At 64.6% G+C, this 57,513-nt stretch carries 55 protein-coding genes (1 of these 55 only partly in view); 35 read left to right on the top strand and 20 right to left on the bottom strand.

Annotation, left to right across the window (positions count from 1 at the left end):
* The 7 genes from ACXJKC_RS19940 to ACXJKC_RS19970 all read left to right on the top strand — a co-directional run.
* Nucleotides 1-1,404, top strand: partial view of an amidohydrolase family protein gene (locus ACXJKC_RS19940; RefSeq protein ID WP_456698498.1) — the 3' portion only. It extends 78 nt beyond the left edge of the window; 1,404 of the gene's 1,482 nt are visible here — the last part of the coding sequence; its start codon lies off the left edge, out of view; the stop codon is at nucleotides 1,402-1,404.
* Between the two features lie 15 nt (nucleotides 1,405-1,419).
* Nucleotides 1,420-2,703, top strand: coding sequence for a hypothetical protein (locus tag ACXJKC_RS19945; protein WP_456698499.1), 1,284 nt, complete (start codon nucleotides 1,420-1,422; stop codon nucleotides 2,701-2,703).
* Nucleotides 2,704-2,837: 134 nt separating this feature from the next.
* Nucleotides 2,838-4,193, top strand: coding sequence for an aromatic ring-hydroxylating oxygenase subunit alpha (locus ACXJKC_RS19950; protein WP_456698500.1), 1,356 nt, complete (start codon nucleotides 2,838-2,840; stop codon nucleotides 4,191-4,193).
* The gene (locus ACXJKC_RS19955; RefSeq protein ID WP_456698501.1) at nucleotides 4,186-4,674 is read left to right on the top strand and encodes an aromatic-ring-hydroxylating dioxygenase subunit beta; all 489 of its coding nucleotides are present in this window, start codon (nucleotides 4,186-4,188) and stop codon (nucleotides 4,672-4,674) included. The genes ACXJKC_RS19950 and ACXJKC_RS19955 overlap by 8 nt, the downstream gene beginning before the upstream one ends.
* A 6-nt stretch (nucleotides 4,675-4,680) precedes the next feature.
* Nucleotides 4,681-4,983, top strand: coding sequence for a Dabb family protein (locus ACXJKC_RS19960; RefSeq protein ID WP_456698502.1), 303 nt, complete (start codon nucleotides 4,681-4,683; stop codon nucleotides 4,981-4,983).
* 59 nt (nucleotides 4,984-5,042) lie between these two features.
* A complete protein-coding gene (locus tag ACXJKC_RS19965; RefSeq protein WP_456698503.1) occupies nucleotides 5,043-5,936 on the top strand; it encodes a VOC family protein in 894 nt (297 codons plus the stop codon).
* A gap of 117 nt (nucleotides 5,937-6,053) precedes the next feature.
* Nucleotides 6,054-6,857 (top strand): IclR family transcriptional regulator, encoded by an 804-nt coding sequence (locus ACXJKC_RS19970; RefSeq protein WP_456698504.1) that lies wholly within the window; start codon nucleotides 6,054-6,056, stop codon nucleotides 6,855-6,857.
* A 41-nt stretch (nucleotides 6,858-6,898) separates the two neighbouring features.
* Here ACXJKC_RS19970 and ACXJKC_RS19975 read toward each other — a convergent pair whose 3' ends face one another.
* Nucleotides 6,899-8,338, bottom strand: coding sequence for an aldehyde dehydrogenase family protein (locus ACXJKC_RS19975; RefSeq protein WP_456698505.1), 1,440 nt, complete (start codon nucleotides 8,336-8,338; stop codon nucleotides 6,899-6,901).
* A gap of 369 nt (nucleotides 8,339-8,707) precedes the next feature.
* On the opposite strand from ACXJKC_RS19975, the gene ACXJKC_RS19980 reads away from it, so the two are divergent.
* The 5 genes from ACXJKC_RS19980 (at nucleotide 8,708) to ACXJKC_RS20000 (ending at nucleotide 13,789) form a co-directional block, all read left to right on the top strand.
* The gene (locus ACXJKC_RS19980) at nucleotides 8,708-9,748 is read left to right on the top strand and encodes a BMP family lipoprotein (RefSeq protein ID WP_456698506.1); all 1,041 of its coding nucleotides are present in this window, start codon (nucleotides 8,708-8,710) and stop codon (nucleotides 9,746-9,748) included.
* Nucleotides 9,720-11,330: an ABC transporter ATP-binding protein gene (locus ACXJKC_RS19985; RefSeq protein WP_456698507.1), complete on the top strand. Its 1,611-nt coding sequence runs from the start codon at nucleotides 9,720-9,722 to the stop codon at nucleotides 11,328-11,330. The genes ACXJKC_RS19980 and ACXJKC_RS19985 overlap by 29 nt, the downstream gene beginning before the upstream one ends.
* A complete protein-coding gene (locus ACXJKC_RS19990) occupies nucleotides 11,330-12,448 on the top strand; it encodes an ABC transporter permease (RefSeq protein ID WP_456698508.1) in 1,119 nt (372 codons plus the stop codon). The genes ACXJKC_RS19985 and ACXJKC_RS19990 overlap by 1 nt, the downstream gene beginning before the upstream one ends.
* Complete coding sequence (locus ACXJKC_RS19995) at nucleotides 12,445-13,356, top strand: ABC transporter permease (RefSeq protein ID WP_456698509.1); 912 nt, start codon at nucleotides 12,445-12,447, stop codon at nucleotides 13,354-13,356. The genes ACXJKC_RS19990 and ACXJKC_RS19995 overlap by 4 nt, the downstream gene beginning before the upstream one ends.
* 88 nt (nucleotides 13,357-13,444) lie before the next feature.
* Nucleotides 13,445-13,789, top strand: a complete 345-nt coding sequence (locus tag ACXJKC_RS20000) for a hypothetical protein (protein WP_456698510.1) — start codon at nucleotides 13,445-13,447, stop codon at nucleotides 13,787-13,789.
* Nucleotides 13,790-14,168: 379 nt separating this feature from the next.
* Here the strand turns inward: ACXJKC_RS20000 and ACXJKC_RS20005 are convergent, their stop codons facing one another.
* Entirely contained in the window at nucleotides 14,169-15,275 is a 1,107-nt protein-coding gene (locus ACXJKC_RS20005; protein WP_456698511.1) for an NDMA-dependent alcohol dehydrogenase, read from the bottom strand.
* A 52-nt stretch (nucleotides 15,276-15,327) separates the two neighbouring features.
* Complete coding sequence (locus tag ACXJKC_RS20010; protein WP_456698512.1) at nucleotides 15,328-17,547, bottom strand: cytochrome P450/oxidoreductase; 2,220 nt, start codon at nucleotides 17,545-17,547, stop codon at nucleotides 15,328-15,330.
* Nucleotides 17,548-17,848: 301 nt separating this feature from the next.
* On the opposite strand from ACXJKC_RS20010, the gene ACXJKC_RS20015 reads away from it, so the two are divergent.
* The gene (locus tag ACXJKC_RS20015) at nucleotides 17,849-18,616 is read left to right on the top strand and encodes an IclR family transcriptional regulator (RefSeq protein WP_456698513.1); all 768 of its coding nucleotides are present in this window, start codon (nucleotides 17,849-17,851) and stop codon (nucleotides 18,614-18,616) included.
* Here ACXJKC_RS20015 and ACXJKC_RS20020 read toward each other — a convergent pair.
* Genes ACXJKC_RS20020 through ACXJKC_RS20035 form a run of 4 tightly spaced genes read right to left on the bottom strand, consistent with a single transcriptional unit; the run spans nucleotide 18,609 to nucleotide 21,902 of the window.
* Nucleotides 18,609-19,475: an ABC transporter substrate-binding protein gene (locus ACXJKC_RS20020; protein ID WP_456698514.1), complete on the bottom strand. Its 867-nt coding sequence runs from the start codon at nucleotides 19,473-19,475 to the stop codon at nucleotides 18,609-18,611. The genes ACXJKC_RS20015 and ACXJKC_RS20020 overlap by 8 nt on opposite strands.
* Nucleotides 19,476-19,505: 30 nt before the next feature.
* Nucleotides 19,506-20,282, bottom strand: a complete 777-nt coding sequence (locus tag ACXJKC_RS20025; RefSeq protein ID WP_456698515.1) for an ABC transporter ATP-binding protein — start codon at nucleotides 20,280-20,282, stop codon at nucleotides 19,506-19,508.
* Between the two features lie 22 nt (nucleotides 20,283-20,304).
* Complete coding sequence (locus tag ACXJKC_RS20030; protein WP_456698516.1) at nucleotides 20,305-21,138, bottom strand: ABC transporter permease; 834 nt, start codon at nucleotides 21,136-21,138, stop codon at nucleotides 20,305-20,307.
* Nucleotides 21,135-21,902: an ABC transporter permease gene (locus ACXJKC_RS20035; protein WP_456698517.1), complete on the bottom strand. Its 768-nt coding sequence runs from the start codon at nucleotides 21,900-21,902 to the stop codon at nucleotides 21,135-21,137. Before ACXJKC_RS20035 ends, ACXJKC_RS20030 begins: the two co-directional genes overlap by 4 nt.
* A gap of 292 nt (nucleotides 21,903-22,194) precedes the next feature.
* On the opposite strand from ACXJKC_RS20035, the gene ACXJKC_RS20040 reads away from it, so the two are divergent.
* From ACXJKC_RS20040 to ACXJKC_RS20055, 4 genes are read left to right on the top strand one after another with little or no spacing between them, the layout of a single operon-like run.
* Nucleotides 22,195-23,067: a fumarylacetoacetate hydrolase family protein gene (locus tag ACXJKC_RS20040; RefSeq protein WP_456698518.1), complete on the top strand. Its 873-nt coding sequence runs from the start codon at nucleotides 22,195-22,197 to the stop codon at nucleotides 23,065-23,067.
* Between the two features lie 55 nt (nucleotides 23,068-23,122).
* Nucleotides 23,123-24,307 (top strand): amidohydrolase family protein, encoded by a 1,185-nt coding sequence (locus ACXJKC_RS20045; protein ID WP_456698519.1) that lies wholly within the window; start codon nucleotides 23,123-23,125, stop codon nucleotides 24,305-24,307.
* A complete protein-coding gene (locus ACXJKC_RS20050; protein WP_456698520.1) occupies nucleotides 24,304-25,068 on the top strand; it encodes an HpcH/HpaI aldolase family protein in 765 nt (254 codons plus the stop codon). The genes ACXJKC_RS20045 and ACXJKC_RS20050 overlap by 4 nt, the downstream gene beginning before the upstream one ends.
* A gap of 40 nt (nucleotides 25,069-25,108) precedes the next feature.
* The gene (locus tag ACXJKC_RS20055) at nucleotides 25,109-25,450 is read left to right on the top strand and encodes a cupin domain-containing protein (RefSeq protein WP_456698521.1); all 342 of its coding nucleotides are present in this window, start codon (nucleotides 25,109-25,111) and stop codon (nucleotides 25,448-25,450) included.
* A 37-nt stretch (nucleotides 25,451-25,487) separates the two neighbouring features.
* Here ACXJKC_RS20055 and ACXJKC_RS20060 read toward each other — a convergent pair whose 3' ends face one another.
* From ACXJKC_RS20060 to galK, 7 genes are all read right to left on the bottom strand, one after another.
* A complete protein-coding gene (locus tag ACXJKC_RS20060) occupies nucleotides 25,488-26,459 on the bottom strand; it encodes an NAD(P)/FAD-dependent oxidoreductase (RefSeq protein WP_456698522.1) in 972 nt (323 codons plus the stop codon).
* The gene (fdxA, locus tag ACXJKC_RS20065; protein ID WP_456698523.1) at nucleotides 26,456-26,773 is read right to left on the bottom strand and encodes a ferredoxin; all 318 of its coding nucleotides are present in this window, start codon (nucleotides 26,771-26,773) and stop codon (nucleotides 26,456-26,458) included. Before fdxA ends, ACXJKC_RS20060 begins: the two co-directional genes overlap by 4 nt.
* 121 nt (nucleotides 26,774-26,894) lie before the next feature.
* Nucleotides 26,895-28,397 (bottom strand): DHA2 family efflux MFS transporter permease subunit, encoded by a 1,503-nt coding sequence (locus ACXJKC_RS20070; protein ID WP_456698524.1) that lies wholly within the window; start codon nucleotides 28,395-28,397, stop codon nucleotides 26,895-26,897.
* 56 nt (nucleotides 28,398-28,453) lie between these two features.
* A complete protein-coding gene (locus ACXJKC_RS20075) occupies nucleotides 28,454-29,563 on the bottom strand; it encodes a GNAT family N-acetyltransferase (RefSeq protein ID WP_456698525.1) in 1,110 nt (369 codons plus the stop codon).
* Nucleotides 29,564-29,583: 20 nt separating this feature from the next.
* Nucleotides 29,584-29,976 carry a hypothetical protein gene (locus tag ACXJKC_RS20080; RefSeq protein WP_456698526.1) on the bottom strand — a complete coding sequence of 131 codons (393 nt, stop codon included), beginning with the start codon at nucleotides 29,974-29,976 and terminating at the stop codon, nucleotides 29,584-29,586.
* 69 nt (nucleotides 29,977-30,045) lie between these two features.
* On the bottom strand, nucleotides 30,046-30,912 hold the full coding sequence (locus ACXJKC_RS20085; protein ID WP_456698527.1) for a prephenate dehydratase: 867 nt from the start codon (nucleotides 30,910-30,912) through the stop codon (nucleotides 30,046-30,048).
* 4 nt (nucleotides 30,913-30,916) lie between these two features.
* Nucleotides 30,917-32,017, bottom strand: coding sequence for a galactokinase (galK, locus tag ACXJKC_RS20090; RefSeq protein WP_456698528.1), 1,101 nt, complete (start codon nucleotides 32,015-32,017; stop codon nucleotides 30,917-30,919).
* Nucleotides 32,018-32,069: 52 nt separating this feature from the next.
* Between galK and trpS the strand changes: the two genes are divergently transcribed.
* Both trpS and ACXJKC_RS20100 read left to right on the top strand, forming a co-directional pair.
* Nucleotides 32,070-33,083 carry a tryptophan--tRNA ligase gene (gene trpS / locus ACXJKC_RS20095; RefSeq protein ID WP_456698529.1) on the top strand — a complete coding sequence of 338 codons (1,014 nt, stop codon included), beginning with the start codon at nucleotides 32,070-32,072 and terminating at the stop codon, nucleotides 33,081-33,083.
* Between the two features lie 2 nt (nucleotides 33,084-33,085).
* Nucleotides 33,086-33,598: a 2'-5' RNA ligase family protein gene (locus ACXJKC_RS20100; protein ID WP_456698530.1), complete on the top strand. Its 513-nt coding sequence runs from the start codon at nucleotides 33,086-33,088 to the stop codon at nucleotides 33,596-33,598.
* Here the strand turns inward: ACXJKC_RS20100 and ACXJKC_RS20105 are convergent.
* On the bottom strand, nucleotides 33,595-34,482 hold the full coding sequence (locus ACXJKC_RS20105; RefSeq protein ID WP_456698531.1) for a LysR family transcriptional regulator: 888 nt from the start codon (nucleotides 34,480-34,482) through the stop codon (nucleotides 33,595-33,597). The two genes, ACXJKC_RS20100 and ACXJKC_RS20105, sit on opposite strands and share 4 nt — an antisense overlap.
* An 86-nt stretch (nucleotides 34,483-34,568) precedes the next feature.
* Between ACXJKC_RS20105 and ACXJKC_RS20110 the strand changes: the two genes are divergently transcribed.
* From ACXJKC_RS20110 to ACXJKC_RS20185, 16 genes are all read left to right on the top strand, one after another.
* Complete coding sequence (locus tag ACXJKC_RS20110; protein WP_456698532.1) at nucleotides 34,569-35,294, top strand: succinate dehydrogenase cytochrome b subunit; 726 nt, start codon at nucleotides 34,569-34,571, stop codon at nucleotides 35,292-35,294.
* Nucleotides 35,294-37,252 (top strand): fumarate reductase/succinate dehydrogenase flavoprotein subunit, encoded by a 1,959-nt coding sequence (locus ACXJKC_RS20115; protein WP_456698533.1) that lies wholly within the window; start codon nucleotides 35,294-35,296, stop codon nucleotides 37,250-37,252. Before ACXJKC_RS20110 ends, ACXJKC_RS20115 begins: the two co-directional genes overlap by 1 nt.
* On the top strand, nucleotides 37,249-37,995 hold the full coding sequence (locus tag ACXJKC_RS20120) for a succinate dehydrogenase/fumarate reductase iron-sulfur subunit (RefSeq protein WP_456698534.1): 747 nt from the start codon (nucleotides 37,249-37,251) through the stop codon (nucleotides 37,993-37,995). Before ACXJKC_RS20115 ends, ACXJKC_RS20120 begins: the two co-directional genes overlap by 4 nt.
* A 175-nt stretch (nucleotides 37,996-38,170) precedes the next feature.
* Nucleotides 38,171-38,581 carry a MarR family winged helix-turn-helix transcriptional regulator gene (locus ACXJKC_RS20125; RefSeq protein WP_456698535.1) on the top strand — a complete coding sequence of 137 codons (411 nt, stop codon included), beginning with the start codon at nucleotides 38,171-38,173 and terminating at the stop codon, nucleotides 38,579-38,581.
* Complete coding sequence (locus ACXJKC_RS20130) at nucleotides 38,578-39,876, top strand: MFS transporter (protein WP_456698536.1); 1,299 nt, start codon at nucleotides 38,578-38,580, stop codon at nucleotides 39,874-39,876. The genes ACXJKC_RS20125 and ACXJKC_RS20130 overlap by 4 nt, the downstream gene beginning before the upstream one ends.
* On the top strand, nucleotides 39,836-40,264 hold the full coding sequence (locus ACXJKC_RS20135; protein WP_456698537.1) for an SRPBCC family protein: 429 nt from the start codon (nucleotides 39,836-39,838) through the stop codon (nucleotides 40,262-40,264). The genes ACXJKC_RS20130 and ACXJKC_RS20135 overlap by 41 nt, the downstream gene beginning before the upstream one ends.
* Before the next feature lie 102 nt (nucleotides 40,265-40,366).
* Nucleotides 40,367-41,533, top strand: coding sequence for an amidohydrolase (locus ACXJKC_RS20140; protein WP_456698538.1), 1,167 nt, complete (start codon nucleotides 40,367-40,369; stop codon nucleotides 41,531-41,533).
* A 141-nt stretch (nucleotides 41,534-41,674) separates the two neighbouring features.
* Complete coding sequence (locus ACXJKC_RS20145; protein WP_456698539.1) at nucleotides 41,675-42,760, top strand: BMP family lipoprotein; 1,086 nt, start codon at nucleotides 41,675-41,677, stop codon at nucleotides 42,758-42,760.
* 111 nt (nucleotides 42,761-42,871) lie between these two features.
* Complete coding sequence (locus ACXJKC_RS20150) at nucleotides 42,872-44,383, top strand: ABC transporter ATP-binding protein (RefSeq protein ID WP_456698540.1); 1,512 nt, start codon at nucleotides 42,872-42,874, stop codon at nucleotides 44,381-44,383.
* Complete coding sequence (locus ACXJKC_RS20155) at nucleotides 44,380-45,471, top strand: ABC transporter permease (protein ID WP_456698541.1); 1,092 nt, start codon at nucleotides 44,380-44,382, stop codon at nucleotides 45,469-45,471. Before ACXJKC_RS20150 ends, ACXJKC_RS20155 begins: the two co-directional genes overlap by 4 nt.
* Nucleotides 45,468-46,712, top strand: coding sequence for an ABC transporter permease (locus tag ACXJKC_RS20160; protein ID WP_456698542.1), 1,245 nt, complete (start codon nucleotides 45,468-45,470; stop codon nucleotides 46,710-46,712). Before ACXJKC_RS20155 ends, ACXJKC_RS20160 begins: the two co-directional genes overlap by 4 nt.
* A gap of 11 nt (nucleotides 46,713-46,723) precedes the next feature.
* On the top strand, nucleotides 46,724-47,131 hold the full coding sequence (locus ACXJKC_RS20165) for a cytidine deaminase (protein ID WP_456698559.1): 408 nt from the start codon (nucleotides 46,724-46,726) through the stop codon (nucleotides 47,129-47,131).
* 8 nt (nucleotides 47,132-47,139) lie between these two features.
* Nucleotides 47,140-48,327, top strand: a complete 1,188-nt coding sequence (locus tag ACXJKC_RS20170) for a cytochrome P450 (RefSeq protein WP_456698543.1) — start codon at nucleotides 47,140-47,142, stop codon at nucleotides 48,325-48,327.
* Entirely contained in the window at nucleotides 48,320-49,603 is a 1,284-nt protein-coding gene (locus ACXJKC_RS20175; protein WP_456698544.1) for a thymidine phosphorylase, read from the top strand. Before ACXJKC_RS20170 ends, ACXJKC_RS20175 begins: the two co-directional genes overlap by 8 nt.
* 9 nt (nucleotides 49,604-49,612) lie before the next feature.
* Nucleotides 49,613-50,068, top strand: coding sequence for a MaoC family dehydratase (locus ACXJKC_RS20180; protein WP_456698545.1), 456 nt, complete (start codon nucleotides 49,613-49,615; stop codon nucleotides 50,066-50,068).
* A 12-nt stretch (nucleotides 50,069-50,080) separates the two neighbouring features.
* Nucleotides 50,081-51,163, top strand: a complete 1,083-nt coding sequence (locus ACXJKC_RS20185) for an adenosine deaminase (protein ID WP_456698546.1) — start codon at nucleotides 50,081-50,083, stop codon at nucleotides 51,161-51,163.
* Here the strand turns inward: ACXJKC_RS20185 and lon are convergent.
* The 5 genes from lon to deoC all read right to left on the bottom strand — a co-directional run bounded on the left by lon (nucleotide 51,148) and on the right by deoC (nucleotide 57,379).
* Nucleotides 51,148-53,469, bottom strand: a complete 2,322-nt coding sequence (lon, locus tag ACXJKC_RS20190) for an endopeptidase La (protein WP_456698547.1) — start codon at nucleotides 53,467-53,469, stop codon at nucleotides 51,148-51,150. The two genes, ACXJKC_RS20185 and lon, sit on opposite strands and share 16 nt — an antisense overlap.
* Before the next feature lie 106 nt (nucleotides 53,470-53,575).
* Entirely contained in the window at nucleotides 53,576-54,133 is a 558-nt protein-coding gene (locus ACXJKC_RS20195; protein ID WP_456698548.1) for an ATP-binding protein, read from the bottom strand.
* 8 nt (nucleotides 54,134-54,141) lie between these two features.
* Nucleotides 54,142-55,005 carry an aldehyde dehydrogenase family protein gene (locus ACXJKC_RS20200; RefSeq protein ID WP_456698549.1) on the bottom strand — a complete coding sequence of 288 codons (864 nt, stop codon included), beginning with the start codon at nucleotides 55,003-55,005 and terminating at the stop codon, nucleotides 54,142-54,144.
* Nucleotides 55,002-56,441, bottom strand: coding sequence for an aldehyde dehydrogenase family protein (locus ACXJKC_RS20205; RefSeq protein WP_456698550.1), 1,440 nt, complete (start codon nucleotides 56,439-56,441; stop codon nucleotides 55,002-55,004). Before ACXJKC_RS20205 ends, ACXJKC_RS20200 begins: the two co-directional genes overlap by 4 nt.
* A 5-nt stretch (nucleotides 56,442-56,446) precedes the next feature.
* Nucleotides 56,447-57,379 carry a deoxyribose-phosphate aldolase gene (gene deoC, locus ACXJKC_RS20210; RefSeq protein ID WP_456698551.1) on the bottom strand — a complete coding sequence of 311 codons (933 nt, stop codon included), beginning with the start codon at nucleotides 57,377-57,379 and terminating at the stop codon, nucleotides 56,447-56,449.
* Nucleotides 57,380-57,513 lie beyond the last annotated feature (134 nt).

Below are 57,513 nucleotides of genomic sequence, written 5' to 3' on the forward strand. Positions count from 1 at the left end.
GACGGACGAATCGTGGCGATCGGCAGCGGGGTTGCAGCCCAGCACGAGGTCGCGGCTGGTCAAGAAGTCGTCGACGTCGATGTGGCCGGTGACGTCGTGATGCCCGGCATGATCAACGCCCACACGCACTCCAACCAGAGCATCGAGAAGGGGCTGTGCGACGCACTGCCGCTCGATGCGTGGATGGTGCTGGCGAGTTACGGCGGCGCGGGAGCCCGCCTGTCGCCGCGTGATCTCTATGTCTCGGCGATGGCCGGCGGCATCGAGATGATCCGCAGCGGATCGTCGGCGGTCCTGGACTGTGCACGTGCCGACATCGAGTGGGTCGATGACGGTATGGACGCCATCATGCAGGCGTATGTCGACCTGGGCATGCGTGCATCCGTGGCGATCCAGTTCTCCGACCTCGACTTCTTCTCCTCGATCCCGATCGATCTGATCCCTGATGGCAAGTCATTGCGCAAGCCGCCGATGGCTCCGCCGGATGTCGTGCTGGCCGGTGCCGGACGCTTCCTCGAGCGCTGGGACACGACGTCGTCGCGGGTGCGTCCGATCCTGGGCCCGTCGTCGCTGCCGCGGTGCTCGACCGATCTGTTCGCGGCAAGCGTCGATCTGGCCAAGGGCCGCGGAGCCCGCATGCAGACGCATCTGCTGTCGGCCAAGTCGCAGGTGGACATCGCTGCGGAACGCTTCGGCGGTTCGACCGTCGAGTTCCTCGGCAAGATGGGTGCGCTGGAGGACTGGGCGTCTTACGCTCACTCGATCTGGCTCAACCAGCGCGAGATCGAGATGTTCGCCGAGACCGACGCCGTCGCTATCCACAATCCGGCGAGCAATCTCAAGCTCGGTGCGGGCGTCGCGCCGATCCCGGCGATGCTGCGCGCAGGCGCCAACGTCGCACTCGGTTCTGACGGCGCGAGCAGCAGCGACACCCAGAACATGTTCGAGACCCTCAAGCTGTCGACGACGCTGCACCGAGTTCAGGGTCCGCCGGCGACCTGGCCGACGGCCATGGATGGTCTCGGGATGCTCTGGACCGGGGGTGCAGCCGCGGTGGGTGCCGACATCGGACGCCTCGAAGTCGGCGCTCTCGCCGACCTGACATTGCTCGACATCGATCGGCTGTGGCCGGCGCCGGCCGAGCAGATGCGCTATCAGCTCGCGTACTCCGAGCTCGGCGCGGCGGTCAAGAGCGTCTACGTCGACGGTGCACCGGTCATGGTCGACCGGGCGATCACGACGATCGATGAGAGCGCGATCCTCGCGGAGGCTCGCGAGATCGCCGAGCGGGTATGGACGACGCTGCCGGCCCGCCTCGCCAAATTCGAGGAGCTGCGCCCGATGCTGGAACAGATCGAGGCGGCATCCGGCCAGGGCTTCGGCGCCGGTTGCCAGTGCGGCTGATGGGGGTCGCGATCCGTGGCTGAGACCTGGGAGGATTCGGCCGCCGCCCTGGTGCGCGCCGATGACATCCGCTCCGCTCTGGAAGTCTTGACGGCCTTCCCGAGCCCCCGTGGCGGCGAGCATTCGCTTGCCATGGGGCTGGCCGAATGGGCCCGTGTCAGGTGGCCAGAACTCGACTGGCAGGTCGAGAATGTGGGCAGCCACGGCGCAAGCCTCGTTTCTCGGGCATCTCGCGATGCAGAGGACGCGACGCTGATCTACTCCCACCTCGACACCTCGTTGACCGGCGACGTGGAATGGGACCAGGCCTTGACCGGACGGGCCGACCACCCGGTCGGGCTGAAGTGGGACGAACCGGGCGATATGGCTCGCGGGTTCGGGCTCGGCGTGGCCAAAGGCCCGGCCGCCGCCGCCCTGGTGGGCTATGCGGCGGCCGCGGTCCGCGATGCCGGACGTTCACGCGCTTCAGGGTTGACCCTGCTGTTGGCGGGCTCGGGCACACACCGTTCGCCGTTCGAGGATTCGCCGACAGGATTGCAGCTCTATCTCACGGGGGTGCAACGCTATCTCGGCGCCGGACATCGGCCGCGCAACGTCGTGGTGGCCAAATGCGGTCCGCCGGGGCTGTTGCATCATGAACCGGGAGCACTGTTCGTCAGGATTACGATCCGCGCCGACATGCTGCCTGCGATGGGTGCTTCGACGGCGGTGCCGGTCGGGGGACTCCCGCTGAATCTGGGACCCTTGCTGGCGGGGCTGGGCGCCTGGCGTGATGCGCATCTTTCGAGTCGCCGCCCGCACGGCCAAATTGCCCCGGAAGTCGGCGTCGGCTCCATCGTGGCCGGAAGGCCGGGCAAGCCGGATCTGTTGCCGGCCGCTGTCGAGGTCCACGCCTATGTCGTGATGATCGACGGCGATGTGCCCGAACGCATCGGCGCGGACCTGCGTGAGCAGCTGACGGCGTCCCTGAACGGCACGAATCTCGAGGACTGCCCTTTGGAGGTCGCAGTCGTCCAAGAGCATCCGGCCGCCGCGACGCCCGAGTCGGCCCCGATCGTGCAGCGCGCGAGAGCTGCCTGGCTGACTGAGCGGGGTGCGGCACCGATGCCGATATCGGGCTGGAAGGGATCGACCGACGGCGTGGTCTTCCGTTCAGCGGGCTGCAGCACGGTGCGCCTGGGGCCGAGTCCGACGTCGGCGATTGAGGATCGACGCCTGGATCAGATACCGATCTCAGATTTGCTCGATTTTGCTCGCATTTACGCACGTCTCGGCGCAAGCGTCAGTCAATCGAGCTGATTTTGCATCTCTATTTGAGATGCCATCTCATAATGATTGACAGCGTCTTGCTCTCACCATATCGTTGAAACACGCGAACCGGGTGGATTCCGGGCCGCTAGACCACCGGAGTATTTGAGTTCCAAGGAAGTGCCATGACCCAAAATGCTTACCAGTCACATACCGTGGCCGGCGAGGCAAGATCGACCTTCTTGCTTGACGATCCCAGCTCCCTGAGCTTCAAGGTCAACCGTGAGGCCTACCGGTCGAATGCGGTGTTCAACAGCGAGCGCAACGAGATCTGGAACTCCACCTGGCTGTACCTCGGTCACGAGACCGAGCTTCCCAAGCCGGGCGACTTCAAGATCCGCACACTGGGTGGACGTCCGCTGATCTTCGTCCGCGACTCCGATGGTGTGATCCGCGCGTTCTACAACGCATGCCCGCACCGCGGCACGATCCTGTGCCGCGAGGCCGAGGGTAATAAGAAGCACTTCCAGTGCTTCTACCACGCCTGGGCCTTCTCCAACTCCGGCGATCTTGCCGCGCTGCCCGGTCCCGAGGCGTATGCCGCCGACGAGCAGTTCAAGGCAGACCATGGACTGCGCGCCGTCCAGCGCCTCGACATCCACGAAGGCTTCGTATTCGTCGCGTTCACGACCGAGGTGCCGCCGCTCCTGGAACACCTCGGCGAGGCTGCGAACTACATCAGCATGACGGCGCAGATCGGCGCCGACGGCATGGAAGCTTTGCCTGGCGTCCAGCTCTACAGCGTCAAGGGCAATTGGAAGCTCACGGTCGAGAACGCGATGGACGGCTATCACTTCGCTCCGACGCACAACACCTTCGTGGGCTATCTGCGTGAGACCGGATTCCAGGTCAACGACGACGATCAGTACGCGTACACGCTCGACAACGGCCACGCATTGGCGGTGCTGACCGGACACAACGGCCGTATCGGCATGATCTGGGAGCCCCGTTTCGGCGAGGAGGAGAAGACCCGCACCGAGGCCAAGCGGGTCGAGATGGCCGAACGTCTGGGCCAGGAGCGCGCCGACGAAGTCGCCGACGCGAGCCGCATCCTGTTCGTCTACCCCAACCTGTTGCTGTTCGATCTCGAAGCTCTCACGATCCGTCAGATCGAGCCGGTCGCACCTGGGCAGACCGACGTACGTGCGTGGCAGCTGGTCGAGACCGGCGAGCCGGCCAACGTCCGCGAGCTGCGGCTGCGCACCATGGCGAGCTTTGTCGGACCCGGTGGCTTGGCCACCCCCGACGACATCGAGGCCTACGAAGCCGTGCAGCGCGGTATCGAAGCCACGGCGGGCTTCACCGAGACGCTGAACGACTGGAGCGATATGTCGCGCGGTATGGCCAATGAGGTCGCCGGGCGCAAGGGGCGCTCGATCGACGAGGGCGCGATGCGCGGATTCTGGCGCTACTGGGCGGACAGTCTGGACGGTCAGACCGAGATTGCGCAGGCCAAGAAGGAAGGGGCCTACCGTGGCTAGCTCGATCGTGACCCGTTCCGAGGTCGAAGACTTCATGTACCGCGATGCGCAGCTGCTCGACGAGTGGAAGCTCGACGACTGGCTCGCCACATTCCAAGAAGGCGCCAAGTTCGAGGTGCCGACGACCGACTGGCAGGGCTGGGACACCGGCTCGGCCGGCTACTTCGTCGCCGATGACTGGGACCTGATCAAGGCCCGTGTGCAGCGGCTCAAGAGCCGCAAGGCGCACGCGGAGAACCCGCACTCGCGCACCAATCGGGTCGTGGCCAATGTCCAGGTCTTCGACCGCGAAGACGGCACACTGCAGGTCAAAGCGAACTTCCACATCTCGCGATACCGCGATGGCGGATCGTTCACCTATGTCGGTCGCTATGACCATGTGCTCGCGATCGAAGGCGGGGAGATGAAGTTCCAGCTCCGCCGCTCGATCCTGACCAATGAGTCGATGCCGGCCGGCGCCCGACTCAGCTTCATCCTGTAGACGCCGATGATCAAACACATGGTGCTGTTCGCCTTCAACGAAGACGTCGACGGCGAGCAGCAGCAGGCCATCCTCGACGAGCTCAATGAGCTGCCCAGTCGCTATCCGGCGATGCAGAACTGGAGCTGCGGGCAGAACATCAGCAATCGCAACACGACGCTGAAGATGACGCACGCCTTCGTTGTGGAGTTCGCACAGGAACAAGATCTGCTCGACTACCTACACAGCGACGGTCACGAGGAGTTCGTGACCAACCGTTGGCGCCAGGTCATCTTGCACCAGGTCATCGTCAGCTACGAGTACGCCTAGTCCACCACACAGCCCAATCCACATGCTCCAGCGTGAAGACGCGGTGAAAGGAAAATGCCATGACAGACGAGCAGGCTGCACGTCCCAGGGGTCCCTACAGCATGCAGTACGCGCGGATCGCCGTGCCGGACATGCAGGACACAATCGAGTTCTTGACCTATCACGTGGGTCTGCAGCTCGAACAGCACGATGAGTCGCATGCGTACCTGCGTGCCGACATCGGGCACCACAACATCGAGCTGCTGCATGAGCCGCACCGGACCGAGTCCGAGACCGTCGCAGTCGGCTACACGGTCGAGTCGTCGGCGACGCTGGCCGACCTGCGCCGCCGGGCCACCGAAGCCGGGTACCCGGTCGCAGAACTCGACGAGAAGATGCAGAAGCTGTGCGCCGAAGGCTTTGCCGTCACGGACCCGAACGGTCTGATCGTCGAACTGTTCACCGAGTTCACCGAGTACGCCGAGCCGCCGCTGCTCGAGTACCGTCCGATCGAGCTCGTGCACCCGTTCCTCGCCACGCCGAAGTATGACGAGACGCTTGCGTTCTACCGCGATGTGCTCGGCTTCATGGCCTCTGACTACATCGAGGACATCACGGCGTTCCTGCGTTGCGAGAACCGTTACCACCACACGGTCGCGATCCAGAAGAACAAGGAGTACTACGTCGCGCATCTGTGCTTCATGATGAAGAGCTTCGACCACGTCATGCGCGGCCGGGCCAAGGCGCAGTACAAGAATGTGCCGATCGCCTCGGACCTGGTCAACCACTCGGCGTCGACCTCGATCGCGTTCTACATGCACGATGTGCGTCACGGTCCTCGCTATGAGCTGTGCGATCTGCACCGGGTGTTCACGCCTGAGGAGCACGAGACCCACCGGGCTCGTCGTATGAGTGCCGATCCGCGAAATATCGATGTCTGGCGCCCCGCAGCAGACGACTGGGGACGATTCTGAGAGACACCATGTGACTGCCGGGCGCTGTTTCAGCGCCCGGCAGTTCGCACATGTGACGAGATCTATCCGGTGGGAGCAGGCAGAACTGTCAAAGTTCGTGTACAAAGGGGTGTCGCCGTGGAAGGCGTTGTCGAACAGGATGCCGAAGGTCAGGAGGTCTCGCCCATGCCCGTCGAGGTGCAACCGACGATCAAATCAGTGCAGCGGGCCGCCCGGATCCTCTCGGCGTTCACGGTCAGCAATCCGCAGCTGACGCTCAATCAGTTGACCGAGAGCCTGGGTAGCACCAAGGCGACCGCGCACCGTTACACGATGGCCCTGCGCGAGGCCAAACTCGTGCGCTACTCCGAGAGGGACACACTCTTCTCGCTGGGACCGCAGGTTTTGACGCTGTCCGCCGCGGCACGTGCCGGCATGCCGATCATCGCGATGGCCACGCCCCTGATCCACGAGCTCGTGCAGGAACTCAATCAGACCGTCGTGCTGAGTATCTGGGACGGCGGAACGGCCGTGGTCGTGCACGTCGACGACAGTGCCGACAGCGTCATCCAGGTCAGCGTGCGTACGGGAGCTCGGCTGGAGCTCGAGCACTCCGCCCAGGGCAGGCTGTTCTGCGCCTATCTCGACCCTGAGGTCGAGCCGTTCGTCAAGGCGGCGCTCGAGGACAATCCCGGTCTGAGCGATGAGATGGCCGTGATCCGCGCCGAAGGCGTCTCGGTCAATCTGATCGCGGTCAGCGGTGTCCGAGCGGTCGCGGTCCCGGTCTTGAGCGATGGCAAGATCGTCGCCTCACTGGCCGTCATCGGCACGTCGTACTCGGTGCCCGAGGAGGCCAAGGCAGCTTTGGCGGCGCGCCTCAAGGAAGTCGCCGATCTGCTGGCGGCCGATCTCGCCAAAGCCAAGGGTGCGTCCCGACGCTGATGGTGTGCGGGGGCGGCCGGCGCACCTGGCCGCCCCCGACGTCAGCGGTTCAGCAGCTTGATGCCGACTGCCTTCTCCTGCGTGTACTCCAGCATCGAGTCGTAGCCACCGGTGCCGAAGCCGCTGTCCTTTTGCATGTTGAACGGGAAGCCGATCACGCCGGCATCGCCGAACTGGTTGACCGTGACCTGGCCCGCGCGAACATCCTGGGCCAGCCGTAGGGCCACCGAGACGTCATTGGTCCACACCGACGCCATGAGGCCGAATTCGGTGTCGTTGATCATCTCGGTCGCCTGCTGCAGTCCGTTGAAGGTCTGGACCGTCAGGACGGGTCCGAAGACCTCTTCGCGCACGATGTTCATCGAGGAGTCGACCTGGTCGAAGACGGTCGGTTGGACGAACCAACCCTCGCCCGCCTGGCCGCCGACGACGGCACGGGCGCCTTCTCCCTTGGCGGAGTCGAGGTGCCCGACGACCTTGTCGAACTGTGCCTGGCTGACCAGAGGGCCCATGTCGAGATCCTCGTGCCATGCGCCGACCCGGATCTGCTGCATCGCGGCGACGATGCGGTCGAGCGCCTCGTCCTTGATGCTGTCCTCGAGCAGCAGACGGGATCCGGCATTGCAGTTCTGGCCTGCGTTCTCGGTGATGCCACGCACGATGCCGGGAATCGCGTTGTCCAAGTCGGCGTCGGCGAACACAACATTGGGGGACTTGCCGCCGAGTTCGAGCTTGACCGGGACCAGATTGTCGGCCGCGGCCCGCATGACCGCCTTGCCGGTCATGGTCGAGCCCACGAAGCTGATGTGTTTGATGCCGGGGTTCGAGGTCAGTGCCGCACCGGCATCGGCAGCGCCGACGACGGCGTTGAGGACGCCGGGCGGGAAACCGGCCTGGCGAGCCAGCTCGATGAGAGCCAGCGGTGACATGGGTGCGATCTCCGAGGGCTTCAAGACGACCGTGTTGCCTGCGGCCAGGGCGGGGGCGACATTGGCCATCGCCAGCAGAGCCGGGACGTTCCACGGGGTGATGACGCCGCACACGCCATAGGGCTCGCGGACCGTGTAGCCCAGGTAGTCCTGGCTCCGCGTCGGGAGTGTCACGCCGGTCATCTTGTCCGCGGCGCCGGCGAAGTATTCGACGATGCTGTGGGTGATGTACATGTTCATCCGGCCGCCGGAGAGCGGTTTGCCGACGTCCTTGGCTTCCCAGGCGGCGAGGTTCTCGACATTGGCCATGATCAGGTCGGCCCAGCGGCGCAGCAGCTGGCCGCGGGCAGTGGCCGACGTTGCGGCCCATCCCGGCGCGGCACGACGTGCGGCGCCGACCGCGTCGGCGACGTCTTCGGGTTCGGCGAGTGCGACAGTGTGCAGGACCTCGTGCGTGGCGGGATCGAGCACGGACAACTCGCCCTTGTTTCGCGCGCTGATCCACTCGCCGTCAATGAAATGCTGTGAACGGGGAACTTCGAGGTCGGTCATGGTTCCATTCTTGGGCCGCTCGTCACGCATGTCAATATAGAATCTCGCAAAGCAATACATGCGTAAGTCTGAGAACGGTCTGTTGGTGGTTGCGCTCGAATCTTCCAGAGCCCCGCCCGGGATTCAATGGCTCGACAGGACCAGTCGAGCCTCGGTCGGCCCTGGCGCGGACTTCAGGATCGCCGCCTGGCGGATGAGGCCTGGCTCACATCAGTGTTGCGAAAACGCTTGACAATCGCGCCAGAAGCCAACAGCATATCTCGTACTACGAGTTACCGATTCGCAATGCAAGATCGCTTGTGACTCCACCAGCCCGAAAGGACACATCCAGTGAGACCCTTCCAGCGAGGTAGTGCCGCAAAGGTGGCAATGGCTGCCGTTGTCGTACTCTCGCTCGCAGCTTGTGCGAGCAACGAAGCATCTGACGGCGATCCGGGAAGCAAGGAAACGTCTTCGGCCCCGGCGGGACAGCCCGACGTCAATGGAGACGGCAAGGTCGCGATCGGGATCCTGAGCCCGGGCGACATCAACGACGGAGGCTACTTCCAGAGCTTCGTCGACGGTGCGGAACGGTTCGGCAAACCGAAGGGCTGGAAGGTCATCGCCCGTGGCAACGTCAGCACGGCGGACGCCCTGAGCGCCGCGCGCGCATTGTGTGCCCAGAAGGTCGACATGGTCGCCCTCGGTGCGGGCTCGCTGGCAGACGCCATCCCGGCGTCGGAGGAGCCGGCGTGCAAGGACACTGTCTGGTACGTCCCCGCGCAGGGCAATATCGCGCAGACGCCGCGCATCCTGCTCTCGGAGGACAGCGTCAACCAGAACCTGCTGGTCGCCGGCTATGCCGCAGGACTCAAGATGCAGGAGAAGGGGCTCAACAAGGCCGGCTTCGTCGGTGGGCTCGACGTCGAGTTCGAGCAGCGCGCGTCCGTCGCGTTCAAGGCCGGTGTCCGTTCGGTGCTGCCGGACGCTGACGTCCTGATCTCGTTCGCGGGTGACCAGAACGACTCGGCCAAGGCCAAGGAAGCCACTCAGGCACAGCTTGCCCAGGGTGCCAAGGTCATCTACCCGTACCTGGGTGGATCGACCGACGCCGCAGCACGCCTCGCCAACGAGAAGGGTGCGCTCACACTGACGCCCGGCACCGACCGGTGCGCATCGACCGATCCGAAGTTCGACATTTCGGTCATCTTCGATCCGGGCAGCTACCTCACCGCGGCCCTTCAGCAGTTCGCCGACGGCAAGCTGGAGATCGGCACCAAGAAGACCTGGAAGATGGGTGTCGACGCGGTTCCGACCGTCAAGTTCTGCGCCGGTTCCGACGAGCAGAACACCAAGCTCGACCAGTTCATGAAGGACATTGGTTCGGGCAAGATCAGCGCCGATGATGAAGTCAAGCGCCTTGGTTCCTGAGGTCGCGCAGCAGGTCGCCGGGATCGCTCAAGCGGTCCCGGCACCGGCCTTGGAGCTGCGCGGGATCAGCAAGGCATACGGCAAAGTCGTAGCTAGCGAGAACGTTGATCTGTCGATCAACCCCGGCGAGATCCACGGCCTCCTGGGTGAGAACGGCGCAGGCAAATCCACGCTCATGAAGATCCTCCTGGGTCTGGAGAAGCCCGACTCGGGCATCATCCGTAGACAGGGTGCCGAGATCCGCATCGCCAATCCGCAGGATGCGCGCAAGCACGGGATCGACATGGTCCACCAGCACTTCAGTCTGATCGGGCCGATGGCGGTGTGGGAGAACGTCATCCTCGGCGACACCGGCACGGTCAACCGCTCGTCGGCCTGCGAGCAGGTCGAACAGGTCGCGCAACGCTATGGACTGCCGATCGATCCGCTCGCGCGAGTCGATGCGCTGTCGGCCGGTGAGCGTCAACGGGTCGAGTTGATCAAGTGCCTTCGGCGTGAGCCCGAGTTCCTGGTTCTGGACGAGCCGACTTCGGTGCTGACGCACGAGGAGTCCGAGGAACTGTTCGACGTCCTGCGTCGCATGGTGCAGTCGGAGAACCGCGCAGTGATCCTGATCAGCCACAAGCTGGCTGAGATCACCGCCGCGACCGATGCGATCACGGTGCTGCGCAAGGGCCGGGTCGTGTTCCACCAGGTGACCTCGCAGACGACGCACCAAGAGCTTGCCCGCCAGATGGTGGGCCGCGACGTCTCGCTGCTCGCCGACGCGGCCGCGGTCGGGGTGATCCCCGACCATGGTGCTGAGGTCGCGGCGACTGAGCCCGCGGCTGACTTCTCGGGTCTGCCGCCTGCCTTGAGCCTGCAGGAGCTGACGGTCGTCACGGACGGCGCGGTGATGCTCGACAAGTTCAGTCTCGACGTGGCCCCGGGGGAGATCGTCGGTTTGTACGGCGTCGAAGGCAATGGCCAGTCGGTACTGGGGGATGTCCTCTCCGGTCTGGTGATGCCGAGTTCCGGATCGGTTGCCGTCGGCGGAGAGATCGTCGACCTGGATCGGGCCGATGCGCTGACCCGCGCCGGAATAGGCATCGTGCCTGAGGACCGGCACCGTTCGGGCGTTATTTTGGCGTTGAGCGTCGCAGAGAACCTGGCCATGAAGTCGCTGGGTTCGGTCAGCGGACGTTTTCTGCTGAGCCATCGCGCGATGCGGGAGAATGCGCAGCGACTCATGACCGAGTACAGCATCACCGCACCGTCCGTGGATGCGCCGGTCGGTCGGCTGTCCGGCGGTAACCAACAGCGCCTTGTGCTGGCTCGTGAGCTGTCCAATGAGCCGCGGGTCATGGTCGTCGCCCAGCCGACACAGGGCCTGGACATCGGCGCGATCGAAGACATGTACGGCCGTATCCGCACGATCGCCTCACAGGGAATCGGTGTCCTGCTGATCTCGACTGAGCTGGAAGAGATCATGACGCTCGCTTCGCGCGTCGCCGTCATCTCCTCGGGCATCCTCAGCGGGATCCTGGCCGCTGAGGACGTGACGGCCGAGCGTCTCGGCATGATGGTGGGAGGAGCGTCCTGATGAGCAAGGCACAGATCCGTGTGGTTCTCGCGACGGTGGTCTCGGTGGTCATTGCCTTGACCTCGTCGCTGGCTCTGATCTCGTGGACCGGAGGCTCGGCAGGGGACTCGGTCGACGCTCTCTACACGGGCAGTATGGGTTCGAAGGCGGCCTGGTCGACGACTCTGTTGTACGTCGCGCCGCTGCTGCTGGTCGCCATCGGCTCGTGCGTCTCGATGCGGGGCGGTGTGTTCAATATCGGCCAGGAAGGCCAGGTGCTGATCGGTGCCCTGGCCGGAAGCTGGGTCGCGCTGCGACTCGCGCTGCCTGGAATGTCGCTCATGATCGCGACGCTGCTCGCCGCGGCGGTTGCCGGCGCCCTGTGGGCGGGGCTCAGCTCGTTGATGTACCGGCTCCGCGGCGTCAACATCGTTGTCAGCACCTTGTTGATGACGTTCGTCGCGATCCAGGTCGTCGGCTTTGCCGTCAGCAAGGACTGGTGGCTGCAGGCTTCGCGTGTCGGGGACTCGGTCGTGGAGAGCCAGTCGAACCAGTTGCCCGCTGATGCCCGAGTGGGATCCCTCGGTGAGTATCCGGGGCTTCAGATCAATGGTGGTCTGATCGTCGCGGTGCTGCTCGCGATCGGCATCGCGATCCTGGTGTCGCGTTCGCGCTGGGGCCTCCAGCTCAAGATGATGGGGCTCAGTCCCATCGCAGCCAAGCACGCGGGCGTCAAGACGGGACGGCTGTCCGCCTTCGCGTTGGCTATCTCGGGGGCGACCGCAGGTCTGGCCGGAGCGATCCTGGTCACGAGCCCGGTCAGCACCAACCGTCTCCAGCCGGGAGTCTCGAACGGGATCGGCTGGGACGGCCTGTTGATCGTCCTGGTGGCCCGTTCCAATCCTCTGGTCGCCATCCCGGTGGCGCTGCTGTTCGGCGTCCTGCGGGCGGGCGGTGGATTCCTGGCTTCGACGGGAGTGCCGTCGTCCCTGGTCGACGTCATGAAGGCGCTGCTCGTACTGGCCTTCGTCGTGCCGCCGGCTGTCGTCCAGTTGGTGCAAAAGCGGCGCAAGCGGGTCCCAACACCCCGCATCGAGAATCCGGCCGCCAAGCCGGCACCTGAGGGAGCTGTGGCGTGAACTTTTCAGATGATCTGTCCACGATCTTGTCGAGCGGAATGCGGTTGACGGCGCCATTGGCGCTGGCCGCGTGCGGTGAGTATTTGGCCCATCGTGCGGGTGCCATCAACATCTCGGTCGAGGGCATGATGCTCGGTGCGGCATTCGGCTCGGTGGCCGCTGCAAGTGCTACTGGCAGCGCCTCGACGGGTCTCGTGGCCGGTGCCCTGGTGGGTCTCGTGATCGCGATCATCCACGGCAATCTGGTGCACCGGGCGCATATCAACACGTTCGTGGTGGGGCTGGTGCTCAATGCCTTGGTCCTGGGTCTGACGACCTTCCTGATCGCGATCAACACGTTCGCGAGCCACCAGGTCTCCAAGATCGACATACCGTTGTTGTCCGACATCCCCATCATCGGCGAGGCCTTGTTCACGGGGCGCTGGCCGATGTATCTGCTGCTGCTGATCATCCCGCTGACCTGGTGGCTGGTCGAACGCAGCAGATGGGGCCTGGAGCTTCGCGCCGTGGGGGAGGACCCCATCGCGGCCGACCTGACCGGTATTGAGGTCAACAAACGTCGGCGCCAGGCTCTGATGTGGTGTGGTCTGTTGGCCGGTCTCGGCGGTGCTTATCTCGCTGTCGGCGAGGTCGGTTCGTTCAACCAGAACATGACCGACGGTCGCGGATACATCGTGATCGCCGCGGTGATCTTCGGCGGCTGGCGTCTGGGCCGCACGATCCTCGGTTGCATCCTGTTCGGCTTGGCCGATGCGTTGCGCTTGGCGCTGCCGTCGATGGGGCTGACGTTGGACAGCAACCTGCTGATCGCGACGCCGTACGTCCTGGCGATCGTCGTGATGCTGATGTTCGCAAGCTCCAAGCGGGAACCTCGAGCGTTGGGGCAACCCTTCCAACGAACTATCTAGGTCGTACCTCAACCATCAGCGCCCTCGGAGCACCTCCGGGGGCGCTGTTGTGCGTGGCTGTGGATAACCCGAGGTGCTCGGAAAGTGAGTGTCTGACCCTCTCGGCAGAGAAGAAGCCTTGGCGGATGGCCAGATTGGTGAGAAGCAGGCCGGGATCATCGCCGGTGCGATCAGCCTCAAATCGCGTTCCAAGCGGATCACTGACCAGTTCAAACCAGAGCCTGAGGTCGATAAGGACGAGAACGAGAACTTGGAGGCGAAGGAGAAGCGGGCCTGGAAAGCCTCCGAATTCTGGATGCGAACCAACGGTGACGCACCCCCAGCGGTGGGTTCAAACTCCCTGACGCGCAGGCCGAATCAGGTTGATCTGGCTGCTGGTTTCGAGATGCTGCTCGTACCCCAGCAGCTCCTCAACCACCGGCCAGGGACATGAACGGGTCCCTGAGGAGCGAGCGTCTCGAAGGGCCGGACTCGCATGGGTGTCGGATTCGCTGAGCTGTGCTTCCACCTCCCCGGACAACTACTGCCAGGCCGTTCCGGGTTAGGTGCGACGGCGAACAACGCCTGTTCACCAAGGCTCAGAAACAAGCGCTAGCCGCTCGTGATCACGGGTGCACATTCCCGGGTTGCGACCGGCCACCGGAACAGTCCGAAGGGCACCACTGGCGGATGGACTGGGCCAAAGGCGCCACCACCACCCTCGACGACGGGTTGTTGATCTGCCCACACCACCACCGCTGGCGACCCTGAAAACCCAACGCGCCCCCGGTCCGAAGACCGAAGGCACGTTGGAAGGGAGCAGGGTCAATGCATCAGTCGAACAGCACGACTCCGCGCACGTTGATGCCCGCGTGCATGTCCTTGTAGCCCTGGCCGATCTCGTCGAGGGTGTAGGTGCGAGTGATCATCTCGTCGAGACGCAAGGCTCCGGCACGGTACATGTCGAGCAGCAGCAGAATGTCCGACGTCGGATTGCACTGGCCGAAGAGCGAGCCCTGGATCCGCTTCTGGTACAGCGTGAGCTCGGTCAGGTCGATCGGCACGTCGTCCCCGCCGCCACCGAGACCCGTCACGACCGCCGTCCCACCCTTGCGGATCGCGGCGAATGCCTGACCCACGTGCTCAGGCTTGACGATGCCGACCGTGACGATCGCCGAGTCTGCGCCTTGACCGTTGCTCAGCTGGCGGGCGAGATCTGCGGCTTCGTCCATCGTTGCGAAGGCATGCGTCGCACCGAAGCGCTTGGCCTCGTCGCGCTTGAACTCCACCGGGTCGACCGCAATGACGGTCGTGGCGCCGGCATGGACCGCGCCCTGGACGGCACTGATGCCAATGCCGCCGATACCCATCACGATGACGACCTGGCCCGGTCGCACAGCAGCGGAATTGACTGCGGCGCCCCACCCGGTGGCGACAGCGCAGCCGACCAGGCACGCCTTGTCGAGTGGGATGTCCTTGGAGATCTTGACGACTGAGCGGGCCGAGACCGTCGTGTGTTCGACGAACGCCGAGACGCCGCACATCTGTCCGATTGCTGCGTCCGAGTCGGGCAACGTGATGCGGGCGACCTCTGGGGGCATCCACACCTTGCCGCCGTCGTCACACAGGTTCTGCTGACCACTCGCGCACCAGCGGCAACGGCCGCAGGCAGGCAGGAAGGACATCACGACGTGATCGCCTTCGACCAGGTCGGTGACTCCCGCGCCGACCTTGGTCACGACGCCGGCGCCCTCATGGCCCAGCGCGAATGGATAGGTGGGGGCTCCGGAGTCGCCCACGGCAATGTGATCATCGGAATGGCACAGTCCGGCCGCGACCATGCGGACCTGGACCTCCCCCTGTTGGGGGTCGGCCACCTCAAGTTCGACAACCTCGTATGGGCCGGGTGCGTTCCGTACGATCGCGCCTCTGGTTCGCATTAAAAAGTCCTCTCGTAATTTCGTATGTGGTGCTGGTCTTGAGACGCGGACATCAGAGATCGAGTACGAGGCGATCGTCCTTGGTGCGGCTGACGCAGATCATCATGCAGGTACCGGACTCGCGCTCTTCCTTGCTCAGGATCGAGTCGAGGTGGTCTGGTGATCCGGCGATGACGCGGGTCTCGCACGCACCGCAGAAGCCCTTTTCGCAGTCGTACGACAGATCGGGCAGCACTTCACGGGCCACTTCGATGATGCGCTTGTCGGCCGGGACGTGCAGTGTCACGCCGGTACGTGCCAGCTGGACGTCGAATGCGGTGTTGTTCTCCGGATCGAAGACGACATCGAAGTCGTCGCCGGCGGTGAAGCGTTCGATGTGCAGCCGCGAGTCGATACCGAGTTCGGTGCAGACCTGCTCGGTGGCCGAGATCATCGCCGACGGGCCGCAGCAGTAGACCGCGGTGCCTTCGCTGATTCCGCCGAGGGCGCCGCGCAGGTCGAGCAGACCTGCGATCTCGTCCTGCGGAACGATCGTGACCTGTTCGGGCGCCAGCTGCTGCAACTCGTCGACGAATGCCATCGACGCGCGTGACCGGCCGCCATACACGACCGTGACGTCCTTGCCCTGCTCGACGACCGCGCGGACCATCGCGACGATCGGCGTCACGCCGATTCCACCGGCCAGGAACAAGTAGCTGTCGGCCTCGACCAACGGGAAGTGGTTGCGGGGACGAACTGTCAGCTCGACGCCGATCTTGGCGATGTCGTGCAGCTCGACCGAACCACCCCGTCCGGCGGGCTCACGCAGTACTGCAACGGTGTACGTGGACGTGTCCGCAGGATCTCCGCACAGCGAGTACTGGCGCAGACGGCCCGATGGCAGACGCAACTCGAGGTGGGCGCCGGGCTTCCACCCCGAGAGCTCGGCACCGGTCGGATCGGCCAGCGAGATCTTGACGACGTCGCTCGCGGCCTCGACGACCTCGGTGACGGTCAGATCCGCCCAATCGGCACGAGCCGGTATGGCGAGTGAGCCGAGCGATCCGTCTTGGGAGCGCTTGCCGGGCGTGAACGTCGCGGGGATCTCGTCCCAGCCGCTTGCGGTGCCACGCGACGGGTAGCCGACGAGGCCCTCGTCGATGACCTGGTAGTCGGGCATACGGGTCAGGACCTGGTTGATCATCTCGTGGAACATCGCCCGTGCCAGGTGGCTGCCGGGGCAACGGTGCGAGCCGGTGCCGAACGCCAGGTGGCGGGTGGCGTCACGATCGAGTTGGACCTCGCGTGGATTGGGGAAGACGTCGGGATCGTGATTGGCGGCGACCCAGGGGAGCAGGATGCGCTCGCCGGCCTTGACCGGGCAGCCCGAGATCTCGGTGTCCGCGGTCGAAGTGCGTGCCATCGATGTCGTCGGGGCGAAGACGCGCAGGAATTCTTCCGTCGCGGCCTCCAAAAGATCGGGGGCTTCGAGCAGCTTCTGGCGCTGCTCGGGGTTCTGACTCAGATGCACCAACACCGAACCGGTCAACGACGTCGTGGTGTCGACGCCGCCGGCGACGAGCAGGCCGATCGTCGACAGGACTTCTGCTTCAGTGAATTCGGTGCCGTCGGTCTTCTTCTGGTGCACGGCCCAGCTCAGGGCGTCATCGCCGGGCTCGGCGCGACGCTGCCTGATCAGCTCGCGGATGCGCTGCTCCATGTAGGCGAGACCTTCGCCGCCGCGCTGGAGCCGCTCGCTGCCGGGCAGCGAGGAGAAGATGAGGTGGACGGGCACGCCGATGCGGGCCCAGTCCTCTTCGGGGAAGCCGAGCCAATCCAATGTCACGCACGACGGCAGGGGATTGGTCAGGTCACGCACGAAGTCGGTCGAGCCGGACTCGATGAACTCGTCGACGATGCGGGTCGCATGTGCCTTGATCATCGGTTTCATCTTCTCAACCGCGCGTTCGGTCAGCAGCGGGTTGAGCAGGTTCCGGTATTCGAACGAGTCGGGCGGGTCGAGTTCGAGAGGGAACTGGAAGTCGTCGAGACCCGGTCCGCTGGGGATCACGATCGCGGTGCCTTCGCGGCCACCCATGCTGGCGCGAGAGGAGGAAAAGAGTTCGTCATTACGAGCGACACGGAAAACGTCGTCGTAACGCGTGATGTAGACGAAGCCGTCGTGCTCATCGCTACGGCCTACTGGACAGGTCTCGCGGAACGATTCGTAATAACCCACCTGGTCCTCTGCTGCGAGCGCAGAGTGGTGATCGAACTGGCGATTCTCAGTCATTGTGCGGTGGCTCCATCGCGGTCTTGGTGATAGATGTGGTGCGGCTTACACTCTAACTCCGTATCGTATTACGGGTCAATGAATCGCAATGTGAGTCGAGAAGATTCATCATCGCGATATGACGATGGGCCGGACCCAGGTGTTGCACAATGAGATCGTCGAGTCTGGCCGGTATGATTCGCAGACGCGCCCCACGGGGTCACCGATCGTGAGATGCTATCGGGCGTCGGGTTCACGCCGAGCCGATTCGGCCCCTAATTTGCCGCAACCATAGGGATCCTGGAGGGTCCGAAGGAGCAGCATGAGTGAAGACTCCGTACCGGCGATCCAGACGGTGCAACGAGCCGCGGTCATCCTGAATGCGTTCACGGTCCACCGTCCTCAACTGACGTTGAGCGAGATCACCGATGCGCTGGGTAGCACCAAGGCGACAGCTCACCGTTATGCCAAGGCGCTCAGGGAGGTCGGGCTGTTGCGCTACGACTCCCCGTCGGCGACCTACACGCTGGGCCCGCAGCTGTTGAGTCTCGAATCCGTGGCCAGATCCGGGTTGTCGGTCATCGCTGCCGCAGGTCCGCACATGGAGCGGCTGCTCAAGCAGGTCAATCAGACCGTCGTCCTGTCAGTCTGGGACGGTGAGACGGCCGCTGTCGTGCGCTGTCTCGACAACACGAGCGGCGTCGTACGTCTTGGCATCAAACCTGGTGCGCGACTCGATCTGTTCGAATCGGCCCAGGGCAGGGTGTTCTGCGCCTATCTCGACCTCGCCGAAGTGCCCGGGCTCGATCGTCGGTTGCGTTTCCTGCCCGAACTGGAGCATGAGCTCGGTCTGATCCGGACCACCGGGGTGTCGATCAACTCTCCTGCGGTACACGGTGTCCGCACGATCGCGGCGCCGATCTTCGAGTACCGCAAGATCGCAGCGTCCCTCGCCGTCATCGGCACTGCGGTGTCATTGTCTGAAGATGTCGAGGCGGAGGTCATCGAGAATCTGCGTCTCGCGGCGGTCGGCCTGTCTGCCGATCTGGGTACGCCCGCAGACGAATGGCCCATTGCGCCAGTCAGGTAAATCGTGCGGCAATACGAGATAACGTCTTGTAATGCATGAAGTGGGGGGGGGGGTGGAGCGCGAATTTGGCGTCGGCGTTCTCCGGGGAGTTGATCGCCTCATTGGCAGCGATCAAGGAGTCCTGGAAGGCTTTGAACGACTTCTCTTTCTTGTCGACGTTCTTGCTGGTCCCGACGTAGCCGGCGAACACGAGTCCCTTGCCATCGCCGACCGCGACGTAAGGATCCTCCAGCGACTTCAGTCCCAGTTTGGGGTCGACGTTCTGGGCCGGGATCTGCGCGGCGTCGATCTTGCCGCTGGAGACCGATGATGCGAGCTCGTTGAACGGCAGGGCGACGAATTTGACGCTGTCGACGTCGGCACCGTTGATCTTCAGCCATTCAGTCGTGATGATCTCGTTGATACCACCGATCTCGTTGACGCCGATGGTCTTGCCGTTGAGTCCCTTCGCCTCGGTGATCCCCGATTCCTCGGTCACGGCCATCGCATTGGTGCCTTCGCCCTCGACCGCAGTCGTCTCGTACGCCGTGGCGATCCACTGGACGTCGATGTCTTGTGATCTGGCGATCATGGTGGAGAACGGGTTCGTGAAGGCCAGATCGATGTCGCCGCTCTGCAATGCCGTCAAGGCCGCTGCCCCGCCGGTCGACTTGACCAGCTCGACGTTGAGACCGTTCTCCTTGAAGATGCCGTTCTTCTCGGCCCAGAAGACCGGGATCTCGTTGCACAGCCCGAGTGTCGTGATGCGCAAGGTGCCCGAGTCGGCCGCAGCGGAGTCCTTGTCGGAGCCTCCGCACGCGGCCATCGTTGCCGCAGTCAGTGCAAGCGTCGCAGCCAGGGCGATAGTGCGAGTTTTCATGGGATTGTGCCTTTCGAGTGGTGGAGTGGCTCAGGTATTGCTGTCGGTGGGGCGCATCACGAGCTGGAAGACCTGGCTGCGCAACTCGCTGAAGCGCTGGTCGAGTTTGGTCTCGACCTGATCGCGCGGCCGCGGCAGATCCACGGGGATATTGGCGACGATCCGGCCGGGGCCCGCCGCCATGACGACAACCTGATCGGCCATATAGACGGCCTCATCGATGTCATGTGTCACGAAGACCACCGTGACCTGGTACTCCGCGCGCACCCGCAGAACCAGGTCCTCGAGGTCCGCTCGGGTCTGAGCATCAACCGCCGCGAAGGGTTCGTCCATCAGCATGATGGTCGGTTCGACAACCAGTGCTCGGGCGATCGCGACGCGTTGCTGCATGCCGCCGGACATCTGCCAGGGATACATCGAGGCCGATCCCTCCAGGCCGACTGAGTGCAGAGCGTGCTCGACCCGGTTCTTCAGTTCTGCCTTCGGGATCTTGTACGCGGTTGCGGCCATCGCGAGATTGCGCTCGACAGTCATCCAAGGAAACAGCGATCGGCTGTAGTCCTGGAACACGACCGACAGCCCCATCGGAGGGCCGTCCACGGTACGTTCGCCGAGCCGGACCTGGCCGCCCGTGGGTGACAGCAGTCCGGCCATGACCATCAGCAGCGTGGATTTACCGCATCCTGATGGCCCGACGATCGAGACGAACTGCTTGGAATTGACGACCAGGCTCGTGTCGGTCAGGACCTGCTTGGCAGCGGTCCCATGTCCGTACGTCTTGTTGACGGCGTCAACGTAGAGGTCCATATCGCTCCTAGTGATGTCTGGATTACAGGGCGCTGAGTCCGACGCGGCGCTGCCAGCGCAAAACTCGACGCTCGATGAGGCTGAACAGGGCGTTGAGAGTGATTCCGATGACGCCGACCACGACAAACGCGGACCACATGTCGAGGTAGCGGAAACTGGTCTGGGCGATCACGATCTGGTGTCCGAGACCGACCGTGGTCGCGTACAGCTCGGCGATCACCATCAAGATCAACCCGATGCCGAGGCTGACGCGGAGTCCGGCCATGATCTGCGGCATCGCTGCCGGGATGATGACTTTGCGGTACAGCGTGAGCTTTCCGAGTTGCAGGCTGTGCGCGCTGCGGATCCACATGCGGTCGACCCCGGCGACGCCGTCACACGTGTTGATCATGACAACCCAGACACTGCCCAGGCAGATCAAGAACACGTTCATGTTGTCGGCGATCCCGAAGAGCTGGACCGCGATGGGCAGTAGCAGGGTGCTGGGAATCGACGCGAAGAACCTGACGATCGGGTTGTACATCCTCGCCAGGGTCGAACTGGCGCCCAGGAGGACGCCGAAGCTGATTCCGATGACGATCGCCAAGGCCCAGCCGCCGGCAAATCGGCCGAGGCTTCGTCCGGCCTGCTCGATGAACAGATCGGACAAGAACAGTTGCCGGGGATCGGACGAGAGCCAGACCGCCGTGAAATTGTCGAAGATCTTGCTGATCGGCGGGAAGTGGATCGACGGGACGGCACGTGCGTAGATCTCCCAGATCGCGAAGATCAATACCAGCAGCCAGACCGTACTGACGCCGCGCGACAGGTTTCGGACCTTGGTCCAAGGACCTCGGGTGGACAGTGACTGGCTCATGCGCTGACCCATCGGACTAGGCGATGCTCGGCTCGCATCATGAGTGAGAAGGTGGCGGCGCCGACCACCCCGAGCGCCAGGACGCCGGCGTAGACGACATCGGGACGGTCCGCCTGGGTGTACTGCACCAAGATCGTGCCCACTCCGTAGCGAGCGCCCAGCAGTTCGGTCGAGATGATCACGACGAGCGCGATGCCGACGCTGATCCTGATGCCGGTCAGGATCGACGGGGTGGCGCTGGGCAATGTGACGAACACCTGACGTCGCCACCATCGCCAGTGCATCGAACGCGCGGCGTCCAGACGCATCGGTTCGGTTGTGGCGACGCCGTAGATCGTGTTGATCAAGATCGGCCAGAAGATCGCATAGACGGCAACCGAGATCTTCATCTGGCTGCCCAGGCCGAACATCAGGACCGCGATCGGGATCAACGCCGTCGCCGGGACGGCTCGAAATGTGTTGACGACCAGTTCGGTCGGACGCCGGAGCCTGGCCGAACTGCTGGCCACGAGCCCGATCGCCACGGCTGCGACCGAGCCGATGAGGACCGTCGTCACCCAGTTGAAGATCGTGTCGACGGCCCCACTTCGAAACTCCGAGTCGGAGAACAGGGTCGGTATCGCCTGCGCGACATCGATCGGTCCGGGCAGCGACGAACGGGGGACCAGGCCGAACGTGCCGAGAAGCTGCCAGCCGATGAGCAGTGTGGAGATGCCGAGGGCGGTCCAGCCCAATGATGCGAATTCGATCCGGTTCCGTCTCATGACGCCTCTCTCGGTCGCACTGCCAGGTGCACCTTGACGGATGTCGGCACTTGCGTGGCAGCGGTTCGCCCGGAGGCCGCGATCGTGATGAGCAGCGGCGCGTCCGGTTGAGAAAGGACCCTAGGGCAGCTCCCAGCAAGTGTCAATGGACGATATAGCGTCTCGTATCAGGAAAAATCCTGACAGCGGTTCTCGGGGGCTCTCGCCTAGCGGCGGTGTGTGCCAGCGGGAGGAGTCCTTGATGTGGCGTCTTGATTGACAAGATGCCATCTCGCATATGAGGATACGTGACATGGAGTTCATGGTGACGCGTTGGGGCATCGGTCGGGCCGATGGCGATAACGTCCAAGTGCTGGATGTCCCCTTTCCCGACCTTCGGTCCGTCCTGGCCGAGCACAGCTCGTACGACTGGTTGTCGACGGCCCCTGTCGCCCGGACGTTGTCTCGTGAAGAGACCCTCGCCGGTGGGCTGTCCGCACCGCTCGGCCGTGGCGGCGCGGTGTGGGGCGTCGGCCTGAACTATCACTCGAAAGTCGTCGTGACAGGTCGTGCGATCCCGACCGAGCCGATCTTGTTCTCGGCAGCAGCCGGAGCGATCAGCGGCCCCGACGCCGATATCGACTACCCAGAAGGCTGCACCAACGAGCTCGACTACGAAGCCGAGATCGCTGCAGTCGTCTCCCGTCGCATGTACCGGGTCGACTCGCGTGATGCCTGGAAGTACGTGGCCGCCTACACGGGTGCCAGCGATATGACGGCGCGCGACGTCATGCGACAGACCGCGACGCCGGTGCTGGCCAAGAGCTTCGCGGGCTGCAAGCCGATAGGCGCCTCCTTGCGGACCGTGCATGCTGCCGAAGACCTCGACAACATCCGGGTCCGATCATTCGTCAACGGTGAGCTTCGGCAAGAAGACACCAGTGCCGGAATGGTGTGGAGCATCACCGAACTGTTGTCGCGGCTTTCGTGGTTCGTGCCGCTGCAGCCCGGAGACGTGTTCCTGTCCGGAACACCGTCGGGGACAGGCCAGGACCGCAAGGACTTCCTCCGGATCGGCGATGTCATCGAAGTCCATGTCGACGGCGTCGAGCCGTTGCGGAACTCGATCGTCTCGCCGACCGATTCGACCAGCGACCCGCAGCGCCTGGAAACGCAGCTGTCGTGACTGCAATCCCGTATCGCCCAATCCGTACTGACAGCCCAATCGTCCGAGGAGAATGATGTCTTCACCTACTACCGCAACCCTGCCGACCGAGCAGCAGGTTGAACACGATGTCGTCCTGCGAGGAGGGCGCGTGGTCGACCCGTCGAGCGGAGTTGTCGGCGACTTCGACATCGCGATCGCCGACGGCGTCATCAAGCAGGTGGCCCCGAGCATCGCCGACGGCGCGCGAGAGACGATCGACTGCACGGGCAAGTTGGTCTTCCCCGGACTGGTCGAGGGGCACAGCCACATCTTCGAGCATGTTTCGAAGGTCGGCGCCAACGCGACCGAGGCGCACCTGCGTCGTGGGGTCGTCGCGGTGGCCGATGCGGGTACGGCCGGTGCATCGACGTTCAACGCGTTCCGCAAGCTCGTCGTGGACGCCAATGACCTCAAGGTCCTCAACTTCTTGAACGTCTCGGTGCTGGGGCTGATCGACTTCCGGTACGGCGAGCTGATCAACCCCGCGACGCTGTGCGTCGAGGACGCACTGCAGGTCGCCGCCGACAATGCAGATGTCGTCCGGGGATTCAAGATCCGACTGTCCGAGGACGTCGTGGGCGAGGCTTGGCTCGACCTGTTGAACCAGTCGCTGGGCTTGGCCGACCAGGCCGGACTGCCGCTGATGGTGCACATCGGTGAGACTTCCGAGCCGTTGAAGGAGGTGCTGCCTCATCTGCGGGCCGGCGATATCGTCGCGCACTGCTACACCGGCAAGCCCCACGGAATCCTCGGCGACGGCAAGGTCCTGCCCGAGGTCATGGAAGCCCGCGAGCGCGGCGTCCTGTTCGACTCGGCGCACGGCCGCAGCAACCTCAGCTTCAACGTCGCACGTGAGGCGATCGCCGACGGTTTCTTGCCCGACATCGTGTCGTCCGACACTTCTGCCCGCAACTGGCAGGGTCCGGTTTTCGATCTGCTGACCAGCATCTCCAAGCTCGTGGCTCTCGGCGCGGACCTGACCGATGTCATCGAACGTGCCACGATCGTCCCGGCCAAGCTGCTCGGCATCGCCGACGAGGGCTACGGCACGCTCGCCGTGGGCAGCCCGGCCAATGTCACGGTCGTCGAAGAGGTCTCCGATCAGCTCATGCCTGATGCGGCCGGCAACTCGATCGTCGCGCCTCGTTACGAGCCGACCACGGTGCTGTCCAAGGGCGAGAACATCTCGATCACGCCATGGCGTGGCCTGAACCAGTGAATCTCCGCGGCCCAGGCGGGGTCCGTGCTCAGCGGACCCGCCTGAGGCAGCGCCTGGCGGCGGGGGATCGGCTGCTCGGGACTTTCGTCAAGCTGCCGACGACCGATGTGTTGGACATGTGCGCTGCGCTCGACGTCGTCGTGATCGACATGGAGCACTCCTCGCTCGACGAGGCCGACGTGATCTCGATGCTGCGGCACTGCCACGGCATCGGGCTGCCGGCGCTGGTGCGGGTGCCATCGGTCGAACCCGGTCAGGTCAACCGTCTCCTGGAGGCCGGGGCGATCGGCATCCAGCTCTCGATGCTGACAAGTGCGGCGCAACGTGAAGCACTCCACGCAGCCTGCCATTATGCGCCGATCGGGCGGCGGTCGATCAGTCTCGCGCACCCCACCGCAGGCTTCGGCGGTCTGTCATTGGCCGACTACCTGGCCGCTGAACGCATCGCCCCGCCCGTCATCGTCGGTCAGATCGAGTCCGAGGTCGAGGGCGAGCTGGCGGACGTCATCACGGGCCTCGACGTGGCCTTCGTCGGCACCACGGACCTCGCGGTTTCGCGGGGGCTGTCGTCGGACGACGGTTCGCTCGCCGGAGCGGTCGCCGAGATCGCCCGCTGCGCAGCAGACCAGCAGGTGCCGTTCGGCGGCTGGGCCGCCCGGCTCGACGGCATCCCCGACGCGGGGCTGCAGGACGCGGCCTTCGTCCTGTTGGGCTCCGATCTGCAGATCCTGGCCGCAGGCCTGCGGCAGCTGGCCACATGATGGCCCGCGACAACACCCCATGAGAAGAGGGACACAGCACATGAACAACTACGCGGCAGTCGTCAATTGGGAAGATATCCCGATCGTGGACGTGCGTCCGGGCGTGCGACGCCGGATCTATACGACCGATCAGGTGATGTTCGCGTGGCACTCGCTGGACGTCGGCATGCAGACCAATCCGCACTCGCACGACGACTTCGACCAGCTCGTCTATATCGATGAGGGGGTCTGCGACTACTACGTCAGCGGTGAGCCGCATCGGATGCGGCCGGGTTCGTTCATGCTGGTGCCGGCCGGTGCCGAGCACTACATCGTCCCGATCGAGGGGCCGTGCATCAATATCGACGTGTTCACGCCGCCGCGGGCCGACTTCCTGCCCTGACTGCGTACCGCCCTGGGTGTGCTTGTGGTGCTGGAACTCAGCCGTCCGTGGAGTGTCCGGGGTTGAGGGCCGAGGTCGGGTCGATGAGGCGGGCCATGTGGTTGATCGCGAGGGCGGCCTCGCCGAATCCGATCGAGATCAGTTTGACCTTGCCCTCGAAGTGCGTGACATCGCCGGCGGCGAAGACCCGCTCGCGATTGGTCCGTTGGGTGCGATCGACCACGATATGGCGACGATGAAGCTCCAGGCCCCACTGTTCCATCGGTCCGAGGTCGGCGATGAATCCGAGTGCGGCGACAACTGTCTGGGCAGGCAGATGCTTGACGTCCCCGTCCTTGCTGCTGGCCACGACGGTGGTCAGCTGATCTTCGCCGACCAGGGCGTCGACCTCGTACGGCGTCAGGATCGTGACGGTGGAGTCCATCAGCTGCTCAACGCTGCGTTCGTGGGCCCGGAAGGCCGGCCGGCGGTGCACGAGCGTGACACTTGCCGCGACGTCTTCGAGCGCCAGGGCCCAGTCGACCGCGGAGTCGCCGCCGCCCACGATCACGACGTCCTGACCGGCAAGCTCATTGAGCTTGGGGACGAAGTAGCGCAGACCGCGGCCTTCGAAATCGCTGCCGGTCGGCAATTGCCGGGGCTCGAAGGTGCCGATCCCGGCGGTGATCAGCAGGGCGGCGGCGCGGACCTGGCGACCGTCGCTCAAGGTGATCGTGACGTGCTCCGCGGTCTCTTCCAGGCCCACTGCCTGGCTCTCGAGCAGGATCTCAGGACCCCAGCGCTTGGCCTGGGTGTGCAGACCGTCGACGAAGTCTTGGCCGCGGATCGACGGGAATCCGGCGACGTCGAAGATCGCCTTCTCCGGGTAGAGCGCGGCGATCTGACCACCGACCTCTGGCAGCGAGTCGATCAGCGCGGTCTTGAGCCCGCGAAAACCCGCGTAGTACGCGGCGTACAGGCCGCTGGGGCCTGCGCCGATGATCGCGACGTCCACCTCGAGCGTCGTCATGCCTTCGTGCCGATCGCGGAGACGGCTGGATGATCGCTGCCTGTGGGCCCGATCTTGCGCGCTCCGCCAGGGGAGCCGATCTCGGCGAAGAACTCGGTGTTGATCTGCGCCCAGTCACGTTTGTCGTCGGCGAGATCGTCTTCGTGGAAGATCGAGATCTGCGGGCACACCGGCTCGCAGCGACCACATTCAACGCATTCGTCCGGCTGGATGTAGAGCATCCGGTCGCCTTCGTAAATGCAGTCGACGGGGCATTCTTCGATGCAGGACTTGTCCATCACATCAATGCAGGCATCGGTGATCACATAGGTCATGACGTGACTTTCACACGGGAGCTGAGGTGCTCGGGGCGCATTTGATTCTTAATACGTGATGACATCTTGCCATCAGAGACGCACTCGGTCAATGCGAAAGCGGGCCAGTCGGGATGAAAGATCAGCTGGCCGGTGGCACCTGCGGACGTCCGTGACCGGCATGTGTGGGACGGGCCATGAACAACACGGCGACGGCACCGACGACGTACGCGAGGACAGGTACCCACAAGGCCTGTGCCATGGCATCGGTGTAGGCCGCCTGGATGTCTGCGGGCATCTTCTGACCGGGCGATGACTGACTCATGCTGCTGCCGAGTCCCTGTGCTGTCAGCCGGGACGCGATGGCCGCGGCGATGGCGGCGCTGCCGAGCGCGGCAGCGATCTGGCGTGTCGTGTTGAAGATGCCCGCCCCCGCCCCGGCCGCCGACATCGGCAGATTGCGGGTGGCGGTGGCGCTCAGCGGGGCCCACAGCAAGGCGTTCGCGATGCCGAACACCGCGATCGGCACACACAGCTGCCACACCGGGGTCGTGGGGCTCATGATCAGGAGGAGCCCGGCCATCGAGGCGGCGGCAAGGACGAACCCGATCAGGGTCAGAATGCGGGGATGGACCTGATCGACGAGTCGACCGACCGAGGATGAGAAGACCAACAGCATGATCGCCATGGGGGCCAGGAGGAGTGCCGCCTCAGTCGGCGTCCAGCCGCGGGCGTTCTGGGCGTAGAACATGAGCGGCAGGGCCATGGCGGTGATCGCGAGGGACGCCATCGCGATGCCGGCGTTGCCGACGGAGAAGTTCCGGTCGCGGAACAGCCCCAGCGGCACAAGAGGTTCAGACTTGATACGGCTCTGCCACCACAGGAAGATCGCGAACAGCGCGAGTCCGAGGGCGATCAACAGCGGGACGCTGATGATGCCTTCGATGGTTCCCCAGTCGTAGTGCTCACCTTCTTGGATGCCGAAGACCAGGAGGAAGACCGCGACGGCGCTGAGCGCGACGCCGATCCAGTCGAAACTATGCGCATGCGTCGGCAGATTCGGTACGAGGCGCGCCGCCAGTACGAAGGCGATGATGCCGATCGGCACATTGATCATGAAGATCCACTCCCAGCCCGCAGCATCGACCAGGATGCCGCCCAGGATCGGACCGACGAGGGTCGCCACGCCGGACGTCGCTCCCCAGAGAGCCATGGCTTTGCCGCGGTTGGCGGCCGGGAAGGTCCGGGTGATGACCGCCATGGTCTGCGGTGTCATGAACGATGCGCCGAGACCCTGCACGACGCGGGCCACGATCAGCATCTCGATCGAGCCGGTCAGTCCGCACCACAGCGAAGCCAGCGTGAAGACGGCCAGACCGAACAGATAGACCTTCTTGGGTCCGATCCGATCGCCGAGACGTCCGGTCACGAGCAGGGGTACGGCATAGGCGAGCAGGTAGGCGCTGGTCGCCCAGATCGCGGTGTTGTAGTCGGTGTCGAGTTCGTCGATGATGGCCGGCGTGGCAACCGACACGATCGTGTTGTCGAGCAGGATCATGAAGAAGCCGATGACCAACGCCCACAGGGCTGGCCACGGCTTGTAGCCCGCCGGTAGATCAGTGTTCGCGGGTGTCGCTATTGCCATGGGTTTCCTCGGGCTGTCTGGTCGCGTTTGATTGTTTCAGGGCGCAACCAACCATGCTAGCGAAGCAGTTCATAACAGCGCAGATCGTCGAACGATCCGTTCCCGAGACGCTCGGCGGCACGCTGGGTGCCGTACGGGGCGAATCCGGCGGCCACCGCGACGGCATTGCTCGCGGCGTTGTCGACCGCCGCGTACAGCGTGAGTCGGCGGCGGCCCAGACCATCTGGATCGAGAGCATGTCGGGTGACCATGCGGACCGCTTCGGCCATGAGTCCTCGACCCCGCCCGGCGGGGTGCATCCAATAGCCGATCTCACCCGAATCGCCATAGGTCCCGAGCATGTCCATCACGGCGATGTTCCCCAGGAGTTCGTCACTGTCGAGATCTGCCACGGCCCATGTCGCTTTGGCGCCGGTTGCTGCTTGCCAGAGACAGTCGTGCAGGTACGCGCGTGCGACGGCGGGGGTGTAGGGCTGCGGGAAGTGGGCCAGAAAGTGTTGGGACACCGGGTCCGAACAGGCTTCCACGAGTCGAGGGATGTCGGCTTCGGTGAACGCGCGAAGGCGCAGTCGCCCGGACTCCAGGACGGTCGACTCGGCCCAGGGAGATCGCGCGTACGGTGCGTCACCGAACCGGATCGAACCTGTCCAGGCGTCGAGCACCTGACCACGTTCGTGGAGTATGCCGGGCGTTGTGCCGTGCAGGGTGAAGCCGGTCGAATGCGCGACCCGCAAGGAGGCCTCATTGCCGATGTGAGACCGCCAGTGGATGATCTCGACGCCGCCCTCCGTGAGCGCCCAGTCGACGGCCAGCCGCACCGCCCGGGCCATGAGACCGCGGCCACGAGCCCAAGGATGCAGGGCGAAACCGATATCGGCGATGGGCCGTTGGCGGATGTCGATATTGCCGGCGAACCGTGAGCGTCCGTCGTCATCGGTCGCCTCGATGGCCCAGCCGCGGTGGGATCCGTCGTCCCAGCCACGCGGAATGATCGTGAACGCGAATTGCTCGCTCATGCTTCGTTGATGGGGCGTCGGGATACCGGTCCATTTGACCATCACCGGATCGGTGGCCATTTCGAGCATCGCGTCGATGTCGCCGGGAACGTGCGCCCGGATCGTGACGACGCCGTCACTGAGCACGGGGACATTGAGAGGCCATCGCATGGTGCAACGATGCCAGACGGTCAGCTGGCCTCCAGCAGCCCGATGATCTGGTCGAGCTTGCCTCCGTGCTCGGTTCGTAACGTCGTGACGTCGTTCTGTAGTGCGGTGACGTCGGTTCGTAACGCGGTGACGTCGTTCTGTAGTGCGGTGACGTCGATTCGCAATGCGGTGACGTCGGTTCGTAACGCGGTGACGTCGGTTCGTAGTGCGGTGACGTCGTTCTGTAGTGCGGTGACGTCGGTTCGTAGTGCGGTGACGTCGTTCTGTAGTGCGGTGACGTCGGTTCGTAGAGCGGTGACGTCGGTTCGCAACGAGGCGATGTCGTTCTCGACCGTCGCGAGGATGCTGTAGAGGTCGTCGACATCATTGCGCAACTGATTGGTCTTCTTGCCGTTGGATTGAAAGCCGGTCATGACGTCACGCTAGGTGGGTTCGCCCGTCCGGGCCAGTCCCTCAGACGCATCTGTGGACAAGCTCGGCGATCACGCCGAAGTGCGAAAAGGATCGGCCGGGTAGACGCCGAGTACGGTCACGTCGGTCGTGAAGAACGCGAGTTCCTCCAGAGCGCGGGCCAACGCCAGGTCGTCAGGGTGACCGTCGACCTCGGCCAGGAACTGAGTCGCGGTGAACTCGCCGTCGACCATATAGCTTTCGAGCTTGGTCATATTGACGCCGTTGGTCGCGAAGCCTCCGAGCGCCTTGTAGAGCGCCGCCGGCAGGTTGCGGACGTTGAAGACAAAAGTGGTGATCGTCGGACTGGGGGCACCTCCCGCTTGCGGGGGATTGTCGGCCGGGGCCTGAACCGACTCGCGCGACAGGACGACGAACCGGGTCGTGTTGTGGTCCTCGTCCTCGATGTCGTCGGCCAGGACGTCGAGCCCGTAGATCTCAGCCGCCATGGGGGGCGAGATCGCGGCTTGGGTCGGGTCTCCGGCAGCGGCGATCTCGCGGGCCGCGCCGGCGGTGTCGCCGGAGATCACGGGGGTCAGTCCGTACTTACGGATGATCTTGCGGCATTGACCGAGTGCGTGCACATGGCTGTGGACCGTCGTGACCTGATCGATCGTCGTGCCCGGAACGGCCATCAGGCTGAACTGGATTCGTAGAAAGTGCTCGGCGATGATGTGCAGGCCCGATGTGGGCAGGAAATGGTGGATGTCGGCGACGCGTCCTGCGATCGAGTTGTCGATCGGGATCATGGCGAGTTCGGCATCACCGGCCGCGACCGCTGCGAAGACATCTTCGAACGATGCGCACGGCAACGTGTCCCAATCGGGGTAGTGGCGGTTGGCCACGATGTGCGAGTTGGCGCCGGGCTCGCCCTGATACGCAATGCGTCGTGAAGTCACTCGACTAGTTTGGCACCTGTTGTGCACCGTCGGCGGCGCGCACGGCGAACACCTCTGGTCTGGCCCATTGGCGCGCCAGGTAGCGGGCCTCCACGCGATCACGCAGGGACTGCACCTTCTCGGGCGCGACGAGTGCGATCGCACTGCCGCCGAATCCGCCGCCCGTCATGCGGGCGCCCAGGGCCCCGGCCTCCAAAGCTGCCTCCACAGCGGTGTCGAGCTCGGGGCAGCTGACCTCGAAGTCGTCGCGCAATGAGGCGTGGGATGCGGTCAGGATCGTGCCCAGCTGCGGCCAGGCGCGTCGCTTGATCGCGTTGACGGCACCACGCACGCGGGCGGTCTCGGTGAGTACGTGCCGGGTCCGCGCTTTGAGGGTCTCGTCGGTCAGCCGGACTGTGGCATCGAGGCCGGCTTCGGCCAGCCGGTCGAGACCCAACTCGGCGGCGGCGCGTTCGCACTCCTCGCGACGGACGGCGTACTCGCTGTCGGCCAGGGAGTGGTGGGCACCGGTCGAGATGACGACGAGTGTCAGTCCGTCCTCGTCCCAGGTGAGAGGAAGCGGGGTCGTCGTCGGGGGTGACTGCGATGTGTCGATCTGCACCGCATGGCCGGCTTGTCCGTACAGGACGGCGAGCTGGTCCATGAGGCCCACGGGGACTCCGACGAACCCGGTCTCGGCGCGTTGCGCGAGCTCGGCGACTTGGCTGCGATCGAGGCCGAGCCCATGTGCCTGGTTGAGTGCAGCCGCGAGCCCGCAGGTCGTGGCTGCCGAGGAGGAGAGGCCGGCTCCGGCGGGAAGCCTCGATTCGATCACCAGGTCCGCCCCGGTCAGTGCGTGGCCGGCATCGACCAGACTCCAGATCATCGCTGCGGCGTATCTGGCCCACCCGTCGACCTCGCCAGGACGCACCGACGTCGTGAACGATTGTTTGCCGGCGTCCGGGAGATCGGTCCAGACGTTGACGATCCCGTCGTCGCGCAATCGCGCCTTGACCGTCAGGAAACGATCGATGGCCATGGGCAGGACCGGGCCGCCGTTGTAGTCCAGGTGTTCCCCGATCAGGTTCACCCGCCCGGGCACATCCCACCGGCACACGTCAGTCACGCATGCGAGCCTAACGACCGACCCGGTTCGCGCGACTGGCAGAATGCCGCACATGGCAGCCGAACGTCGACCACGCGTGTTGTCCGGGGCTCAGCCCACGGCCGATTCGTATCACTTGGGCAACTATTTCGGAGCCTTCAAGCAGTGGGTCTCCCTGCAGGATGACTTCGACGCGTTCTACTTCATTCCTGATCTGCACGCCATCACGGTCGAGTACGAACCGGCGTTGCTGCGCGAGCGCACGTACATCGCCGCGGCGCAACTGGTCGCGGCCGGAGTCGATCCCGAACGCAGCGCGCTGTTCGTACAGAGCCATGTGCCCGAGCACGCACAGTTGGCCTGGATACTCGGCGGCGTGACCGGATTCGGCGAAGCGGCTCGGATGACCCAGTTCAAGGACAAGAGCGCCAAGGGAGGCCAGGACTCCGCGAGCGTCGGGCTGTTCACCTACCCGATCCTGATGGCGGCCGACATCTTGATCTATCAGGCCGACAAGGTGCCAGTGGGCGAGGATCAGCGTCAGCACGTCGAACTGACCCGCAACCTCGCGCAGCGGTTCAACCATCGCTTCGGCGATACGTTCACGGTGCCGGAGCCGTACATCGTGAAGTCGACCGCGAAGATCTACGACCTGCAGGACCCCACGTCAAAAATGAGCAAGTCGGCGCTGTCGCCCAACGGCGTGGTGTCGCTGCTCGACACTCCCAAGCAGGTCTTGAAGAAGATCCGATCGGCAATGACCGATTCGGGCACTGAGATCTCGTTCGACCCGGTCGACAAGCCCGGAATCTCCAATCTGCTCTCGATCTACTCGGCGCTGACCGACGAGCCGATCGAGAAGATCGTCGCCGAGTTCGAAGGCAAGCAGTACGGGCACCTCAAAGTCGCGCTGGCCGATATCGTGGCCGAATTCGTCGGGGAGTTCGGCGATCGGACCCGCGAACTGCTCGGCGACCGGGGCGAACTCGACCGGATCCTGGCCCGGGGGGCTGAACAGGCCCGCGAAGTGGCGAGTACGACGCTGGATCTGGTCTATGACCGGTCCGGATTCGTCCGGCAGGTCTAGCCGTGGTGATCATCGGCGTCGCGATACCGGTGCCTGAACCCTTCGGATCGTTGTTGCGTGAGAAGCGTGCGGCCTTCGGCGATCCCATGGCCGAGACGGTTCCTAGCCACGTGACCTTGATTCCGCCGACCGAGATCAGGCCGGACGAGCTGGATCTTGTCTGCACGGCGCTTGAGCGCGCTTCGGTGACGCTCCCGCCGTTCACGATGAAGCTCCGAGGCACGGGCACGTTTCGCCCCGTCTCGCCGGTCGTTTTCGTCGCGGTGAGCCAGGGCATCTCCTACACCGAGATGCTGGCCAAGTGCGTTCGCAGTGCTCTCGACAGTCCCGAGCCGGAGTTCCCGTTCCATCCGCATGTCACGGTCGCACACAACCTCGACGATGCGAGCCTCGATCGGGCATATGAGGATCTGAGCGATTTCGAATGCGATTTCGTGGTCAGTGAATTCGCGCTGTACCAACATGAGGACGAGGCCGGCTGGGTTCCGCAGCGGGCGTTCCCGCTGGGTCCCTAAGCGGAGAACGTCCTCAGATGTTCGAGCAGATCGGCCTTGAACGCCTGGACGGCCAGGGGGAGCGCGTCGGACTGGCGGTGCGCGAGCGCGATGACCCGATCCAGCGGCGGATTCTGAAGTTGCGTGACCCGTAGCTGCGGCCGGGTCGCCAGCACCATGCTGGGTACCACGGCGTGTCCGAGACCGGCTTCGACGAAACGCAGTACCGCGCTCATCTCGCCGCCTTCGACCGCAAGATGGGGTTCGAAGCCGGCGGCCGCGCACGCTCGCAACGTCACATCGCGCAGATCGTAGCCCTCGCGGAACATCACGAGCGGAAGGTCTCGTAGACCGCTGACGTCCAACTGCTCGGGCAGATGGGAGTTCGCCGGGCTTGCCAGTACCAATCGTTCTCGCAGCACAGGGGTGGCTTCGATATCGGGTTCGTTGCCGGGGAGGGGGACGATCAGCAAGGCGATATCGAGGTGACCCTGCGCGAGCTCGCGGGTCAGCAGTTGCGAGCCCGCTTCGTGGACTTCGAGGTCGATCTCCGGGTACTTGGCGTGGAAGCGGGTCAGCGCCTCAGGAAGGACCCCGTCGCACAGCGAAGGTGTCGCACCGAGTCGCACTCGACCTCGGCGCAGACTCGCTACTTCCTGCACTGCGCGTTGCGCACTCTCGACGTCGATCAGGATGCGTTGGGCATGGGGCAAGAGCGCCTCGCCCGCGCTGGTCAGCTCGATCGCGCCGCGGTCGCGGACGAATAGCGCGGTCCCGAGCGTGTTCTCCAAAACCCTGATCTGTTTGGACATTGTGGGCTGCGACACACCCGTCATTTCAGCTGCTCGGGTGAAATGACGGGTTCGGGCCACGGCCACGAAGTACGTCAATTGGTGGATCTGCACAGGTCAAGTGTGTCATAGCCAACGGCTATGAAGGTTGCCCTCAAAATGACTTAGCGCGAATCATCGAAGAGTTCTACTGTGTCAACGTGGCAACTACTCAAACTGCGAAGCGCGTCTCGGCCAAACGGTCGACCGTGGCTCTGAAATACTCGATGGCGGTGTCGGGGCTCATCATGTTGGGCTACCTGCTCGTCCACATGTACGGGAACCTGAAGTTCTTCCAGGGGCAGGAGAAGTTCGACAACTATCTCCACGAGACCCTCCCGCACATGTTCTACCCGTACCTGCCTGAAGACGGTGCGCTCTGGATCATCCGCGTGCTGCTCGTCGCTGCGCTGCTCGTGCACGCATACGCGGCCTCGACGCTGTGGCGCCGCAACAAGGCTGCTGCCGGCTACGTCGACGGTAAGCGCTATCACACGAGCCAGAACAAGACCGGCTACCAGCGCAGCTACGCCTCCTTCACGATGCGATGGGGCGGCGTCGTCTTGTTGCTGTTCATCATCGGCCACGTCGCGCAGATGATGCCCAACTGGATCTCGCCGGGCGGTGCGAGCGACAGCAAGTACGACCGTGTCGTCAACGGCTTCGAGATCTGGTGGGTTGTCCTGCTGTACACGATCGGCCTCGTCGCCGTCGGATTCCACCTGGCGCACGGATTCTGGAGCGCGCTCACGACCCTGGGTCAGAACCACAGTTCGACCCGCAGGGGTTCGCGCTGGACCGTGATCTCGATCGCGCTTGCCACGGTGATCACGGTCGGCTTCATCTCCGTCCCGTTCGCGATTCTCTTCTTCGGAGCTGGTTCCTGATGACTGAAACACTCACTCCTGCTGCCGGGCAGTTCCACGTCGTCGGCAATGACATCGCCGACACCAAGGCGCCCGCCGGTCCGATCGAGAAGCGCTGGGACGAGCGCAAGTTCAACGCCAAGCTCGTCAACCCGGCCAACCGCCGCAAGATCAGCGTCATCATCGTGGGGACGGGCCTGGCCGGTTCGGCCGCCGCTGCGACGATGGGCGAAGCGGGCTACAACGTCAAGAGCTTCTGCTACCAGGACAGCCCGCGTCGTGCGCACTCGATCGCCGCACAGGGCGGTATCAACGCGGCCAAGAACTACCGCAACGACGGCGACAGCGTCTACCGGTTGTTCTACGACACCGTCAAGGGCGGCGACTTCCGTTCGCGCGAGTCCAACTCGTACCGGCTGGCTCAGGTCTCGGTCAACATCATCGACCAGTGCGTCGCGCAGGGCGTGCCGTTCGCACGTGAGTACGGCGGACTGCTCGACAACCGTTCATTCGGCGGAGTTCAGGTCTCGCGTACGTTCTACGCCCGCGGGCAGACCGGCCAGCAGCTGCTGATCGGCGCGTACCAGGCACTCGAGCGCCAGGTCGCCGCCGGAACCGTCGAGGTCAACACGCGTCACGAGATGCTCGAACTGATCATGGTCGACGGCAAGGCCCGCGGCATCGTGGCTCGCGACATGGTCTCCGGCGAGCTGGAGACCCACACCGCTGACGTCGTCATCCTGGCCACAGGTGGCTACGGCAATGTGTACTTCTTGTCGACCAATGCGATGGGCTGCAACACCACGGCCACGTGGCGTGCGCACCGCAAGGGAGCCTACTTCGGCAACCCCTGTTACACGCAGATCCACCCCACCTGCATTCCGGTCTCCGGCGACTACCAGTCCAAGCTGACGCTGATGAGTGAGTCGTTGCGCAACGACGGCCGTATCTGGGTGCCCAAGAAGGCCGGCGACGAGCGTCCCGCCGATCAGATCCCCGAGGACGAGCGCGACTACTACCTCGAGCGCATCTACCCGGCGTTCGGCAACCTGGTGCCTCGCGATATCGCCTCGCGTGCCGCGAAGTACCAGTGCGACGACGGCAAGGGCGTTGGCCCCGGCGGCCTGGGTGTCTACCTCGACTTCGCGGACGCGATCAAGCGTCTCGGGCTCGATACGGTGGTCGCCAAGTACGGCAACCTGTTCGACATGTACGCCCAGATCACGGGTGAGGATCCGTACAAGACGCCGATGCGTATCTACCCGGCCGTCCACTACACGATGGGCGGACTGTGGGTCGACTACGACCTGCAGAGCAACCTGGAGGGTCTGTTCGTCACCGGCGAGGCCAACTTCTCCGACCAGGGCGCCAACCGCCTCGGCGCCTCGGCGCTGATGCAGGGACTGGCCGACGGATACTTCGTGCTGCCCAACACGGTCGCGAACTACCTGGCCGATGGACCGTTCGAGAAGATCGACGACAACCATCCCGAGGTCGTGGCGGCCAAGCAGGCAGTACTGGACCGGATCAACACCTTCTTGTCGATCAACGGCAACCGCACGGTGGATTCGTACCACAAGGAACTCGGCCACATCATGTGGGAATACTGCGGCATGGAGCGCACGGAAGAGGGCCTGACCAAGGCGATCGGCCTGATCCGCGAGCTCAAGGCCGACTTCTACAAGAACGTCAAGGTCTCCGGTGTCAACGAGGAGCTCAACCAGACGCTCGAGCGGGCCGGCCGGGTCGCCGACTTCTTCGAGCTCGGTGAGCTGATGTGCATCGACGCGCTGCACCGTCGCGAGTCGTGCGGCGGTCACTTCCGGGCGGAGAGCCAGACCGAAGAGGGCGAGGCGCTGCGTCACGACGACGAGTTCGCCTACGTCGCTGCATGGGAGTTCGGGGGCGACACCCCGGTCCTGCACAAGGAACCGTTGGAGTACGAGTACGTCGAGATGAAGGCCAGGAGCTACAAGTGAACATCACCGTACGGGTGTGGCGTCAAAAGGACGCCGACAGCAAGGGCAAGATGGTCACCTACGGCGTCGAAGACGTCAGCGAGCACATGTCGTTCCTCGAGATGCTCGACGTCCTCAACGAGCAGCTCACGCTGGCCGGTGACGATCCGATCGCCTTCGACCACGACTGCCGTGAGGGTATCTGCGGTGCATGCGGCGTCGTGATCAATGGTCAGGCGCACGGCCCGCAGGTCACCACGACGTGCCAGCTGCACATGCGCAGCTTCGAGGACGGCGCCGTCATCGACATCGAGCCGTGGCGGGCGGGTGCGTTCCCGGTCATCAAGGACCTCGTCGTCGACCGTGGCGCGTTCGACCGCATCATCCAGGCCGGCGGCTTCATCAGCGCTCCGACCGGTTCGGCGCCCGAGGCCAATAACCTCCCCGTGCCGAAGAACGATGCGGATCACGCCTTCGAGTCGGCCGCATGTATCGGTTGCGGCGCGTGCGTCGCGGCGTGCCCCAACGGCTCCGGCATGCTGTTCACGGCCGCCAAGATCACGCACCTGGGTCTGCTCCCGCAGGGACAGCCCGAGCGTGACTCGAGGGTCATCGGCATGGTCGAGCAGCATGACCACGAGGGCTTCGGCGGCTGCACCAACATCGGTGAGTGCACGTCGGCGTGCCCCAAGAGCATCCCGCTCGACACGATCAGCCGCCTGAACCGCGATCTCCTCGGAGCGCTCGCCAAGGGCAAGGCCTAGGGCGCGCGGCTCGTCCCTCGCCGCCTCAGCGGCTCCTTCGTCGCCGCTGCCGTGCTTCGCGCGGGCGCCTGCCTCGCTCCGCTCGGCCCATGGCCGGGTCGGAGCGAGGCTTGTTTTGGTGGCCCTTGGGTTGGGTTGGGTTTGGTTAGCTTAGGTAATTTGTTATGCTAACTATATGCCTACTGATGCCCACCAACTTGCTCGTTCGGTGGCGCGCCTCAACAGACGCCTGCGCCAGGAGCGGCAGAGCGACCTGACGGCGACCCAGCTGTCGGTGCTCGGATCGATCATGAAGATCGGCCCTGCCACCCCCAGTGCGATCGCGGCTCTCGAGGGCGTCCAACCGCCATCGATGACCCGCACGCTGACCTGTCTTCTCGACCTCGGGCTTGTGGTGCGCACACCCCATCCAAGCGACGGCCGCCAGGTTCTCGTCTCGATCTCCGACAAGGGAGACGCAGTGCTGGCCGAGGAGCGCGGGCGCCGCGACCTCTGGCTCGGTCAGCGACTTCACGAGCTCACCGCCGCGGATCGCAAGACCCTGAGGGAGGCTGCCGCGCTGATGGAACGGCTCGCTCAGTCTTGAGTCCGACATTCCGGGCACTGGCCGTCCGCAACTACCGCATCTACATGCTCGGAGGCGTGCTCTCCAACACCGGCACGTGGATGCAGCGCATCGCCCAGGACTGGCTCGTTCTGCAACTGACGGCGAGTGGAACCGCTCTGGGCATCACGACCGGTCTCCAGCTCCTCCCGGCACTGCTGTTCTCGCCCATCGCGGGTGTCGTGGCCGATCGCGTCCCGAAGCGGACGATTCTGCGTTGCACCCAGGTGGCCATGGCGGTGCCGTCGGCTTTGCTCGGAGTCTTGGCCGTGACGGGCGCCGTCGAGCTCTGGCATGTCTACCTGCTGACGTTCATCTTCGGCATCGCGACGGCCTTCGACGCCCCCGCGCGTCAGTCGTTCGTCGTCGAAATCGTCGGCAAGGACGATCTGGCCAATGCGGTCGGCCTGAACTCCGCATCGTTCAACCTCGCGCGCATGATCGGCCCGGCCGTGGCCGGACTCCTCATCGCGGCTCTCGGCTCGGGCTCAGCCGCCGCGGGCTGGGTCATCTTGATCAATGCCGTCAGCTATCTCGCGGTGTTCTACTCGCTGCAATTGCTCGACGGCAGCAGATTGCGTCCGGCCGATATCACCGGCACCCGCAAACATGCCGTCCGTGACGGGGTAGCGTACGTCCGATCGCGACCCGATCTCGTCCTGATCTTGACCTGCGTGTTCTTCGTCGGGACGTTCGGGATGAACTTCCAGATGACCAGCGCGCTGATGGCGACCGACGTCTTCGGCAAGGGCGCGGGGGAGTACGGCCTGCTGGCCTCGATCATGGCCGTGGGGTCCCTGGCCGGAGCGCTCATGGCGGCGAGGCGGCCACGACCCAGATTGCGGTTCGTCGTGCTGGCAGGTGCGGGATTCAGCATCGTCGAGATCGTCTCGGGGTTCATGCCGACCTACACGACTTTCGCGGCGGTGCTGCCATTGCTCGGATTCTTCGCCCTGACGATGATCACCTCGGCCAATGCGACGATCCAGCTGACGTCCAGTCCGATGATGCGCGGGCGTGTCGCGGCGCTCTATCTGATGGTCTTCATGGGCGGGACGCCGTTCGGATCCCCGTTGATGGGATGGATCGGCGAGTCCTTCGGCGCCCGTTGGATGCTGCTCGGCGGTGGCACTGTGACACTTCTCGGCATCACGATGGCCACCCTGTGGTATCTGCATCGTCAGGACCGGCAACTCCAGGAGTTGCGCGCCGCGATACGAGATCTACGGTGGAGACATGCACGTCGAACGGACTTTCACGGTGTCGAGGTCCCCTGAGGACGTCTTCGACTATTTGAGCGACTTCACCAACACCAACGAGTGGGATCCGGGCACGGTCGAGACGACCCGTGTCACCGGCGACGGCGGTCTCGGCACCACGTACGCCAATCGGTCCGAGTTCATGGGGCGCGAAGTCGATCTGACCTACGAGACGATCGGCTTCGACCGTCCGACGTTCTTCTCGTGCCGTGGCACCAACAAGACTGCGACGGCGACTGATTCCATGACTTTCACGCGCGACGGTGACCGCACCCAGATCCGCTATCGGGCCGACTTCGAGTTCCACGGGATCACCAAGCTCTTCGCGCCGTTGGTCGTCAAGCCCAAACTCGGCGCCCTCGCCGACGAGACGGTCGAGCAGATCAAAGCCGCCCTGGAGCGCTGACCCACCCGCGGGCGGTGCGCTGGCGTCCACCCAGGACCAGTGCGTGGACGCTAGCGCACCGCCTCTGGGGATGGGGCGGGTAAACAGCGATATCCTGACTGAATGTCTCTCGCAGAGTCCCTTTCGCGATCCATCGACGTGGTCACCCCCGACCTGATCGAGGTGCGCCGAGACCTGCACGCCTACCCCGAGCTTTCGTGGCACGAAGAGCGCACGACCGACCTCGTGGCGGCCTGGATGGACAAGAGCGCGATCCCGTACGAGCGGTTCGAAGGCACGGGCCTCATGGCCGATATCGGCCCCACGGAAGGCCCGATCGTTGCTTTGCGGGCCGACCTGGACGCCCTGCCGGTCGACGATGCCTCACAGGATCCTTGGCGTTCCATGGTGAGCGGCGTCTCGCACTCCTGCGGCCACGATGTGCACATCTCGGCCCTGATCGGAGCCAGCATCGCTCTGGCTCACGCCCACGCGCAGAACCAGTTGCCGGTTCGGGTGCGGCTGCTGTTCCAGCCGGCCGAGGAAGTCATGCCCGGCGGCGCGTTGAAGCTCCTGGCAGCCGGTGCCCTCAAGGGTGTCTCGCGCGTTTTCGCGCTGCATTGTGATCCCTCGCTCGACGTGGGACAGGTGGGACTGCGCGAGGGCCCCATCACGGGTGCGTCCGATCACATCACGGTGCGGCTCAGCGGACGGGGCGGCCACACCTCCAGGCCTCATCTGACCGAAGACCTGACCTATGCCCTGGGCAGCCTGCTGACCCAGCTCCCGGCGGTTCTGTCGCGTCGATTCGATCCGCGATCGGGCGCCAGCATGGTCTGGGGGCAGGTGCACTCGGGCAATGCCGCCAACGTCATCCCGTCCACGGGCGAACTCGTCGGGACACTGCGCATGCTCGACGCCGCCGCGTGGCACCAGGCCGAGCACCTGGTCCGCGGCCTCATCAGCGACATCATCGAACCTTTCGGGGTCAGTGCCGACGTCATCTACACCCGCGGAGTCCCGCCGGTCGTCAACGATTTCGGCGCCACCGAGATCCTGCGGCGGGCGGTCACCGCGGCGGTCGGTCCAAGCGGTGTCGCCTCGACGGCGCAGAGCCTCGGCGGTGAGGATTTCGCCTGGTATGTCGAGGCGGTTCCCGGTGCGATGGGGCGCCTCGGCACCCGTACGCCGGACGGTCCGACGTACGACCTGCACCAGGGCAATCTGCGCATCGACGAGCGGGCGATCGCGGTAGGCGCCAAGGTGCTGGCGTGCGCTGCCGTTAGTTGATCGCCACTGCGGGGCGCTCTCGCGCAGGTGAAGAAACGATTACGGCCTCAGGTAATGCGGACCTCATGCTCCCGAGCGCACCTATCCAGCATTAAGGTCATCACACGTGCCGGGTTCCCGGCTCCGTACCGAGGAGGAATTTTGCGTCGACTGACGAAGCTTTCCGCCGTTGCTGCCGTCGCCGCTCTCGCTCTTGCGGGTTGCGGTGGGAGTGACAGCGCCGGCGATGATGGCCCGAGCGACAAGCCGGCAGCCAGCAAGGACGTCTGCAAGACGGCCAAGGGCGATGGGCCGAAGATCGGTCTTGCCTATGACGTCGGTGGCCGTGGCGACCAGTCCTTCAACGACTCGGCGTACGCGGGTCTTGAGAAGGCCGTCGCCGACTTCGACGCCACGTGCGTCGAGGGCGAGGCGACCGACGGTGAAGCCGAGTCCGCTCGCGAGGATCGTCTGCGCAATATGGCCGAGAACGGCGCGACCGCGATCATCGGTGTCGGGTTCGCGTACAGCGATTCGGTCAACACCGTCGCCCCCGACTACCCGGAAGTCAACTTCGGCGTGATCGACGGCTTCGACCCCGACGACAAGGCCAATGACAACGTCGCCTACCTCGGTTTCGCCGAGGAGCAGGGCTCCTTCCTGGTCGGCGTCGCCGCCGCCGAGAAGTCCAAGTCCGGCACGATCGGATTCGTCGGCGGTGTCCACACCGACCTGATCAAGAAGTTCGAAGCCGGTTACGTCCAGGGCGCCAAGGCCGCCAACAAGGACATCAAGGTCGAGGTCTCCTACATCCAGGAGTCCGACCTCAAGGGCTTCGGCGACCCGGCCGGTGGCAAGGCTGCGGCAACGGGTCAGTTCGACAAGGGCGCTGACATCGTCTATCACGCTGCCGGCGGCTCGGGATCAGGCGTCTTCGACGCCGCAGTCGATGCGGGCGAAGGCAAGTGGGCCATCGGTGTCGACTCCGATCAGTACCTGACGGCCACGGCCGGTCAGAAGCCGCACATCCTCACCTCGATGCTGAAGCGTGTCGACACCGCGACGTTCGATTTCGTCAAGTCGGTCGACGCAGGCAAGCCGTTGACGAGCTACACGGTCTACGACCTGGCCCAAGACGGCGTCGGCTACTCGACGTCCGGCGGCTTCGTCGATGACATCGCGGCCGACATCGACGGCTACAAGGAAAAGATCATCAGCGGCGAGATCAAGGTCTCGGCCACGCCGTAAGGCAACTGCACGACCAATAGACAAACCTGGGCTGGGCGCGGGTAGCGTTCAGCCCAGGTTCGTCTTTTCTTATCGGGGCCCGACCCGGGCCAGTAGTACTGAGGGGTGTCCGTGCCATCTGATCAGGACGCGGTGCAGCTACGGGGGATCGGTAAGCGGTTCCCCGGCGTCATCGCCAATCACGATGTCGATGTGACGATTCGATCGGGGACGGTCCATGCCCTGATCGGTGAGAACGGCGCCGGTAAGTCGACGCTGATGAAAATCCTGTACGGCGTGCAGAGGCCCGACGAGGGCACGATCACGATCAACGGATCAGAACTCGTCTTCAAATCGCCGACCGATGCGATCGAAGCCGGCGTTGGCATGGTCTTTCAGCACTTCATGCTGGCCGACAATCTGACAGTGCTCGAGAACATGGTGCTCGGTGCCGAGAAGCTCCATGGCATCGGCGATGCGGCTCGGACCGAGATCCGCCGGATCTCCGATCGGTTCGGCTTCGAACTCGAGCCGGACGTACTCGTCGAGAAGCTGGGTGTCGCAGCGCGTCAGCGTCTGGAGATCGCGAAAGTTCTCTACCGTGGCGCCCGCATCATCATCCTGGACGAGCCGACGGCAGTCCTCGTGCCGCAGGAGGTCGAGTCGCTGTTCGACAATCTGCGCGAGCTCAGGGCTGCAGGAAACTCGGTGTTGTTCATCTCGCACAAGCTCGACGAGGTCCTGGCGATCGCCGACGACATCACAGTGATGCGTCGCGGTACCACCGTCGGCACCGCCGATCCGGCGACTGCCACCAAGCGCGAACTGGCCGAGCTGATGGTCGGCTCGGAGCTGCCGTCACCCGAGACCGCGGAATCGACCGTCACCGATGTCGTCCAACTGACGCTCGACAACGTGACGTTGACCGACGAGTTCGGCCGCGATCTGTTGTCCGATCTGTCCCTGAAGATCCGCCGCGGCGAGGTGCTGGGAATCGCCGGCGTCGAAGGCAATGGCCAGTCCGAGCTTGTCGAGACCATCATGGGAATGCGCATCCCCAGCTCCGGCCGGATTCGGCTCGGCGAGGTCGATGTGACCCACTGGCACACCCGCAAGCTCCGCGAAGCCGGAATCGGCTACATCCCTGAGGACCGGCACCGTCACGGTCTGTTGCTCGACGCGCCGCTGTGGGAGAACCGCATCCTCGGTCATCAGACCCAAGCGCCCAATGTCAAAGGCCCCTGGATCAACCGTCGTGGCGCGCGTCAGGACACCGAGCGCATCGTCGCGGAGTACGACGTGCGGGCACCGGGCATCGACACCCCGTCTCGGGCGCTGTCGGGCGGAAACCAGCAGAAGCTCATCGTGGGCCGGGAGATGAGCGGCGACCCGGTGCTGTTGATCGCCTCGCACCCGACTCGCGGCGTCGACGTCGGCGCACAGGCAGCCATTTGGGATCACATCAAACGAGCCCGGCGCGCGGGATTGGCCGTGCTGCTGATCTCGGCCGATCTCGATGAATTGATCGGTCTGTCCGACACGATCCAAGTGATCTTGCGCGGCCGCTTCGTCGGCGAGTTCGTACCGTCGCAGGTCACGCCACAAGATCTCGGCGCGGCGATGACCGGAGGTGAGGCGGCATGACGAAGTTCTCAGTGAAGTCGGTCGGCTTGTCCCTCCTGGCTCCGGCGATCGCCGTCGTCATGAGCATCCTGGTGACGACGTTGGTGATCGCTGCGGTCGGCAGTTCGCCGGGAGAGTTCTGGTCGACGATGTTCGAGATGCCCAAGCCACGGCTCCGGGTCGATATCGTCAACCAGACCGCAATGATCTACATCGCCGCGGTCGCGGCAGCGATCGGCTTTCGGATGGGCCTGTTCAACATCGGCCTCGAAGGTCAGTACACCATCGCGTCGTTCACGGCCGCCTCATTCGCGGGTGCGGCCTATCTCAGCGGTTCGCTGAATGTCGCCGCATCGATCGTGATCGCGATGCTGGTCGGTGCCGCCTGGGCCGGTATCGCCGGCGTCCTGCGCACGACCCGCGGCGTCAGCGAAGTGATCTCGACGATCATGCTCAATTCCATCGCGATAACCCTCGTCGGCTACTGGCTCAACAGGTACGGCGTGCACGAGGGCAATTCGACCCACACGACCAACCTGTCCCAGGACAGCAGGGTGACTGGCTTCTCGCCGTTCGAGGCGAAAGACGGTCAGATCTGGGGTCTGGCATTGCTCGCGGTCGTGGTCGGCATCGGCTTTTGGCTCCTGCTCAACAAGACCCGGTTCGGATTCGATCTGCGCGCCAGCGGACAATCCGAGTCGGCGGCACGGGCCAGTGGCGTCAACCCCAAGCGCATGATCGTCATCTCGATGCTGCTGTCGGGTGCAGTCGCGGGACTGATCTGGATGCCCGCGCTGTTCGGCAAGGCTCCCAACTACGGCAGCTCCTTCCAGGCGGGCCTGGGCTTCTTGGGCATCGCAGTCGCCCTACTCGGCCGCAACCGCCCGCTAGGCATGCTGTTCGGTGCCGTGCTGTTCGCATTCTTGTCGGTCAAGTCCAATGACCTGACCTTCGCGACCGACGTGTCACCGAGCATCGTCCAGATCACGCAAGGAGTCGCGGTGCTCGCAGTAGTCGTCGCCTATGAGGCGGTGCGCCGATGGCGGACCAAGATCGAGCAACGAGCCGTCAGCAGTGAGTTGGCCGCCGGAGCGGGGGCAACCGCATGAGCAACCTGACGATCAAAAAGGTTCCGGGCGGTCTGACCGATCGACTCGGCAGGCCGTGGCTGTACCTGACGCTGATCGGGATCGCGGCGATTTCCTTCGTCCGCATCGTGACCGACACCAACGATCTGTCGGCTGCGGGCACACTGCGGGCGGCGATCATCGCGACATGCCCGATTCTGCTCGCGGCACTCGGCGGTTTGTGGGCCGAACGCGCCGGTGTCGTCAACATCGGACTCGAGGGGCAGATGATCCTCGGCACGTGGGGTGCGGCGTTCTTCACGTACCACTACGGTCCGTGGGTCGGCATTCTCGGCGCGGCTCTGTTGGGTCTCATCGGCGGCCTCCTGCACGCGATAGCGACCGTCAGCTTCGGGGTCGACCACATCGTCTCGGGTGTCGCGATCAACCTGATCGGACTCGGCGCGGCAACCTACTTGGCTGAGGCGGTGTTCGCCGACTACGAAGGCGGCGGTCCGCGCCAGCTCAACGGTCTGCAGGCGCCTCCCAAGATCACAATCCCCGGGATCTCGGATGCGGCAGGGAGTGTGGCCGACAAACATTGGTTCTTCGTCTCCGACATCGCCTCGTTCATCGAAGCTCTGACAACCAATATCTCCTCGCTCAGCCTGATCGTGTTCTTGCTGGTCATCTTGTCGGCTGTCATCTTGTGGCGGACGACATTCGGTCTACGGCTGCGCTCGTGCGGTGAGAATCCGCAGGCGGCCGAGACGCTCGGCGTCAACGTGATCCGCTACAAGTACATCGCGGTGCTGATCTCCGGCGCACTTGCCGGTATCGGCGGCGGATTCCTCGCGTTGGTCGCGTCGAGCGGCTTCAGCACGGGGCAGACCGGCGGACGAGGCTATATCGGTCTGGCGGCGATGATCTTCGGCAACTGGCGTCCCGGTGGTCTCCTGATGGGCGCGCTGACGTTCGGCTACACCGATTCACTGCGACTGCGCGACTCCCAGTCGGTCCACGCACTCTTGCTGTTGGTCGCGCTGGGTCTGTTCGCCCTGGCGGCTTTCCGCGCTGTACGCCGACAGATGTCGAGTGCGGTCACGATCGGCGCGATCGGTGTGCTGGTATTGGTCTGGTTCTTGTCGACCGACACGGTGCCGCGCGAATTCACGAGCATGACCCCGTACGTCACGACCTTGTTCGTGCTGGCCTTGGGAGCACAACGGCTCCGAATGCCGGCAGCAGACGGAAAACCCTATCGAAAAGGCAGTGCAGGCTAGTGGCATTGGGAATCAGCGGTCCAGACGATCCGATCGACTGGGAAGCACTCACGCGGTATGCGACCGAAGTCATGGGACGGGCGTATGCGCCGTACTCCAACTACAAGGTCGGCGTCGCCGGTCTCGTCGACGACGGCCGGGTCGTGCTCGGCTGCAATGTCGAGAATGCGGCCTACGGGGTCGCGCTGTGCGCCGAATGCGGCATGGTCTCGGCGCTGCACGCGACCGGCGGAGGTCGGTTGATCGCGGTCGCGTGCGTCGACGCACAGGGCGCTGCCCTGATGCCGTGCGGTCGTTGCCGGCAGCTGTTGTGGGAGAACGGCGGGCCCGACATGCAGCTCATGACCGCATCGGGCGTCAAGACCATGAATGAAGTGCTGCCCGATGCCTTCGGCGCGGCTGATCTGGGAGTTCTGTGACACCGAGCATGCAAAAAAAGTACGCGGTTCAGCTCGATCCGGGTGCGCCGGCTTTTGTGGCGGACCCCTATCCCGTCCTGGCTTCGCTGCGGGAGACAGGTCCGGTGTTGTGGCACGAGCCGATGGGCATGTGGTTGGCAACGACCCATGACTCGGTCAGCAAGGTACTGCGCAATAGGGCGTTCGGCCGGTTGTGGACCGATTGGGAGCCGGCTTCGCAGATGGAGCCGTTCAACTCGCTGCACCGCAATCAGCTGATGGAGAATGAGCCTCCCGCGCACACCCGCTTGCGCAGGCTCTTGGCCTCGGCATTCGGTCGCGGCCACGTCGAACGCATGAGACCTCGCATCGAGGAACTTGCAGCACAGATGGTCGACGAACTCGGCGACTCATTCGATGTCCTGGCCGACTACGCCGAGCCCATGCCGGTGTTCGTGATCGCGGACCTGTTGGGTGTCCCGCGCGAGGACCATGTAGTGCTGCGCGACTGGTCGCAGGCCATCGTGCACATGTACGAGCCCAATGTCAGTGCTCTGACCAAGAAGGCAGCGATCGAGGCCAGCACGGCATTCTCGGACTACGTACGCGATGTCGTCGCACTCCGTCGCAAGCAGCCGGGTGACGACCTCATCACCGATCTCATCGCCGCCCGCGATGAGGGCACCAAGCTCAATGACGATGAACTCGTCGCGACGGTCGTCCTGCTGCTCAACGCAGGTCACGAGGCTTCGGTCAATGTGTTCGGCAATGGCTTCAACGCGCTGTTGCAGCACCCCGACCAGATGGCCCGGGTCGCGAGCGGCGAGGTGCCGATCGACATCGCGCTGGAGGAACTGATCCGCTTCGACGCGCCCCTGCAGTTGTTCGAACGCACCGCGACCGAGGACGTCGAGGTCTGCGGCCAGCTCATCAGCTCGGGACAGAAGATCGCGGCGCTGATGGGTTCGGCCAATCGTGATGCGGAGGTGTTCGCGGACGCCGACACCTTCGACGTCAGCCGTGATCCGAATCCGCACGTCGGCTTCGGGATGGGACTGCATTTTTGCCTCGGCGCTCCGCTGGCCAGGCTCGAGCTGCAGATCAGTCTCGCAACCCTGCTCAAGCGTTATCCGTCGCTCTCCCTCGTGGGCGAGCCGCCGCGCCGTCCCACTTGGGTGCTGCGCGGCTTCGAAAAATTGGAAGTGACTCATGAGTGAAGCTTTCGACGCTGTGGAGGTCATCGCCGCCAAGCGCGACAAGCACGAGCTGACCGATCCGCAGATCGACTGGGTCGTCGACGCCTACACGCGTGGAGTGGTCGCCGATGAGCAGATGTCGGCGCTCGCGATGGCGATCTTGCTCAATGGCATGAATCGGCGCGAGATCTCCCGCTGGACCCACGCCATGATCGACAGCGGCGAACGGATGGACTTCTCATCACTGTCGTGGGTCACCTCCGACAAGCATTCGACCGGGGGAGTGGGCGACAAGATCACGCTGCCGCTGGCTCCGCTCGTCGCGGCGTGCGGAGTCGCCGTGCCACAGCTGTCGGGTCGCGGACTCGGCCATACCGGCGGCACACTCGACAAGCTCGAGGCGATTCCGGGCTGGCGTGCATCGCTGAGCAATGACGAGATGATGGCTCAACTCGAAGACGTCGGTGCGGTGATCTGCGCTGCGGGTGCGGGCCTGGCGCCCGCCGACAAGAAGTTGTACGCGCTGCGCGATGTCACCGGCACAGTCGAGGCGATCCCGCTGATCGCGAGCTCGATCATGAGCAAGAAGATCGCGGAGGGAACCGGCTCGCTGGTCCTGGACGTCAAGGCCGGTTCAGGGGCCTTCATGAAAACGGTCGATCAGGCGCGTGAGCTGGCCGAGACCATGGTCGCTCTCGGCAACGATGCGGGTGTCACGACGGTTGCCTTGCTGACCGATATGTCGACGCCGCTGGGTCTCACCGCCGGCAATGCCTGCGAGGTCGCGGAGTCCGTCGAGGTGCTGGCCGGCGGTGGTCCGGCCGACGTCGTCGAGCTGACCCTCGCGCTGGCTCGCGAGATGCTTGCCGCCGCCGGCAAGGACGGCGTCGACCCCGCTGACGTCCTGGCGTCCGGCGCGGCGATGGACGTGTGGAAGAAGATGATCTCGGCCCAGGGCGGTGATCCGGATGCACCGCTGCCGGTCGCGAAGGAGACCCATGTCGTGACCGCACCGGTTTCAGGGACCTTGAGCCGCCTCGATGCGATGAGTGTCGGCGTCGCGGCCTGGCGTCTCGGTGCCGGTCGATCACGTCCTGGCGAGCAGGTGCAGGCCGCTGCGGGTGTCGTCCTGCACGCCAAGCCCGGTGACCGAGTCGTGGCAGGTCAGCCGCTGCTGACACTTCATACCGACACCCCCGAACGGTTCGACCGAGCTATCGCTGCGCTGTCGAACGGATACGACATCGGCGACCTGGTCGTGGAGGCGCCGGGTGTCGTGATCGACCGGATTCGGTAGGTTGCTCGGATGCGTATCTTCAACAACCGTCAGGAAATCGCGGACGCCGCGGGCCAAGAGCTCGGTGTCAGCGAATGGATCGCGATAACGCAGGACCGGATCGACATGTTCGCCGATGCCACGGGGGATCGGCAGTGGATCCACATCGACACCGAACGTGCGGCCGAAGGTCCGTTCGGCGTGACCGTCGCGCACGGCTATCTGACCTTGTCGATGCTGCCGTTCCTCGGCGCCCAGGTTTTCGCATTCGCCGGAGATGTCGCGCGGGTCAACTACGGGCTCAACAAAGTGCGTTTCGTCTCGCCCGTGCGTGTCGGTGCCAAGATCCGCAACCGGGTCGAGATGCCCGAGGTCGTCGAGATCGAGAAGGGCCAGCAGGTCACATTGCGGCACACGATAGAGATCAAGGGTGAAGACAAGCCGGCCTGCGTCGCCGAGACCGTCACGCTGTTGATGACCTCATGACACGATGACATCGTGACTGCTACTTCCGAACAGATCCGTCAGGCCCCCAAGGTCGCCCTCCACGAGCACCTCGACGGGGGGCTGCGACCTGCGACGATCGTCGATATCGCTGCCGAGATCGGCCACGACCTTCCGGCCGATGGGGCCAAAGCGCTGGGCGTGTGGTTCGAGGAGGCGTCGAGCTCCGGCTCCCTCGTGCGATACCTGGAGACGTTCGTGCACACCGTGGCGGTCATGCAGCGTCCAGAAGACCTTGCTCGGGTGGCCCGTGAGGCGGTCGTCGATCTGGCTACGGACGGCTGTGTCTACGCCGAACTGCGCTGGGCGCCCGAACAGCACCAGTCTGCCGGTCTGTCGCTGCGCGAGGCGGTCGAAGCGGTCCAGACCGGGATCGACGCCGGACGAGAGGAGGCCGCCGCCATGGGGCATCCGATCGTCGTGGGGCAGCTGCTCACCGCGATGCGTCACGCCAACCTCGGCAAGGAGATCGCCGAGATCGTGGTCGAGTACCGCAGCCGAGGCGTCGCCGGCTTCGACATCGCCGGAGCCGAGGACGGATTCCCGCCGATCCTGCATCTCGAGGCATTCGAGTATCTGCGCCGTGAGAATGCGCACTTCACAATCCATGCCGGTGAGGCATTCGGACTTCCGTCGATCTGGCAGGCCATCCAGCGGTGCGGTGCCGAGCGTCTCGGCCACGGTGTCCGCATCGTCGACGACATCGACTGGGACGCACCCGGTGGACCCGCACTGGGCGACCTGGCCGCCTACATTCGCGACCGGCGCATCCCGTTGGAGATGTGCCCGTCGTCGAATCTGCAGACCAATGCGGTCCCGGGGATGACGTCGATCGCGGACCACCCGATCGGCAGACTCAAAGACCTCGGCTTCCGGGTCACGGTCAACTGTGACAACCGGCTCATGAGCGGCACCTCGATGAGTCGGGAGTTCGAGCTGCTGGCCGAAGCGTTCGGCTACGGTCTGGACGATCTCAGGTGGTTCACGATCAATGCGATGAAGAGCGCCTTCTTGCCCTTCGACCAGCGTCTCGTATTGATCAACGACGTCATCAAGCCCGGTTACGCCGCCCTCTGAACGACCGCCGCCTCTAGCGCGTAGGCCAGGATCTCGGCGACATCGGCCACGGGCCGGACGTCGAGTTCGGCCAGCACCTCGTCGGGCACGTCAGCCAGGTCGACTTCGTTGCGGGCCGGGATGAAGACGGTCTTCAGTCCGGCGCGCTGGGCCGCCATGAGCTTCTGCTTCACGCCGCCGATCGGCAGAACCCGGCCGTTGAGGGTCACCTCGCCGGTCATCCCGACATCGGCTCGGACATTGCGGCCGAGCGCCAGTGACGTCAGCGCCGTGATCATCGTGACGCCCGCGGACGGTCCGTCCTTGGGCACCGCGCCGGCCGGCACGTGCAGGTGGATCGACCGTTCCAGAGTCACTGGATCGATGCCGAGCGCGTCGGCGTGCGACCGGACGTACGTCAAGGCGATGTGCGCCGATTCCTTCATGACGTCGCCGAGCTGGCCAGTGATCGCGAGATTGCGTTCGCCGTCATATGCGCTGGCCTCGATGAACAGCACATCGCCGCCGAGTCCGGTGACCGCCAAGCCGGTCGAGACACCCGGGACTGCCGTGCGCTCGGCCACTTCAGGAATGAACCGCGGCCGACCGACATAGTCGACGAGGGTCGCCTCATCCACCACGACGGGCTGGGTGACCTCGGGGTCGATCAGCTTGGTGGCGACCTTGCGGAACACCTTGGCGAGCAGCCGCTCCATCTGGCGGACGCCGGCCTCGCGGGTGTAGGACGCGGCGATGCTGCGCAATGCCCCGTCGGTCACGACGACCTCGTCATCTGTCAGCGCGGAACGGTCGAGCTGGCGGGGCGCGAGGTACTGTCGCGCGATCGCGACCTTGTCGTCCTCGGTGTAGCCGTCGAGCTGCACGAGTTCCATGCGGTCGAGCAGCGCCTCGGGGATCTGCTCGATGACGTTGGCGGTGGCCAGGAACAGCACGTCCGACAAGTCGAGATCGAGATCGAGGTAGTGATCGCGGAATGTGTGGTTCTGCGCCGGATCGAGCACTTCGAGCAATGCCGCGGCCGGGTCGCCGCGGTAGTCGGCGCCGACCTTGTCGATCTCGTCGAGCAACACGACGGGGTTCATCGAGCCGGCTTCGCCGATCCCCCGGACGAGGCGGCCCGGGAGTGCGCCGACGTACGTCCGGCGGTGGCCGCGGATCTCGGCCTCGTCCCGCACACCGCCGAGGGCGACTCGGACGAAGTTGCGGCCCAGGGCCCGCGCGACGCTCTCGCCGAGCGACGTCTTGCCGACGCCGGGAGGTCCGACGAGTGCCATGACGGCGCCCGAGCCGCGTCCGCCGACGACCTCGAGTCCACGCTCACTGCGCCGGGCGCGTACCGCGAGGTACTCCACGATGCGGTCCTTGACGTCGTCGAGGCCGTGGTGATCGGCGTCCAGCACGGCTCGGGCGGCCGCGATATCGGTGTTGTCGTCGGTCTTGACACCCCACGGGAGTTCGAGGACCGTGTCGAGCCAGGTGCGGATGTAGCCGGCCTCGGGGTTCTGGTCGCTGCCACGCTCGAGCTTGCCGACCTCGCGCAGCGCCGCTTTGCGGACGTCCTCGGGCAGATCAGCCTCCTCGACACGCTCGCGGTAGTCCTTGGTGTCCTCGGGCTCGTCGTCGCCGAGTTCCTTGCGGATCGCGGCGAGCTGTTGGCGCAGGACGAATTCGCGTTGGTTTTTGTCGATGCTCTCCTGCACGGACTCGGAGATTTTCTCGTTGACGTCGGCCTCGGCAAGGTAGGAGCGAGCCCAATCGATCAGCAATGTCAGCCGCTCGTGCACATCCTCGGTCTCGAGCAGTTGGCGCTTCTGTTCGTTCTCGAGGTACGAGGCGTAGCCGGCCGTGTCGGCCAGAGCACTCGGATCGGTCAACCGCTGGATCCCGTCGATGACCTGCCAGGCATTGCGCTTTTGCAGGATCGCGACCAAAAGTCCTTTGTACTCCTGGGCCAGGTCGAGCACCGCCTCGCTGGGCTCGGTGTCTTCGATGAGTTCGGCCTCAACCCACAGGGCAGCACCGGGTCCGGTGACACCACCTTGGATGTGGGCGCGCTGTTCGGCCCGGAGCACCGCGCCGGGCTCACCGCCGGGGAGGCGGCCGACTTGCTGGATCGTGGCGATGACGCCATGTGTGGCGTAACGGTCCTCGAGCCGCGGAGCGACGAGGAGGCGGTCGTCATTGCTGGTACGGGCGGCATCGACGGCGGCACGTGCGGCATCGTCGAGTTCGATCGGGACAACCATTCCGGGCAGGACGACGACGTCCTCAAGGGCCAGGACGGGGAACTTCTGCAGTGTGCTCACGATGTCTCCTCGAAGTTGAGTCTGACGGGCTCAACTGTCGTGAGTCGCGGCTTGTTCCCTGTCAGGGGCGCTGTTCGCTCTCGGCGGACGAAGGGGTGCTAAACCGTCAGCGGGTGAGGAATTCGCGGGCTTCGCGCGGCGACATCGGCTCACAGCCGTGGGCGACGGCTTCGGCGATGACACGCGGTTCGTCCCGCAGAAGCCTCAGGCCTCGCCGCACCAGGACCCAGGGAGCTTTGCGGCCCTCGCGCAGATCTCGGACGAATCGCAGTCCGAACGTCAGCAATCGGTGACGTCGCAGGCAGATCGCGGCGTCGAGCAGTCCGGCCTGGCGGCAGGCATCGACGATGACCGGTGCGAACAGCCCTTCGGCGATGAACATCCCATCCGGAACGGTCAGCGTCTGAGTTCCGGTGCGACGGCTGCTCGCCAGATCGTAGACGGGCACCTCGGCAGTCCCGGCAGCGCAGAGTTCGGCGATCGCGCCCACCGCGTCGACCGAACTCCATGACCGGACGTCGTCCCAATCGATGATGCCGAGGCTCGAACGTGGCATGTCGGGAGCGTCGAGGTCACGGTAGAAGTCGTCGAGCCGCAGGACCGGCCAGCCGAGCTTCGCCGCCAGGTGTGATTTGCCGGAACCTGAGGGTCCGGCGAGGATCACGACCCCCACTAGATGCCGATGGGGTGCCAGACCGTCTTGGTCTCGACGAATGCCTCCAGCCGGGCCAGCGACGGCTCGGCGAGCCAGTCGACCTTCGCGGCAGGAGCACGCAGCACGCGCTTGAGGTTCTCGGCCGCCGCGACCTCCAGCGATGTCGCGAGCGAGGCATCGCCGACTCCAGCCAGATCGAGACCGTTGACGTCCATGTGGCTGGCCAGCCAGGGGGCGATCTCGACCGCCGAACCGGTCAGGATATTGACCACACCGCCGGGCACGTCGGAGGTCGCCATGACCTCCGAAAGGGTCACGGCCGGCACCGGATGCTTCTCGCTTGCGATGATCACGACGGTGTTGCCGGTCGCGATGGCCGGCATGATGACCGATACCAGCCCCAGTAGTGCGCCGGAAGGTGCGACAGCGGCCACGACGCCGGTCGGCTCAGGCGTCGACAGGTTGAAATACGGGGCGGAGACGGCATTGGCATTGCCGAGCACCTGGACGTACTTGTCGGCCCATCCGGCGTACCAGACGACTCGGTCGACGGCGGCGTCGAAATAGGTCTCAGCCTTCTTGGCCGACACCCCTTCGGTCTCGATGAGCTGCGCGATGAACTGTTCACGGCGCCCCTCCATGACCTCGGCGATGCGGTAGATGACCTGACCCCGGTTGTACGGAGTACGAGCAGACCAACCGCCGAATGCCTTGCGTGCGGCGAGAACAGCGTCACGGGCGTCCTTGCGGGAGCCCTTCGCGATATTGGCGATGAATCCGCCTTTGGAATCGAGCGCCTCATAGGTGCGGCCGGACTCCGAGCGCGGGAACGCACCGCCGATGTAGAGCTTGTGCGTCTTGCGGACGTCGAGGCGGGTCATCGTGATGCTCCTTCGAGGTACGCGGCGAGGCCGTGGCGGCCACCTTCGCGGCCATAACCGGACTCTTTGTAGCCACCGAACGGCGATGCGGGGTCGAAGACGTTGAACGTGTTGGCCCACACGACGCCGGCACGCAGCTGATTGGCCATGTGCAGGATCCGGGAACCCTTCTCGGTCCACACGCCGGCCGACAGGCCGTAAGGCGTGTTGTTGGCCTTCTCGACCGCTTCGGACGGCGTTCGGAACGTCAGGACGGACAGCACCGGGCCGAAGATCTCCTCACGCGCGATGCGATGGGCCTGGGTGACGCCGGTGAAGATCGTCGGCGCGAACCAGAAGCCGTTCGACGGGATCTCGCACGGAGCGGACCAGCGTTCGGCCCCCTCGGTGTCGCCGATGGCCGACAACTCGGTGATGCGGTCGAGCTGCTCACGCGAGTTGATCGCGCCGATATCGGTGTTCTTGTCGAGCGGATCGCCGAGGCGCAGCGTCGACATGCGGCGTTTGAGCTTCTCGAGCACCTCGTCGTAGGCGCTCTCCTGCACCAGCAGGCGGGATCCGGCGCAGCACACGTGGCCCTGGTTGAAGAAGATGCCGCGCACAATGCCTTCGACGGCCTGGTCGATCGGCGCGTCGTCGAACACGATGTTGGCGGCCTTGCCACCCAGCTCCAAGGTGACTTTCTTGGACGTCCCGGCCACGGAACGCGCGATGGCCTTGCCGACGGCGGTTGAGCCGGTGAACGCGACTTTGTCGACGTCGGGGTGCTCGACCAGGGCCTGACCGGTCGCGCCGGCACCCGTGATGATGTTGACGACACCTGGCGGCAGCTCGGCCTGCTGGCACACCTCGGCGAACAGCAGTGCCGTCAGGGGAGTGGTCTCGGCGGGCTTCAGGACGACGGTGTTGCCGGCCGCCAGCGCCGGGGCGATCTTCCACGCCAGCATCATGATCGGGAAGTTCCACGGGATGACCTGACCGGCCACGCCCAGCGCCTTCGGATCGGGTCCGAGGCCCGCGTACGAGAGCTTGTCGGCCCAGCCCGCGTAGTAGAAGAACCACTGGGAGACCAATGGCAGGTCGACGTCGCGGGATTCCTTGATCGGCTTGCCGTTGTCGAGCGACTCCAGTACCGCGAACTCGCGCGAACGCTCGGCCATGATGCGGGCGATCCGATACAGGTACTTGGCGCGCTCGCTCCCGGGCATCTTCGACCAAACCGTGTCGTAGGCCTTGCGGGCGGCCTTGACGGCTCGGTCGACGTCATCGGCGGTCGCCTCGGCGATCTCCGCGAGCACTTCTTCTGTCGACGGGCTGATCGACTTGAACGAACTGCCCGAACCGTCGCTGAACCGCCCGTTGATGAACAGCCCGTACGAGCTCTTGATATCGACGATCGCCCGCGACTCGGGGGCTGGCGCGTATTCAAACTTCATATAAATCAGTCCAACGTCACGTAGTCGGGGCCGGAGTAGAAGCCGGTGGTCATCTTCTGGCGCTGCATCAACAGGTCGTTGAGCAGTGTGGATGCGCCGAACCGGAACCAGTCAGGATCGAGCCAGTCGTCGCCGGCGATCTCGTTGACCATCACGAGGTACTTGATGGCGTCCTTGGAGGTGCGGATGCCTCCGGCAGGCTTGACGCCGACCTGGCGTCCGGTCTCGGCGCGGAAGTCGCGGACCGCCTCCAACATCACGAGCGTCACGGGCAGAGTCGCGGCAGGCTGCACCTTGCCGGTGCTGGTCTTGATGAAGTCGGCACCGGCCATCATGGCCAGCCACGATGCCTTGCGGACGTTGTCGTACGTCTGCAGCTCGCCGGTCTCGAAGATCACCTTGAGGTGGGCGTGGGTTCCGTCGGGACGGACACAGGCCTCGCGGGTCGCGACGATCTCGTCGTAGACGTGGCTGAGGTCACCACGGAGGAAGGCGCCGCGATCGATGACCATGTCGATCTCGTCGGCTCCGGCCTCGACCGCGTCAGCGGTGTCGGCGAGCTTGATGTCGAGGGCGGCCCGGCCCGACGGGAAGGCCGTGGCGACGGCGGCCACGTTGATGCCCGAGCTGCCGAGCGTCTCCTTGGCGACCGAGACCATGTCGGGGTAGACGCAGACGGCTGCCGCGGAGGGACAACTCGGATCCGTGGGGTCAGGTCGCATGGCCTTATTGGCCAGGGCGCGGACCTTGCCGGGAGTGTCAGATCCCTCGAGCGTCGTCAGATCGACCATCGAGATGGCCAGATCGATGGCCCACTGTTTCGCCGTCGTCTTGATCGAGCGGGTACCAAGACCGGCGGCGCGGGCCTCGAGCCCGACCTGGTCGACACCCGGCAGACCGTCGAGGGTCTGGCGCAGTGACGTGCTGACGCCTGTCACGAAGGACCTCCATGCATGTAGACAACCCGCATCGGTCACGTCGTCGGGACCGACTTCAAGATTAGGCCCCTGACAGCCCCGCAAGCCAATGCTGATCGGCCCCTCCGACGTGGATACGGGCGATTGCGGACCAA

The sequence above is a fragment of the Aeromicrobium sp. P5_D10 genome (genome assembly GCF_054049535.1).

Coding starts and splice junctions, on each gene's coding strand:
- ACXJKC_RS19950 (WP_456698500.1), top strand. CDS start 2,838: ATGACCCAAAATGCTTACCAGTCACATACCGTGGCCGGCGAGGCAAGA.
- ACXJKC_RS19960 (WP_456698502.1), top strand. CDS start 4,681: ATGATCAAACACATGGTGCTGTTCGCCTTCAACGAAGACGTCGACGGC.
- ACXJKC_RS19965 (WP_456698503.1), top strand. CDS start 5,043: ATGACAGACGAGCAGGCTGCACGTCCCAGGGGTCCCTACAGCATGCAG.
- ACXJKC_RS19975 (WP_456698505.1), bottom strand. CDS start 8,338: ATGACCGACCTCGAAGTTCCCCGTTCACAGCATTTCATTGACGGCGAG.
- ACXJKC_RS19980 (WP_456698506.1), top strand. CDS start 8,708: ATGGCTGCCGTTGTCGTACTCTCGCTCGCAGCTTGTGCGAGCAACGAA.
- ACXJKC_RS19985 (WP_456698507.1), top strand. CDS start 9,720: ATGATGAAGTCAAGCGCCTTGGTTCCTGAGGTCGCGCAGCAGGTCGCC.
- ACXJKC_RS19990 (WP_456698508.1), top strand. CDS start 11,330: ATGAGCAAGGCACAGATCCGTGTGGTTCTCGCGACGGTGGTCTCGGTG.
- ACXJKC_RS20005 (WP_456698511.1), bottom strand. CDS start 15,275: ATGCGAACCAGAGGCGCGATCGTACGGAACGCACCCGGCCCATACGAG.
- ACXJKC_RS20010 (WP_456698512.1), bottom strand. CDS start 17,547: ATGACTGAGAATCGCCAGTTCGATCACCACTCTGCGCTCGCAGCAGAG.
- ACXJKC_RS20015 (WP_456698513.1), top strand. CDS start 17,849: ATGAGTGAAGACTCCGTACCGGCGATCCAGACGGTGCAACGAGCCGCG.
- ACXJKC_RS20020 (WP_456698514.1), bottom strand. CDS start 19,475: ATGAAAACTCGCACTATCGCCCTGGCTGCGACGCTTGCACTGACTGCG.
- ACXJKC_RS20025 (WP_456698515.1), bottom strand. CDS start 20,282: ATGGACCTCTACGTTGACGCCGTCAACAAGACGTACGGACATGGGACC.
- ACXJKC_RS20030 (WP_456698516.1), bottom strand. CDS start 21,138: ATGAGCCAGTCACTGTCCACCCGAGGTCCTTGGACCAAGGTCCGAAAC.
- ACXJKC_RS20035 (WP_456698517.1), bottom strand. CDS start 21,902: ATGAGACGGAACCGGATCGAATTCGCATCATTGGGCTGGACCGCCCTC.
- ACXJKC_RS20040 (WP_456698518.1), top strand. CDS start 22,195: ATGGAGTTCATGGTGACGCGTTGGGGCATCGGTCGGGCCGATGGCGAT.
- ACXJKC_RS20045 (WP_456698519.1), top strand. CDS start 23,123: ATGTCTTCACCTACTACCGCAACCCTGCCGACCGAGCAGCAGGTTGAA.
- ACXJKC_RS20055 (WP_456698521.1), top strand. CDS start 25,109: ATGAACAACTACGCGGCAGTCGTCAATTGGGAAGATATCCCGATCGTG.
- ACXJKC_RS20060 (WP_456698522.1), bottom strand. CDS start 26,459: ATGACGACGCTCGAGGTGGACGTCGCGATCATCGGCGCAGGCCCCAGC.
- fdxA (WP_456698523.1), bottom strand. CDS start 26,773: ATGACCTATGTGATCACCGATGCCTGCATTGATGTGATGGACAAGTCC.
- ACXJKC_RS20070 (WP_456698524.1), bottom strand. CDS start 28,397: ATGGCAATAGCGACACCCGCGAACACTGATCTACCGGCGGGCTACAAG.
- ACXJKC_RS20075 (WP_456698525.1), bottom strand. CDS start 29,563: ATGCGATGGCCTCTCAATGTCCCCGTGCTCAGTGACGGCGTCGTCACG.
- ACXJKC_RS20080 (WP_456698526.1), bottom strand. CDS start 29,976: ATGACCGGCTTTCAATCCAACGGCAAGAAGACCAATCAGTTGCGCAAT.
- trpS (WP_456698529.1), top strand. CDS start 32,070: ATGGCAGCCGAACGTCGACCACGCGTGTTGTCCGGGGCTCAGCCCACG.
- ACXJKC_RS20115 (WP_456698533.1), top strand. CDS start 35,294: ATGACTGAAACACTCACTCCTGCTGCCGGGCAGTTCCACGTCGTCGGC.
- ACXJKC_RS20125 (WP_456698535.1), top strand. CDS start 38,171: ATGCCTACTGATGCCCACCAACTTGCTCGTTCGGTGGCGCGCCTCAAC.
- ACXJKC_RS20135 (WP_456698537.1), top strand. CDS start 39,836: ATGCACGTCGAACGGACTTTCACGGTGTCGAGGTCCCCTGAGGACGTC.
- ACXJKC_RS20140 (WP_456698538.1), top strand. CDS start 40,367: ATGTCTCTCGCAGAGTCCCTTTCGCGATCCATCGACGTGGTCACCCCC.
- ACXJKC_RS20155 (WP_456698541.1), top strand. CDS start 44,380: ATGACGAAGTTCTCAGTGAAGTCGGTCGGCTTGTCCCTCCTGGCTCCG.
- ACXJKC_RS20160 (WP_456698542.1), top strand. CDS start 45,468: ATGAGCAACCTGACGATCAAAAAGGTTCCGGGCGGTCTGACCGATCGA.
- ACXJKC_RS20170 (WP_456698543.1), top strand. CDS start 47,140: ATGCAAAAAAAGTACGCGGTTCAGCTCGATCCGGGTGCGCCGGCTTTT.
- ACXJKC_RS20175 (WP_456698544.1), top strand. CDS start 48,320: ATGAGTGAAGCTTTCGACGCTGTGGAGGTCATCGCCGCCAAGCGCGAC.
- ACXJKC_RS20180 (WP_456698545.1), top strand. CDS start 49,613: ATGCGTATCTTCAACAACCGTCAGGAAATCGCGGACGCCGCGGGCCAA.
- ACXJKC_RS20200 (WP_456698549.1), bottom strand. CDS start 55,005: ATGACCCGCCTCGACGTCCGCAAGACGCACAAGCTCTACATCGGCGGT.
- ACXJKC_RS20205 (WP_456698550.1), bottom strand. CDS start 56,441: ATGAAGTTTGAATACGCGCCAGCCCCCGAGTCGCGGGCGATCGTCGAT.